Consider the following 57,671-nt stretch of genomic DNA (forward strand, 5'->3'; position numbering starts at 1 on the left):
GCCGCTGATGGGGCCCTCCGCCCAGAATGCCCAACCGCCGCCTCCGTCATAGAACTCGGCCATCCGGAAGCCTTCGCCGAACTTGCCGGAACAGAGGTTGTCCGCCACGGTCCGCGACGTCAGCGTGGCGCCCGCCACCGGCCCGGTCAGGCGGATCTCGCCCTGCGCCCATCCGCTGTATTTGTCCAAAGCGATCGACGACGGCGCCGCACGGCCATCCTGCCTCAGGCAAAGCACGGGCAGCGAGATATGCGGTTCGGTATCGCCGAACAACGGATTGGAATGTTGGTGATCGTCGAAACCGACGTGCGAAAACGAGCCCTGGGCGCCCAGCAAGGTCCAGGTCATGCCTTTGTGAGTGGCCGGCGCAGGGGGCGCCGCAATGGCCAGCCCCACGCTCATGCAAGCCGGCGCAATGACGAGTCCGCGCCAGCATCGCATCGCCCCCCGCAGGGACGCCGCGTGCGCTTGAAGCAGCCTGCTGCCGCGAAGGTTGAAAACATATCGGACTACATGCTTGCGGATGCTCATGATCGCTCTCCCACGGATTGAACCGACTGCCACGGCAACTCCATGCCCGCCGCCCTTGGCACGGCGCTCGCATTACGCCGGCACCGGCGCCTCCATGGGAAAAAAAGATAGCCCCCTCGTCCGGTGAACAATGCCCGCCGCTGCGCAGCCACGGCCTGATCGGCGCTTCGCGGACAAGCTCCAGTCATTTCCATACCGCCCACAAAAAAAGGTGCCATGCCGCAAGCATCCCGATGCTCGCGTCATGGCACCCCGACGAACGATGGAACTAGAACATCCGCTCCCGGATCAGTTCCACGGGTTCGCCGGCTGGTCGTTGATCGCCACCCAGAACCGGCTGGCGCCGCTGATCACGCCCTGCGCCCACCAGGTCCAGCCGCCGCCGCCGTCATGGAACTCGCCCATGCGGAAACCGCTGCCGAAGGTGGAGGCGCACAGGTTGTCGGCCACCGCGCGCGAGGTGAGCGACAAGCCCTGCACCGGGGCGGTCAGGCGGATCTCGCCCTTCGCCCAGCCATTGTTGTACGGGTCGAAGGTCATCCCCGGCGGCGCGGCGCGGCCGTCCTGGCGCAGGCACAGCACCGGCAGCGCGGTGGCCGGGTTGGTGTCGCCCTGGTACGGGTTGCTGGTCGAGTCGATGCCCACGTGCGAGTACGAGCCGTTGGTGCCGATCAGCTTCCAGGTCAGGCCCAGGTGCACGTGCGCGTTGTTCACCGTCACCGTGCGCTGCGTGGCCTTGCCCAGGTTGCGGCCGTGCGCGTCGCTCAGCGCCGTCACGCGCAGCAGCGGCGAACCGGTCGCGGCCCAGGTGTGCGAGGCATTGACGCCGGTGGCGGCCGGACCGCTCACCGCCGACGCGGCGCTGCCGTCGCCCCAATCCACCGAGAAGTTGACGTTGTCGGCATACGGCCAGCACGAGCGCATCTTCGCCGTATAGGTCTGCGCCGCACCCGCCGGCACCGTGGCCGGACCGACCGCCATCGGCGTGACGGCACGCGAACCGGCACCGCCCAGCAGATCCCAGTACGCCACGTGCCAGCGCGGCGAGGTGTAGATGTCCTTGCGCCATTCCTTGGTGATGAAGGTATCGGCCTGGCCGGTCACCTTCAGCTGCCAATCGAGGTCGAAGGTCAGCGCGTCGACGGTTTCGAACGTGCCGTCGCCATCCGCATCGCCGCAGTTGTTGCCGTAGAAACCCCACAGGTCACCCATGATGTACGGGCGGATGCCGACCTGCGCATAGGCGAAGCTGTCGCTGTACAGATAACCGCGGAACGCCACCTGCGCATACAGCGAAGGCTGGAAGCGTCCGGAAACGCTGGCCGTCACCGGCTGCGTGCCAAGGTCTGTGGTATCCAGCGACTGGCTGCCCGTGCAACCCGAACTGGTGCAGTTGTAGTCGAAGTAGCCGGACACCATCCTGCGTCCGCTGTAGGTCACCGAGCCGGTCACCGTCGCGGTGATGCCCTTCTTGTCGAAGCCCGCGGTGATCGGCAGGTTGAAGCCGATATGCACCGGGATCGGGCCGGCCATGAAGTTGATCGAGAACAGGAAGGGCTTGGCGATCTGCCACTCCCAGGCCTTGGGGTTGGCATAGGTGATGGAACCGCTCACCGTCGCGCCCTGGTCGATCTTGGCCGTACCGTTCACCCGCGCGTAGCGGAACTTCACGCCGTACGGCACGCACACGAACCAGATGCCCGTGCGCTTGAGCGTGATCTGGATTTCGCCGGTGGCGTTGACGTTGGCGGTGCCCGACAAGGTCACGTTGCCGGTGAAGCCGCTGCTGGCGTCGCCCAGGTTGTAGTTGCTGTTGATCGGCGAGCCCCAGTTGAAGGCCTTGTTCTTGGTGATGTCCTTGTCACCGCAACCGAGGATGCCCATGCGGCTGACATTGCTCGACGCCATCATCGAGGCGGAATCCGCCTGCGCCGACAGATCGATCAGCCGCTGGGTGGGACTGCCCTGCATGGCCGACAGCGCCACTTCGTCGGCAATCGTCTTGCTCACCGAATAGCTCACCGCTTCGCCCGCGGGCGTGGCGGCGATATCGGCGGCGATGGCATCTTTCAGCTGCTGCGGCAGGGGCGAGGCATTCAAGCCGGCCGCGCCGTCCACCTGGTAGAACTGCTCGTTGAAGGCGGCGCCGGTGTCGTCCAGCGTGCCGGCCGTCTGCACCAGCTTCCAGCCCGCGCCGGTCTGCACGGTCTGCTGGTTGAAGTTGGGATCCTGCGGATCCACCGGCGGCGGATCGCCCGCCGAGTTCCACGGATTGGCCGGCTGGTCGTTGATGGCCACCCAGAAGCGCGTGTCGGTGGGCAACTGGCCCGTACCCCAGTACGACCAGCCGCCGCCGCCGTCGTGGAATTCCGCCATGCGCCAGCCGGCGCCGAGCTGGCTGGCGCAGATGCCGTCGGCCTGCGCCTGCGAGGTAAGCGCGCTGCCGGTGATCGGCCCGCTGAGCTGCAGCGCACCCTGCACCCAGCCGTTGCTGTAGTCGAAGGTGATGCCGCCCGGCGCAGCGCGGCCGTCCTTGTACACGCACAGGATCGGCAGCATCTGATCGACCGGGGTGTCGCCCTGGTAGGCATTGGTGATGTCGTCGCGGCCGACATGCACGTAGGCGCCCTGCTGTTCCAGCACGCGCCAGGTCAGGCCGTGGCGGATCGCCGCCGAGGCGGGTTCGGCCATCGCCAGGCCCAGCAGGGTCAGGCAGGCCGGCGCGACGGCGAGCCTGCGCCACCATCGCGACGTTCGTGGACCGTGTCGAGCTACACCTTCATGCGTACCCTTACATGTACTCATGCAACTCTCCTTGTGTGTGGTGGTGCGTTGTTGTGGCTCGGGTGATGACGAACGGCGAAGCCCGGCCCCGGGCGCAGCTTCCTGCGGCAGGCGCAGGCGCACCCGCGCGGGCGCACGTGCCCGTGCCGCGATGGACATGCGACGAAAAACCATGCGCGAACGCGCACGGCTTCAGGGTCGAAGGCGCAGCAGGCCTACAGCAGCAGATGCGTGGTGCGCTTCATGACTCCCCCTGTCCGTGGAAACCCACGACATTGCGTACGTGGGCCGCAGGAATGTGCGCTCGGGGTTGTGATGAAGATGTCTAGGCGCTTCGGGGGCGAGTGCGGGCTGCGTCGCAGTTCGACATGGCAGCGCGAACCGTCATCCCGGCGCAAACTTTCGCCAGGCCAGCACGGCTTGCGGAAACCTTGCGGTCATGTCGATGCCGACGGCTTCGCATGCGTCCAGCACATACGCCAGTGAGCGCGCCGCCTGCCGCGTGGACAACGCTTCGGGCACGTTGAACGTCTCGTACTCGATCGCTTCGAGCAGTTTCGACGACAGGTCGTACAGCCGGTCCGACTGCGCGTCGAACATCTGCCTTATCCAGTCGCGCAGGCCGTGCAGCGGAAAGGCGTCGCGTCCGGCCACTTCGTGCAGGCGCGCCGTCACTTCCGGTTCGACGCCGCGCAACCACTCCGTATAGCCCGCTGCCTGATCCGGCACGGCGAGCGGCGCGGGCGAACGCTCCGGCGCATGCCGCTGCAGGATGTCGCGCTCGATCGCCCGCGCCTGCGCCACGCGCTCCACTTCCAGCAGCAGGCCGCGCTCCAGGTCGAAGTAATCGAAGAAGCGCGGATGCAGCGTGCGGAAACGCAGCAGCGGCTCGCGCGAGAAGCCGATCTTCAGCAGGTCCTGGTCGCGGCACGGCAGCATATAGACGTAGCTGCGGCCGCGGCCCAGCGTGCGGGGCTGGATGAACTCGTCCATCCCCGCAGCATGCGCCAGTTGACCGGCGCTGGCGAAGCGCCGCGCATGCTATACAGGGCCGCCGCCTCGAACCGGAACAGACCATGCGTGCCATCGCCGCCCTTCCCGCGCTGTTGCTTCCCGTGCTTCTGCTGGCCGGCACGCCGGCACGATCCGCACCGAAGGACGACGTCCAGCAGATCCTCCAGGCGGAACGCGATATCTGCGCCGCCTTCGAACGCGAAGACGCGAACTGGCTGGAGCAGCACCTGGACCCGACCTTCACCCTCACCAGCTCCACCGGCAAGGTCACCACGCGCGCCGACGAGGTCGCCGACCTGCGCAGCGGCACGAAGTACGACGTGTTCCGCAACCGCGATTCGAAGGTGCGCGTGTATGGCGATGCGGCGGTGGTCACCGGCATCACCCGCGTCGAAGGCAAGAGCGACGGTAAGCCTTATGCGCTGGATTTCCAGTTCACCGACACCTATGTGCGCAAGCCGGAGGGCTGGGTGATCGTGGCCAGCCATGCGTCGCGGCTGCCGCCGCCGAAGTAGCGAGCGGAAGCGAAACCGGCCGCGCACGGCCTCGCCGGCTAACGCTCGAAGAGCTTCCACTGTCCTTCGGAGACAAGCTCGACGACACCATCCACCACTTTGATGGCGGTGTCGTCGTCGAGCGCATACCCCGGCACCGGCAGCCGCGCGGCCCACTTCACGGCGTCGGCCATGGTGTTGTCCGGGCACATGGGGTTGTCCAGGTGCGGGAAGATCGAGAAGCCGACCAGGCCCAGCGCGCTGTCGCCGCCGGCGGGCGGCTTCCAGCCGATGAACTCCGCGCCGACCTGGGGCGCCATCACCATGCTGCCGGCGCTCAGTCCTACATAGACCGTCCGGCCCAGCGACGGCAACAGCTCCGCCAGGCCGGACTCGCGCATCCAGTGGTGCAGATACAGCGCGTCGCCGCCGCAGACCAGCAAGGCATCGGTCTCCCGCACCAGCGGAACCCAGTTGTCCCTGTCGATGCTGGGCAGCGCGGTCAGCTCGAGCATGCCGACGGATTTCCATCCCAGCTCGACCATCGGCGTGGGCGTCTGTCCGGCGATCTGCCGCCAGGTCATCACCGCGGTCCGCGGCAGCATGCCGTACATCGCGGTGGGGATGCACAGCGCGGTGGACTCGGCGATGGGTTTGCCTAGCAAGTCTTCGAGCGCATTGCGGATACTCGGGTTGCTGACGCCGCCGGAGGTGAGCAGAAGCTTCATCGCCATTACTTCCAACTGTTTCCCACCCAGGTGCGCACCTTCTGCCAGTCGCTGGAGTGCTTGATGTAGTTCTGCGTCGCGCTGACCAGCTCGCCCACGTTCTTGTAGTCGTCCAGCGCGAACGGCTGGGTCAGCGGCACGTTGCCGCGCATGTAGTTGCCGCCCAGCATCTGGCCGGCCTGCACCGCCGCCAGTGCCGCGGTGGCATCCATGGTGAGATTGAGCAGCGCGGTGGCCGGCACCGTGCCGTCGCTGAAAGGCCACAACCAGTGCGTGACGCCCCAGTCCAAGGGGTCGGAGACCGAGTTCATCGGCACGCCGACCGGGTTGGCGCCGGTGCCCAGCGACAGCATGACGATGTCCGACGGGCCGCTGGCGTAGCCCTGGTAGACCGCCTCCACGATCGCCGCCATCGACGGGTTGTTGGCAAAGGTGCCGCCGTCGGCGAAGTAGCCGAAGTCGCCCACGGCATACGGCGGGAAGTAGGTCGGCGCGGCGGAGGTAGCCAGCGCGGCGTCCACCATGCTGATGTTGCGGAATGCGTTGTTCTTGCCGTTGGAGATGGTGCGCGGCATCCAGCTGTTGGCGCTGGCATCCCACAGCTGCGCCGAGTTGACGGCCACGAAGCGGCTCGCCGACGACAGCGGGCCGGTGCCCACCAGCTTCCTGGCCACCGACTGCAGGCCGGTGTTGACGTATTGGCAGCTGAAGATGCCCGGGCCGCTGCCCAGCAGGTCTTCCGCGGTCTGCGCGGGCGCCTTGTCGCGCTGCTTGGCCTGCGCATCGAGCAGCCAGCCATTGGGCGTGAAGATGGTGGAGCCGTCGTGCTGGTAGAGATCGACGATGCTGCCGATATCCACGTTGTTCACCAGCCCCAGCGAGATCAGCCCGCCGGTCGAGGTGCCGGCGAAGCCGTCGGCGCTCTTGATGATGCCGAAGCTGGTGTCCAGGTCCTGGATCAGCAGCGCGGTGATCACGCCGCGGATGCCGCCGCCGTCGCAGCAGAGAATCTTGAATGACATGGTGTCGCCCCCTGTGGTTGACGTCCGTGTTCGCCGCTTTGCGCTCACGAAACCTTCGCAATCTGCGCTTGGGTTTGTGATGGGTATGTCTACGCGGGGGTGTTTTCGGGATGATGACGGCCCCTCATATAACGACCCCGCCTACGCCGGAATGACGGTGGTGGTCGGGTGGCGCTTGACTTGAAAGCCGCGCCAGGGATTCATGCAGCTCGCCCACCCGCCGGAGCCCGCCATGTTCGACCTCCCCACCCTCGGCACCTTCATCGCCGTCGTGCTCGGCCTGTTCCTGATCCCCGGCCCCGCCGTGCTGCTGGTGGTGAGCCGCACCATCCAGGGCGGACGCAAGACCGGCGTGCTCACCGGCCTTGGCATTGCCGCGGGCGACTTCGGCCACACGCTGTTCGCGGCCGTAGGTCTTTCCGCGGTGCTGATGACCTCCGCGCTCGCTTTCAACGCGGTGAAATACGTCGGCGCCGCGTATCTGATCTATCTCGGCATCCGCGCCTTTCTCGCCAGGCCAGGCAACCCTTCCCTGCCCGCCGTGGCGCCGATCGCACCGGCCAAGGCTTTCCTGCAGGCGATCCCGGCCGAACTGCTCAATCCGAAGACCGCGCTGTTCTTCCTCGCCTTCATGCCGCAGTTCGTGCATCCCGAGCGCGGCTCCACCTTCCTGCAGTTCGCCGTGCTCGGCCTGATCTTCGTGGTGCTCAGCTCGCTCTATACGAGCTTGCTGGCGCTGTCGATCAAGCCGCTGGGTCGGCTGCTCGGCCGCCTTTCGTGGCTGGCGCGCTGGCAGGGCAAGATCGTCGGCGCCATCTTTATTTCGCTCGGCCTGCGCGTGGCGACGCAGCAACGTTGAGGGCCGGTTCGCCCGCGGCGGCGCCGTTCCAGCCGCCGCCCAGGGCACGGAATACCGACACCGCCGCGCGCGCCTCGTCCGCATGGATGCGCGCGAGGCTGTCGCGGGCTTCCAGCAGCTGGCGGTCCTCGTCCAGCACTTCGATCAGGCTGACCGCACCGCCGGTATAGGCATCCTTGGCCGCATCGCGTGCGCGCACGTGCGCGTCGACCTCGCTGTCGAGCACGCCATGGCGCGCTTCCAGCTGCACCAGGTTGACGATGGCGTCCTCCACGTCCTCGGTGGCGCGCAGCATCGAGCCGCGGTACACGGCCATCGCCTCCGCATTCGCACCCTTGGCCGCGCTCACTTGGGCATCCACGCGGCCGAAATCGAACAAGCGCCAGTGCAGGCCCAGCGCGCCGCTGGATTGCACGGCCGAACCGCTGAACAGTTTTCCCGGTGCGATCGAACTGACACCCAGCAGCGCCGACAGCGAGAACGACGGGTAGTACTGCGCCACGGCGGCGCCGATCCGCGCGTTGCTCGCCGCCAGATGGCGCTCCGCCGCGATCACGTCCGGCCGGCGGCGCAGCAGCGAAGCCGGACCTTCGGCGGTATCGATCGACGGAATGGCAAACGCCGCATGCTCGGGCCGGATCTCTTCCGCATACGTGCCCGGCGCCGCGCCCATCAGCACGTCCAGCCGGTTCAACTGGGTCTCCAGCTCGATCTTCAGCGGCGGCACCGTGGCCTGCGCCTGCAGCAGCAGGGCCTCGGCCTGCGCGGTTTCGCGCGCGGTGCCCAGGCCGTGCTGCTGGCGCAGGCGCACCAGATCGAGCAGCCCCTGCTCGTTGCGGATCTGATCTTCGGCAATGGCGATGCGCGCCTGCGCACCGCGCACGCGGAAGTAGGCATCCGCCGCTTCGGCCGCCAGCGACACGCGCACGCCGGCATGGCTGGCTTCGGCCGCCTGGTATTCCGCATCCGCCGCTTGCGACTCGCGGCGCAGGCCGCCGGCCAGGTCCAGCTCCCAGCTCGCTCCCGCGCCGACTTCTTCCAGCGTGTGATTGCGCTCGTAACCCGGCAAGACACTGGCCACCCTGCCCAGCGGGCTCAGTTCCGACTGCCGCACGCGCGCGGCGCTGCCGTCGAGCGCGCCTTGCGGCAGGCGCTCGGCCTGGGCGTGGCGTGCGGCGGCGCGCGCCTGTTCCACGCGTGCCGCGGAGGCGGCCAGGTCGAGGTTCTGCGCCAGCACGCGCTCCACGATGCGCACCAGTTGCGGATCGCCGAAGCCGGTCCACCAGGTATCCAGCGCCGGCGGCGCGGCTTTGGCGGGCGCCATCAGGTCGCCGGTTTCATGGAACGCGCCGGCGGCGGGCAGCGCGGGTTTCACGTAGTCGGGGCCGACGGTGCAGCCGGCCAGGCCAAGAACGAGCAGAGAGGAAAGCAGCTTAGTGCGCATCGGCGGAGGGTCCGGTGGGAGGCTGCACTTTGCGCATCAACGGGACCATCACCGTCGCCACGGCAAAGCACAGCATGATGCAGAAGAAGGCGTCGGCGTAAGTCAGCGTCTGCGCCTCGCGGAAGGTCAGTTGCCACAGTTGTTTCAAGGCGGCGCTGGACGCTTCGGTGGCGCCGGCCAGGTCGCCCCAGCTGCTGTTCATCGCTTCGTTGGCCGGCGTCAGGTGCTCGGCCAGGCGGAAGAAATGCAGGTTGGTGCGGTCGTTGAGAATGGTGGCGCAGGCGGCGATGCCCATCGCGCCGCCCAGGTTGCGCATCAGGTTGAACAGGCCCGAGGCATGCTTCAGGCGCGCCGGCGCCAGTCCGCCCAGGGTCAAGGTCACCGTCGGCGGCACCGCCATCTGCTGGCCGATGCCGCGCAAAGCCTGCGGCAGCAGCAGTTCGGTGCTGCTCCAGTCGTGCGTGATCGGCATGAACTCGATCATCGAGGCGGTGAACAAGGCCAGGCCGAACATCAGCAGCCAGCGCAGGTCCACGCGGTTGGCCAGAAAGGCGTACACCGGAATGCTGAGGATCTGGAACACGCCGGTGGAGAACACCGCCTTGCCGATCTGGAACGCGCTATAGCCCTCCACCCGCCCGAGGAACAGCGGCGTCAGATAGATGGTGGCGAACAGGCCAATGCCGGTGACGAAGGAGAAGAAACAGCCCAGCGCGAAGTTGCGCTCCTTCAGCGCACGCAGATCCACCACCGGATGCTCCGCGGTCAAGCCGCGCCATACGAACAGCACGCCGGCGACCAGGCTCACCCAGGCGGTGGTGCGGATGGTGCCGTCTTCCAGCCAGTTCCAGCGCGGGCCTTCTTCCAGCGTGTATTCGAGACAGCCGAGGAACACGGCGATCAGCGCGATGCCGGCCCAGTCGCCCGACTTCAGCAGGGACAGGTCCGGCTCGTCGATCTTCACCAGCATCGGCACGGCGATGGCGACGAACGCACCGGGCACCAGGTTGATGAAGAACAGCCAATGCCAGGAATAGTGGTCGGTGATCCAGCCGCCCAGGGTCGGCCCCAGCGTCGGCGCCAGCGAGGCGATGGCGCCGATGGTGGCGGCGGCGATCACGCGCTGCTTGCCTTCGAAGAACACGAAGGCGGTCGTGAACACCGTGGGGATCATCGAGCCGCCGAGAAAACCCTGCGCGGCGCGGAACACGATCATGCTCTGGATATCCCAGGCTGCGCCGCACAGCAGGCTGGTGAGGGTGAAGCCGGCGGCCGAGGCGGCGAACAGCCAGCGCGTGGAGAACACGCGCGACAGCCAGCCCGAGAGCGGAATCACCACGATCTCGGCGATCAGGTACGCGGTCTGGATCCACGCCACGTCGTCCGCGCCCGCCGACAACCCGCCGCCGATATCGCGCAGCGAGGCCGACACGATCTGGATGTCCAGCAGCGCGATAAACATCCCCAGGCACATGCTGGCGAAGGCGAACACCTTCTGCCCCGGGCTGAGGTGGGCGACCGGGCTCATGGCGCGTTGGTATCGATGCGTGCCGTGACCGACAGGCCCGGGCGCAGCACGCCCAGGTCGCCGTCCGTGCCGTTGAGTTCGACGCGCACCGGCACGCGCTGCACGATCTTGGTGAAGTTGCCGGTGGCGTTTTCCGGCGGCAGCACGCTGAACTGCGCACCCGTGGCCGGCGCCAGGCTGGCGACGTGGCCCTGGAACACGCGGCCGGGCATCACGTCCGCGCGCACTTCCACCGCCTGGCCCACGCGCATGCGCTTGAGCTGGTCCTCCTTGAAGTTGGCGTCCACCCACAAGCCGTGGGCCGGCACCACCGCCAGCAGTTGGCTGCCCGCGGCGGCGTAGGTGCCGACGCGGGCGCGGCGGTTGCCGACCACGCCGTCCACCGGCGCGCGCAATTCGGTGTAGCCGAGATTGAGCCGCGCCAACTCGGCTTCGGCCCTGGCCTGCATCAGCGCGGCTTCGACCTGGCGCTTCTGCGAGTCGATCACTTCGAGCTGCCGCTGCGCCGCCTGCACCGCGGCCACAGCACGCTGCGTGGCCGCCGCGGCGGTGGCGAAGGTGGCTTCGGCGCGCTGCGCGCTTTCCACCGAAACGGCGGCGCGGCCGGCCAGTTCGCGGTAGCGCGCGTCGTCGAGCTTCGAACGCTTCGCTTCGGCATTCGCGGCGGACAGCGCGGCCTGCGCCTGCGCGATCACGCTCTCCTGCAGATGCTTCTGCGCATCGAGGTTGCCGAGCGCGGCCTGCTGCGCGGCGACCGCCGCTTCCGCCCTGGCCACCGCGGCGCGGTAGTCGCGATCGTCGATCTTCACCAGCAGGTCGCCCTGGTGCACGGCCTGGTTATCGGTCACCGCCACCGCCTGCACATAGCCCGGCACCTTGGCGCCGATCGCGGTGGTGTCGCCGCCGACATAGGCGTCGTCGGTGTCTTCGACAAAGCGGCCGGCGGTCCACCAGTGGAGGCCGTAGAAGGCCAGGCCGGCCGCGACCACGGCGCCGGCCAGGGGCTTGAGGATATTCAGGCGCGGCCGGGGGGCCACCTGCTCGGGAATGGCGGACATCGGAAGGAATCTCCACAACGCCAGCGGGTATGCGGCGAGTGGCGCTAGTTGTAAGCCGAAGCGGTTTCGGCTTAAATGTCGCTGATGCCACCTTTTATGCCATGCGGGAGGTCCGCCATGCAGCGCATCGGTTTCGTACTTTTCCCCGGCTTCCAGATCATGACCTTGGCCGCGGCCTCGGTCTTCGAGTTCGCCAACCTCACCGTGCAGCGGACCAACTACGAGATCCATCTGCTGTCCGAACGCGGCGGCCCGGTGCGCAACACGCTCGGCATGGACGTGCAGACCGAGGCCATCGACGCGCACGACTTCGACACCTTGCTGATCGGCGGCGGCGTGGGCGTGCCCGCGCCTTCCACGCAGCTCATCGAAGCGATCCGCGCCGCGCCGAAGACCACCCGCCGCGTCGCCGCCATCTGCACCGGCGCCTTCCTGCTTGCGCAGGCCGGCCTGCTCGACGGCCGCCGCGCCACCACGCACTGGGCCTTCGCGCGGCAGCTCAAGCTGCGCCACCCGAAGGTCAACGTGGAAGAGGACCGCATCTTCATCATCGACGGCGATATCTGGACCTCCGCCGGCATGACCGCGGGCATCGATCTCGCCCTGGCGATGGTGGAGAAAGACCTCGGCGTCGACGTGGCGCGCAAGGTCGCGCAGAAACTGGTGGTATACCACCGCCGCGCCGGCGGCCAGTCGCAGTTCTCGGCGCTGCTGGAGCTGGAACCGAAATCCGACCGCATCCAGAACGCGCTCACCTATGCCAAGAGCCACCTGGGCTCGACGCTGTCGGTGGAGGAACTGGCCGCCGCCGCCAGCTTGAGCCCGCGCCAGTTCAGCCGCGCGTTCACCGCGGAAACCGGCCAGTCGCCGGCCAAGGCGGTGGAGCATCTGCGCGTGGAAGCGGCGCGGCTGATGATGGAGCAGACGCGCCATCCGATCGAAGTGATCGCGCGCGAAGTGGGCTTCGCCGATCGCGAACGCATGCGCCGAGCCTTCCTGCGCGCATTCGGGCAGTCGCCGCAGGCGATGCGGCGGCATGTGGCCGGACAGGAAGGCGAAGGCATGGACGGCGAGGCGACGCAGGCCGCCTGAGCGCGGCCGCCGGCGCAAGGTCGCCAGCGGTGCTTTAAACAGCGGACGGGGCTGGCGCATCCTAGCGGTACTTCCGAATGGACGCCGCCCGTGGACCTCAAGCGCTACCCCGTCGCCCTGTACCTCGTCCTCGTCGTCCTGCTCAGCACGCCGTACTACGTCCTGCTCGCCCGCAGCGGCTCCATGGACATGGGCCGCGGCTTCGTCGTGCATTCGCTGATGTGGGCACCGGGCATCGCGGGCCTGCTGTCCGCGTGGCTGCGCCATCGCTCGGTGGCGATGCTCGGCTTTGGCTGGGGCCGCACGCGCTATGTCGCGGCCGGCTATCTGCTGCCTATCCTCTACAGCCTGCTTGCCTATGTCCCGCTATGGCTCAGCGGCCTGGCGCCGGCGGCCTTCGCCGAGTTTGCGCGCGACTGTGCCACGCGCCTGCACTGGCAGAACGCCGGCCTGCTCGCCCCGGCCCTGCTGCAGATCTTCCTCACCCTTACCTTCGGCGCGATCCAGAGCGCCGCGTCCGCCGCAGGCGAGGAGATCGGCTGGCGCGGCTACCTGGTGCCGGCGCTGCACGAGAAATACGGCATGGGCGCGACCGTGCTGCTCAGCGGCCTGATCTGGGCCGCCTGGCATATGCCGGTGATCTTCTTCGCCGACTATCACAGCGCCGCGCCGCAAGCCTATGCGGTGACCTGCTTCACCTTGATGGTGCTGATCACCGGCGGCATCGCCGCGTGGCTGCGCCTGCGTTCCGGTTCCGTGTGGCCGGCGATCGCGCTGCACGCGGTGCACAACGCCTTCATCCAATGGCTGCTCGATCCGATGACCGACGCCAGCGGCAACGGCGCCTGGTACGCGAGCGAATTCGGCGCGGCGCTGGTGGTCGGCACGGGCATCGTCGCGGCGGTGCTGTTCGCGCGCTCGCCGCGTCCTACATCACCCGCCCTTCCTTGACGTACTCGCGCCGGATCGCTTCCTCCAGGCTGCGCAGGTCCACTTCGCGCGTCTGCCGCGCCAGCGCCTCGATCGCGCAGAAATGCGTGACGTTGAGGATATTGGCGCCAGTCAGCTCGTGGCGCGCGGCGATATTGCGCCAGTCGACGTCGCCGGCCAGGGCGATCTGCTCGGGGAAGGTGCGGCGCCAGATCTCGTAGCGTTCCTCCTGCTGCGGCATCGGGAACGGGATGATCGCCTGCAGGCGGCGCACGAAAGCGTCGTCGATATTGGCGCGCTGGTTGGAGGCCAGGATCACCAGGCCGTTGTAGCCCTCGATCCGCTGCAGCAGGTAGGCCACTTCCTGGTTGGCATATTTGTCGTGCGCGTCGCGCACGTCGGTGCGCTTGGAGAACAGCGCGTCGGCCTCGTCGAAGAACAGGATCCAGTTCTTGTTCTCCGCCTTGTCGAACAGGCGCGACAGGTTCTTCTCCGTCTCGCCGATGTACTTGGACACCACCCGCGAGAGGTCCACGCGGAACACGTCCTTGCCGGTGTGCTTGCCCAGCAGCATCGCGGTCAGCGTCTTGCCGGTGCCGGGTGGGCCGTAGAACAACGCGCGGTAGCCGGGCTTGACGCGCTTGCGCATACCCCAGTCGTCCAGCAGCGTGTCGTTGTGCTTGATCCAGTGCTCGATCTCGCGGATCTGCGCGCGCGTCATCGGGTTGAGCGCCAGATCCTGCCAGTCCATCGCCGTCTCGATATGTTCGGCGGGGAAGTCGATGCTGAAAGCCGGACGGCCGATATGGCCGGTGACGATCTCCTCGACGATTTCCGGATTGACGATCAGGCGCCCGCTCATCACCGGCTCGCCTTCGCGCACCGGCTCCACCCACAGCACGCGCTGGCGCGCCAGCCATTGCTCCGCCGACAGCGCGCGCTGGATCTCCAGCCGCCCTTCGAAATGGCTGCCGGCCAGCACGAACTGCGCGGTCTCGCCGGTGGGCAGGAAGCCGCGGTGGCCGGTGCCGCGCACGCCGCCCAGCTCCGGGAACTCGCCGCCGCCGGGCAGGTGTTCGGCCAGCAGCTTGTCGAACACGCCGGGGCGCAGATGCGGCAGCAGCGCCACCATCAGCAAGGCGAATTCGCACGGCCCCGCGTCCTGGTTTTTCACGAAGCGGCCGATCCAGGAGTCGTCCTGCTGATACACGAACGGCGGCGGCTCGTAGTGCTCGGCCTTGCCGAAATGCACGCTCAGGCAGCCCGCGATCAGGCGCGTGATCCAGTCCAGTGCAGCGTCGATATTGGCATGCGAGGTCATGGCTGAAGTCTCTGCGGAAATGTTCCGCGGCGGGCGGCGGTCAGGGCGGATCGCCCGGGCCGCGGAAGTTGATGCCCACGTCCTGCGTGTAGTTCTCGCCGCGCGAACCGAGGCTCGAATTCAACTGGCCGGACATGATCTTGTAAGTCGATGGACTGGAGGTCCACGTCTTGCGCGCGTTCTGGTTGGTGTTGTTGCCGCCGCCATTGGTCCAGTGGTCGGCGACCGGCGGCTGGTGGTCGGCCGAGGACGCCGTCCACGGCACCATCGCCAGCCCCGAGGCGGGATCGAGCCGATAGCCGAAGCGCTGCTCGCCGGCCGGATCGCCTTCGCTGAGGAAGTGCGTGGCGGTGATCATCAGCGAGGCCTTGCGGCCGTTCTTGACGGTGTCGTGGATGGAGCTGGAGTCCTCGTAGAAGCGCGTCCGGATATCGGCGCCGGCCACCGCCGGCTGCAGCCGGAAGGCGCCGCCGCCCACCGGCGCCACCAGCCTGGACTGGTGCGCGAAGCTGGTGCGCTCCCAGCCGGTGCCTTCCGCGGCATAGGCGAGCGTATTGCCGCCGGCGCCGGGTACGGCCGTCATGAAGGTTCTCGGCACCATCCTGCCGCCGACGCGCACCAGCATGTTGGCGCTGGACGTCACCTGCTCGTAGCGGTTGCCCGCGCCCTTGTTGAGAATCCATGCGTGCTCGGGCACCGGCGTGACCGGACCGGCCGGCGCCTTGGCCACCGTCTTCGGCGTGCCGGCTTCCTCGGGGCTGGCGGTGGCGGTGAAGTGGATCGTTTCGGTTTCTTCGTTCTGCGAATCCACCACCAGGTTGAGCGAGGACAGCCGGTACCGCGTCTTGATCGGGCCGAGCTGGGCGCGCGTCGCCGCTTCGTCGAAGCCTTCCGCCGGCACCAGCGCCTCGGCGTCGGCGATGGCCCGGCGCTTGTCCTGGGTCTTCTGCGCCTCGCTGCGGTCGTCGGGACGTTCGCCGGAGAACAGCCGCGCGAACAGCGCCCGAGCTCGCCCCACGACCCAGCCCACCGCCGCGCCGATCGCCCCATCCACCCTGGCGCGCACCCGCTGCACCACTTCCATGATCTTGTCGGTGACCCTGCTCAGGCCCAGGAAGCCGGCCAGGAAGCTGATCGACAGCGACAGCAGTCCGGCCAGGATGCTTTCCACGCGCGCGGCGGCACCGGAAATATTGCCCGCCGCGATGGTCACGATGGAATCGATGAAGGCCGTGACCACCTGGATGATCCGCGTCAGCTTCTGCACGAACACCATCACCGTGTCGTAGATGGAGATGATCGCGGGGATGAAGCCGGCGCCCGGGATGAACATGCCGATCAGCTTGGGGATCGCCTTGGTGATGATGGTGGTGGTGACGAAGGACACGATGCCGTTGATCACCTGGTCCTTGAGGTCGTTGAGCCGCTCCTTGATCAGCTCCCACACCGCCGCGATGCCGCCGCTGACCAGCGCCCTCACCACGTCGAAGGCCAGTTCCAGGCCTTGCATGATGCGCTCGCCGTTGGGGCCCAGCGCCGTGACGATCTTGCCGCGGATCTGCGCCCAGGTGATGCCGAGCACGCTCATGGCGAACTTGCCCAGCTCAAGCAAAGTCGCCGCCTTGGGGATGTACACGCCTTCCAGCGAACCGGTCAGCCAGTCGATCAGCCCGCCCTTCAGATGGGTGCCGAAGTTGTTCGCGAAATTGGAGAAGCCGAGCTTGGCCGCGTTGACCAGGTTGCCCAGGAACGGCATCGGGTTCTTCAGGATGCTCTTCAGCGCCGCGCCGGTCCGCATGACGTAGCCCATCAGGCCGGGCTTGACCACGTCGAAGATGATCTTCAGCAAGTCCCAGATGGTGCCCAGGCCCCAGCTGATGAAATCGGTCGCGATGCTGATGAAGCTGCTCGCAATCTTGCCGAACGCGCCGACCACGGTCAGCACGTCGGTGATGGTCAGCGAGCTCAGCGTCTCGACGATCCGCCCCGGAATCGAGCGCACCAGCCCCATCAGGCCGCTCAGCGCCGTGTTGAACCAGGCGAACGCGCGCGCGATCGCATTGCCCTTCTTGATGTTGTCCCAGATCTCCTCTTGCCCGATCAGCTTCATGAAGCCGCCGAGCAGGTTGTCCGCGGTCGCCGGTTTCGCTTCGCCGGAGATCGGGTCCGAACCCAGCATCACGGACAGCAGGTCGTAGCCGCGCGTGCCCTGGGCCATCGCGGCCAGCGGCATCAGGATCGCGTCCTTGATCATCTTCAGCAGCTCCACCGCGGTCGACACGGCGAAGTCGATCAGCCGGCCGATCGGCTCGGTGAAGATGCGCTTGGCGCGCTCCCATACGCCGCTCAGGTCGAAGATGTCGGTCCAGCTCAGCGAATCGAGGAAGTCGTCCAGCGCCTGCCGCAAGCCGCCGCCGATATCGCCGAGCTGCTTGAGCTTGCCCTCGACCCAGGTGGCGGCCTTGTTGATCACACCGTGGTTGTCCAGCGCCTGCGTGATCAGCGAACCGCCCGGCATCAGCTCGATCAGGCCGCGCAGGATATTGGCGGCGGAGCGGTCGGCCGAGCGCATGTTGATCGGGTTGAAACCGATCACCAGAGTCAGCAGGCGGTAGCCGGGGATCGCATAGGCCCAGTCCGCGAAGCGGTCCAGCGCATCCTGGATGCCGAAGCGCTGTACGGCGGGCGTGGCCGGCGCGGCGGAAACCGCGGGCGCGTTCTCCGCCGGCGCGCGCTGCACCGCATGGCCTTGCTGGATGGTATGGGTCAGCTCGTGCGCCAGCAGCTGCTTGCCGTCGCTGGTGCCGGGCTGGTACTGGCCGCGCGAGAAGAAGATGTGGTTCTGGTAAGTGAAGGCTTTCGCGCCCAGCCGGTTGTTGAGGCCGGCCGACTCGCCATCGTGGTGCACGCGCACATTGCCGAAGTCCGCGCCGAAGCGCGGCTCCATATAGCCTTTGACGTCGTTGCCCAGCGGCTGGCCGCCGGTCATCTTGCGGTGGATGGTGGCCTGGACGTTGTCCTCGACCGCCGGCACGCCGCCACCGGCGGCACGCTGCACATGCTCGCCGCCAGTGGCGGCGTCGGCCTTCTGCAGCTTGTCGTCGGGGGCGCGGAAGATTTTTTCTTCCTCGCGGTGCGGATGGTGGGTGTGGTCTTCCGAACGCTGCAGCGCCTTCTCTTCGGTGCGCTGGACTTTGGGGTCTTCGGCGCGCTGGACCTGTTTCTGTTCGGTGCGCTGGACCTTGGGGTCTTCGGCACGCTGGACTTGTTTCTGTTCGGCGCGCTGGACCTTCGGGTCTTCGGCACGCTGAACCTGTTTCTGCTCGGCGCGCTGGACCTTGGGGTCTTCGGCACGCTGAACTTTTTTCTGTTCAGCGCGCTGGACCTTCGGCTCTTCGGCACGCTGAACCTGTTTCTGTTCGGCGCGCTGCACCTTCGGCTCTTCGGCGCGCTGGACGCCCTTCTCCGCGACCCGCTGCACCTTCATCCCGGCTGCCGGCGCACGCAGGATCTTTTCCTCCTCGCGCCGCTGCACTTTCTGCTCCGGCGCGCGCAGGATCTTCTCTTCCTCGCGCCGCTGCACCTTGTCGGCGGCCTGGCGCTGCAGCTTGTCACCCGGCTTGCGCTGCGCCTTGTCGCCCGGCTGCCGCTGCAGCTTGCCGGCCGTCGCCGGATCGGGCATGCGCAGCACCTTGTCGGCGGTGCGGTCGGCTTCCTGCTCGAACTTGTCGCCCGGCGCGCCGACCGTCATCTTGGCCTGCACGGGCGGAAAGAAATCCCCGCCGCCCGCGCGCGCAAAAAACGGACGCTTCGACGCCTGCGCCGGCGCGGCCGACGCAGTGCTCGAGCTTTTTTCGCCAGTCGCCTTGGTCGCCCCCACACCTTCCTCCCACTCGCATGAAGCCTCAGTCCCCGAAGTGAAACCCTTCTCCCTCCGGCGACCCGCAGGTAGTCCCGTGGGAGAGAAGGTGGCGGCAGCCGGATGAGGGTTCGGCCGGAGCGCAACGCCCCGCTCCGCCCGTACCCTCACCCCAACCCCTCTCCCGACGGGAGAGGGGCTCAAGCGCCGCCCTCAGTACGGCCACTCCACCCACAACATCCGCGGCATCCACGGCAGGCGCACCATGCCGATGCCCCAGGGCAGTTGCCCGAGCAGGATGTCCCAGGCCCGTTTTTCCACCTGCAGCAGATCGTCGTCGCCGCGCTTGGACAACTTGCCCGGACGCACCAGGAAGTTGCCGCGAAAGCCGTCCAGCGAGGTCTGGCCGAGCGCCGGCCAGTAATCGATGGCCGCCTGCAGCAGGCTTTCGGCTTCCCGCCGCTCCTCTTCGTCCAGCTCCACCGGCGCGCCGGCCAGCGCCGAAGGCTCCATGCCGCACAGCAGCTTCGGCAGCACCAGTGCATGCTCCGGTGCGCGCGACTGTCCCGTCGCCAGGAAATGCAGCAGCGCCAGCGCGCGGTCCGGCTGCACGATGCGGTCGTCGACCGCGATCCCGCGCCGCTTGAACAGCATCGGCAGGAAGGGATGCAGCAGCACGATGCCTGCGCAGTCGACGAAGATGCCTTCGTGCAGGTCGAGTGGCTTGGTGGATGCGGCGGTGCTTGCAGCGGAAGTGCTGTTTTGCGTCGTCGACGGTGTCGTGCCGGCGGCGCTTTCGGTATGGGGGTGAGTCGGGGTGCTATTCGATGCCATGACACGCTGCCCAGTGACGGTGGAATCTCCGCCATCGCGCTTGAGCGACAAGGTTCCGTCATGCGTTCCGGCAGAGGCGATGACTGCATCGATGACCGCCGGCGTGATGAAGCCCGGGTCGATCGCAGCCCAGGCATCGAGCAGTGGCCGTGGAGTGATCGCGCCATGCGCGGCCACAACGGCAAAGGCCGCCACCCACGCCTGTTCCGGCACGGCGTCCGGCACGGCGAGCGGCGTCGCGCGATACACCAACGCCACGACCTCGCGCAGAACCGCGAACGACGCCGGCGCCAGACGTTCCAGCAGACGCTCGAGAAACCCGCCCGAAAACTGCCGCGCCAGCCGCAACCGCGCCACCGGCGATACCAGCGTCCTGAGCAGCGCGGCGCGCAGCGGCATCGCCGCCGGAGCACCCTGCCCTTGCGCTTCTACCACATGCTCCACTTCGGCCGGAGCCCCGGCATCGATCCACGCCTCGCCCACCACCGCTTCCAGCGTCCGCCCCTCGGGCAAGCGGCACCACCACGGCAACGCACCCGTGGCGAGGAAGTAGAGAAACGCTTCGTGGATCGACTGCGCGCCGCTCCACCGCACATCGCCCTCTTCCGCAGCGATCGCCGGCTGCGCCACCGCCTGCGCCTTGCGCGCCCGCACCTGCTCCTCGACCGCCGCCGCCACCGCCGCCACGAAATCCCGCTCGAAGTGCTCCGGCGTAAAACAGCCGGCATCCACCTCGATCCGTTCGAACTGCCAATGCTCCTCGCCTGGCGCCGCACGCGCGAAGGCCTCGTCCAGCGCCGTGGTGAGCGCGCCTTCGCACAGCGCCGCGATCCGCCCCTCCAGCGCGAGGCCTTCCGACTCGCCGCCTTCGACGGCCAGATCGATGCACTCGCGGCGGATCACATGGCGGCGGGACGGGTTCATTTACCGCCCCGCCGCTTCGGCGCGCCACGCTTGGTGGTGCTGCCCTTCTTGGCCGTCATGGTCTTGGCCGCCGCGGTCTTGGGCGCAGTCTTCTTGAGCGCGGTCTTCGCCACCGCCGTCTTCACCGTCGCCGCCTTCCTGGTGCCCGGCGTCTTGGACACCAGCACCGGCGGCGGCACGATGATCGGCGGACCGCTGGTCGAGCCGCCGACCTTCACCGCGACCGTCGAGCTCACCGAGCAGCCATTGGCATTGAAGGCGGTGACGGTGACCAGCTGCGTGCCGCCGGTAGTGAACGAGGTGACGAACTTCGGACCGCTACCCATCGCCGGCTTCGCGCCCTGCGCTTCCCATACGTAGCTCATGCCGGCCTGCGCCGGCGACACGTTCACCGAGAACTCGGAGGAGCCGCCGACCGTGCCCGAACCCGGCCCTTGCGCCTGGATACCGAACGCCGGCGGCACCGGGCACAGGTTCACCGGCTTGGGCGCATCCGCGCACTTGTCGATCGAGGTGCCGTCGAACGCCGGCACCGTCACCGAGCTGTCGCTGGCCTTGATCGAAGTACCGCTCGGCGAATAAGCGAACGCCATGCTCTGCTTCGCATTGGGCAAGGCCCAGGTCGAGGTCAGCTCGATATCGAACTTCAGGCACTGGAAGTATTCGATCGTGAGCACACCCGCGCGCCCCGGCGACACCGGCTTGTAGCCCAGGGTCAGCCACTGCGCCTTGCCCGGCTGGGCCAGGCCCGGGGTGCTGGCGATCAGCTTGTTGATCGAGGCCATCCAGCCGTTCACCGTGTTCTGGAACTGCGCGCCGCTGAGCTGGTCCTTGCTGGCCACCAGGATCTTGGCCACCTGCGCGCTCAGATCGATCGGCTTGCCGGTGTCCGCCTCGACCGTGAACACCACGCCATCCGCGCTGAAGCCCTGGTAGGCGTTGTCGGGATTGGTATCCGGATCGGGAATGAAGAAACGGAAGTTGCGGTTGAGCGATGCGCCGCCGCACGGCAGCGTGCAGCACTCGTGGGTGAATTGCGCGCCCACCGCACAACCCTTGCTGTCCTGCACCGACACCGTCACCGAGGCGCCGCTGGCCGTGGGCGCGGTGACGATCATCGCGCTCGGCGCGGGCTGGCCGTTCACTTCGTACGGCGGCGTACCGCCGGTGATCGACGCGGTGGCGGTATAGCTGCCGCCGGCGCAGGTGAAGCTGGGTTCGCCGATGGTCAGCGGCGGCGGTACGGCGAAGCTCTGCATCGGCGTCACCGCGCCTTCCGCGTCGCGCAGCACCACGCTGTGATTGCCCACGCCCAGCGACAGCGGCGCGCCCAGCGGCTGGAAGGCGCCGCCGTCGGCCTGCACGTCGTATGGCGGCAAGCCGCCCCGCGCATCGATGCTGATCGGGCACCCGCCATTCGGCGCCGTGCAGCCCACCGACACGGTGAAGGTCGGCGGCACCTTCGGCAGTACGTATTGAATGCCCGGCGCGGTGCCGGTCAGGCGGTACGGCAGGAAGAAGTCGGCGATCACCACGCCGGGCTGCAGTTCGTCCACCGCGCGGCCGATGATGGCCGCGGCCGGATCGCCTTCGGAAATGATGCCGATGCCGGTGGGTCCGGTCGGCGTGGCCACCGGCGTGCGGCCGATCAGCCAGTCCACCACCGTGTGCAGGTCGTCGTTCTGGATCAGGTTGCGGTTGGCGCTGAGGTTGCCGATGGCGCGCGCCAGGCGCGAGGTGTCGGTGGTGGCGTCGGCGCTGGGCGCGATGTTCACGCCGCCCACCGTGCCGCTGCTGGCGATGTGCATCGCACGCGCCATCATCGGCGCGCCGGCGCGCTGCGCCGACATCGTTTCGCGCGCGGCGCCCTGGCTTACCAAGTTCTGGCTTACCAAGTTCTGGCTCACCAAGTTCTGGCTCACCATGTTCTGGTTGGCCATCTCCAGCGGGAACTGCACCAGGCCCAGCCCCTGTCCGATGCCGCCGCCGAAGCTGTTGAGCGCGGCGTCGCCGTGGTAGACCACGATAAAGGTGCCGCCCAGCGGCACGCCGGCCTTGTGCTGGATGCCCGGCTCGCGCTGCAGGAAGCTGGACAGGAACTGCAGGCGCTTGAGTTCACCCACCCGCGCGTCGAAGTCGTCGCGCACCGCCTTGATGGCGTCGAGCTTGCAGCCCATCAGCACGCTTTCGCACAGGTCGACGAATTCGTCCTGCGGCACGAAGCCGGCCAGGTCCGCCGGCACCTTGTAGACCACGTCGGAGCGCAGATAGCGGATCAGCGCCATCAGGTCCTGGTACTTGTTGGCGAAGTCGGCGTAGTTCAGCGCGCCCAGCGACGGGTCCAGCGCCTCGGCCAGCTTGCTGCAGTAGTAGATCGCCACCACGCGCGGATAGGCCGACTGGTCCGGCGGCAAGGCGCCGGTGAACAACGCGCAGTACAGATAGAACAGCGCGTAGGAGTTGATCGCGTTCTGGTCGACGTCGATATAGCCCTGGTTCTCGAAGCGCGTCAGGTAATGCTCGTACCAGGCGCCGATGGTGTTGGCGCCGTAGGTGAACTGCGGCGCGTACTGCTTCAGCAGCGACAGCTGCGGCGTACCCCCGCTGGACAGCGGCAGGCCGTTGATGGCGGGAATCGGGAAGTTGTAGAACTGCATGATGCCTTCGACCAGCTGCGAGCGCAGTTCGCCGCGCAAGGTGCTGTAGAGCGCATCGAGGTCCTGGAAACGCGCCTCATCCTGGCTCAGGTCCACCGGCTGGCTGTCGTCGTAGGCGCCGGTACGCAGCGCGATCACGTCGATCGGCAGGCGGTACTGCGCCTTCATGCCCAGCAGCGAGCGCAGCACCGACTGGTAGTCCTTGCCCAGGTGGCCTTCGATGCGCAGGAAGTCGTGCGAGCCCAGGTCGTAGCGCAGCGGGTCGGTGACGAAGTCCGGCGCGGCCGGCGTGTAGAGGTCGGAGTTGTAGCCGAGATTCTGGTTGGCGCGGCGGCGCTGCGTCAGCACGGGACTCCACAGCGGATACAGCGGCTGGCTGCCCGGCTGCGCGTAGTAGTAGGGAATCGCCATGCCTTCCAGCGCATCCCCGCCGCAGCAGCGGCGGCTGGGCGTGACGCGGATCTGCGGATCGAACGGCAGCGACGGATTGGCCGCCGGCAGCCGGGGCTGGTCGGTAAAGCCGGCGCACATCGCCACGATGCGTGCGAACAGCTGGCGCAGCTGCGCGCCCTCCTCCTCGCAGTTGCCCACCGCGGGCGACGGCAGGAAGCCCTGGCGATAGCCGTCCGGATTAGCCGCGGCCTCCGGATGCAGCAGGCCCAGCATAAGGTGACGCGGGAACAGCCCGTCGTCCGGGCAGCAGGCGCACATCAGCTCCAGGCCCTTCCAGCGGAACTCGTCGTAGGCGCGCAGCAGGTCGTCGAACAGGTCGGCGTAGTACTGCAGGAACTTCACCTGGGTGGTGTCAGCCGGCGCGCTGTCGAGAAAGCCGAAGGCCGCGGCGAAACCCGCGAACGGATCGGCCGGGTAGTCGGCGGCGAGCAATGGACGGAACGCCGCATAGGCATCGCTCAGCGCCTGTCCGGTGGCGCTGGCCAGGTCGCCCTGGCGGATCATGTCGAGGAAGGCGGTATAGACGTCGTCGGAACTGACCGGGTTGGAATTGAGCACGTCGAAGCGGCGCAGGCGCAGGTCCGGCAGGTTCAGGCGCGCGGACATCGCGGCCACCAGATCGCCCTCGCTCAGCCCGCTGCCCAGTCCATTGGCGGCGGCGACGATGCTGTCCAGGTCGCTGCGCGCGATCAGCAGGCGGCGCACCGTGGCGGTGACCTGCGAGCCCTTGTCGTCGCAGTTGTTCGGGCTGCAGGTGCGCAGGCCGTCCTTCTTCAGCTCCAGGAACAGCAGCACCGCCTTGTCGTCGAGGAAGCCCGAAGGATTGCTCAGCGGCGTGGTGTTGGGCACGCCATCCTCGAACAGCTCCCACAGGGCGAACGGCGCGCCGTCGCTCTTGAAGGTGGGGTAGTCGATATCGGTCGGCAGCGTGTAAGGGCGATACGCCGTCAGCGTCACGTCCTCCTGCTCCACCACCAGATAGCCCTGCGAAGTCACGCCGCAGCCCTTGGCCAGCGCGATGGCGTTGCCGGCGAGCTGGATCTTCAGGCCGCAGGCGATGCCGATGCCGATCAGGTGCGAACGGGTCTGGCGCTGCTGCTGGTCGAGGTAGTCGAAGGCATCGTTCAGATGCCGGCTCATCAATACCTGGTTCGCTTCGAAGACCGGGTAATGGTCAAGCAAGCTCTCCATGAGCGATCTCCGTCGTCAAAGTCAAAGAGTGGTCTTGCGCGGGTAGTTGCCCAGCGCGGTGTTGTCCAGGCGCACCGGATTGAAATCGCTGCCTTCATCGCAGTCGTGCAGCGTGGCGCCCGGGTAGGTGTTGCGCAGGCCGGCCAGCAGGATCGTCACCACCCACAGCCAGTAAGACGGCAAGGCATAGGCGGCGTAGCGTTCCTGCAGCAGCGCGGCGATCTTCGGTTGCGTATCGGGGTTGAAGCTCAGGCCCGCGCACAGGCTGGTCGCGGGTGCGGCGAACGGCGTCAGGTCGGCGAAGGCATGGCCCGCCGCGATGTTGTCGTGCATCCAGGCGTAGTAGGCGCTGCCGTAGTCGGTGACGATGCGTCCGGCGCAGTCGCACAACGCTGCCGCGGAGGCATTGGTGTTCTGCACGCCGGCGGCGAGCAGCGCCTCGACGCGTTCGACCAGCCGTTCGCCGGTCCAGTCGATCGCGGCATTGGCGTCCAGCCAGGTGCGCCAGGCCGCTTCGAAGCGCTCGAACTGCCAGCCCTGGCTGGCGATCTCGGTGAAGCGCGCAGCCATCAGCGCACGCACCTGCTCCCACAGCGCCGCGGTGAACAGCGTCTTGTATTCGCCGTCGGCGGGTTGCGCGACGCCGGCGAACTCCACTTCGATCGCTGCCGCCCATGCATCCTCGCGCAGGAAGCTGAGCTTCTTGTCGGCGAACCACGCCGCGAACGCCTGGCTGAATTCGTCCAGGATCATGTGGGCGTCGGCGCAGGCGTCGTCGCCCGAAGGCGGTGTGCCTTCCGCGGTCAGCCCCTGCGCCTGCAGCAGGTCGGCCACGTCCTCCACCACGCCATCGCAGGGGTTTTCGACATAGCCGTCGTTGCCCACCCAGCAGATCTTGGCCAGCAGGTGCGCGGGCGTCTCGCGCTGGATGGTGCGGTCGGCGTAGCGGCGCAGGTCCAGGTTGTCGGTGTACTGCACGGTCCAGCCGGGCATCACATAGGTGAGCCGGAACGAATACGGATCCGCGCTGCCGCAGGTGGAGCAGCCGTCTTCGCAGCAGGCCGGATACAGCGCGTCGCCGATGAACTTCGGCCGCAGCAGGATGTGCTCGATCACCAGGGTGCGCGCGCCCGCGCTCCACGACAGCAGCGTCTGCTTCAGCGCCTGCGCATCCGCCGCCGTGGCGAACGGCGTGGCGCTGCGGCCGATCTCGGCCGGCGTGGCATCGTCGAGCACCAGCGCGAACTGGCCGCCGGCCACCGGTGCGACCGCATAAGCCTCGTCGAGGATCATGCGGTCCAGCAGCAGTCGGTATGCGCCCTCGCCCGCCTTGGCCGCGCTGTCGGCGGTCACGCTGATGCTGCCCTGCAGCTGCGGCCTGCCGATGCCGTCGGCGAACTGGTAGTCGACCGGATAGACGCTGCCCGCGGGCGTGCCGGCCGTCCACGTAAAGCCCAGGTCCGGGTAACCCAATAGCAGGTTGATGCGCTGCTTGATGCCCGGCTCGTTGCCCGGCGCATTCGGCGCGTCCTGGTAGTTGAGGGCCTTGGCGCGGTCGTGGCTGACCGCCGGATAGCGGCGCAGGAAGGCGATCTTGTTGTCGATCAGCCGCGGCATCGCCACCGCATCGCCCGCGGCCTGAGTCAGCAACAGCGCGTATTCGCTGAACTGCTCGCCGAAGCGCGCCAGCAGATGGTCGAGGAAGGCGTTGCGGCGGGACTGGAATTCGGCCGGCGTTTCCACCAGCGCCTCGACCGCGGCGCGGGTCAGCTTGAGCGGATCGGCGATGGTCGCCAGATCCTTGATGACGCTCGCGTCGAACGGCTTGACGAAGTAGGTGCGCGCCACGGTGGGGTCGAGCGAGAACAAGTCGGACGTATGCGCCAGCTGCGCCAGCGCATTGCCGAGCAACTGCTCGAAGACCATCAGATAGGCCTTGAGATTTCCGGCCTGCGCCTTGCGTGCCGGCAGCGCGCGCGGCGGCAGGCCGTCGGGGCCGATGCCGTAGGCCAGCGGAAAGCTGTACTGCACGGGGAAGTAGTCGTCCGGCTGGCGGTACACGCCGGCCGGCACCGGCAGGTCGTTCGGCGCGCCGGGGTTCTTCGGGCGGTCGGCATCGCCGCGCAGCTGGTTGAGCGTATCGGTCGCCTCGTCCATGCGCGGCAGGAACGGCAGGCCGTCCTTGTAGAACAGGAAGCGCGACTGATTCAGATACAGGCGCGGCTGGTGGCGCGGGCTGATCGCCAGCAACCAGGCGGCGCTGGTCCTGGCGGGGTCGTACACCGGCTGGTCGTTGATCCAGGCCGGATCCGCCGCGCCGGCCACGAGCTGCCCTTCGTCGTCGTACTTGCTCAGGCGCAGCTGGTTCACCGCCACCACGCCGTCGATCTCCATCAGCAGATGGACCATGTCGGAGGCGCGCAGCATGGCTTTCAGCTCGGCCGCGGCGAGATCCGCGTCCTCGATAAAGCCGTTGTCCAGCGCCGGGCCGTCGAAGATGTCCTCCACCGCTACGCCGCGCGCCTGCAGCTCCTGCAGGGTGCGGAACGGCACCGGCGGCGTCATGTACTGCTCCAGTGCAAACCAGATGCCGGCCTGCACGCGCTCGATATCGGCATCCGCCCGCACTTCCACGTCGGCACAGACGGCGACGTCCTCCACGCCGGCGTGGTCGATCAGGCAATAGTCCTCGCCCAGGTTGCGGTACTGCTGCAGCGCGGCCTTGGCGCCGGCCACCGCAGCCGCGGTGGCCTTGGCCTTCTTGCGATAGCGCAGCACGAAGCCGGCGGGGCCGGCATCGGTGAACAGCGTGCGCCACGCCGCGGCGCTGACCGCGTCCTGCACGGCGCCGTCGGCGAATACGCGCAGCGCGGCGTTCTCGATATCGATGGTGTCCGGCGAACCGGTGAAGCCGATGCGCAGGCTGAGATAGAACACCCCGTTCCATTGCTGCCGCAGGTATTCGTCCTGCTTTTCCTCGGGCAGGTCGAATACGTTGAAGCTCTTGGTGGCGCCAAGGCGGATCAGCTCGATGCCGAAGGCCTCCGGATTCGCGAACGTCGCATCGTCGGTAAGGAAGCGCTGCCACGCATCGCGCTCCAGCAGCGCGATATCCGGAAAGCGCAGCTCCATCAGGATCGGATGCGCGCCATCGCCATCGTGCAGCACGCTGTTCTGCACCACGGTGCGGTCGTTGAGATCGCCCAGCTCCGGATCGTCGTCCAGCTCCAGCAGGGTTTCGTACAGGCCCAGCACCCAGGTCTCGGACGCGGGATTGGGCGGACTCGCCGGCTGCCCGTACTGCAGCACCAGGTTGCCGGCCAGGTCGCAATACGCCCAGTAGCTGACGTCGCAGGCGCAGCTCTTGCACAGCACCCAGGCATCGCTCACGCCCGGCAGGTCGATCAGCATGCGGCGGAAATCGTTGACCGTGGCCGGGTTCACCGTGAGCACGTCGCGCGCGGTGAAGAAAGCCTGGTCCGGATACGGCCGCGCCGGATCGGCCGAAGGGAGAGGCGGCGAGAGGATGTCCTCGATATCCCACTCGATGCGGTAGCCCACGTCGGTGATGGCGTAGCACAGCGCTTCGAGGATGGTGATGCCCGGATCGTGGACGTTGTAGTCCGTCCACTGCTGGTGGCCGGCCTGCTGCACGTGGCCGATGCCTTCGCGGCGCAGCTGGTAGTAATCCAGCGACGGATCGAGCACGGGCTGCGCGACCAGCGGCTGCGCGTTCAATGGCTGAAGGCTGTTCATGCGTCGCACCCGCAGCTTTCCGCCAACGCCGGGTCCGGCGCGGGCTTGATGACGGTGATCTGGTGCTTGCTGGCCGGCGCCGAGACCAGGATGGACACGGCGCGCGAGCCGACGGCTTCGTCGAGATCCACGCCGCCCGGCGCCTGGCAAGGCAGGTCCTGGAACAGGCGGAAGTCGGTGACGTAGTCGACGCAGGCCTGGGTTTCCACGAAGTGGATCAGCGCGGACTTGTAGATCTTGCCGCCGAACGACGGCGTGCCGCTGCCGTCGAAGGCCCACGGCGAGAGAAAGCGCGTGATCGCCTGCTGCAGCTGCACCGTGTAATAGGCCTGGTCGTAGCCATCGCGCAGCTTCAGGGTGAAGGACACGCGCACTTCCTCGAACTGCGGGTTCTTGACGTGCAGCTGGGCGAAACCGCTGCTGCGCGCGGCGAGGTAGGCCTGGATATCGGCCAGCACGCCCAGGCTGGTGTACGGCTTGAGCGGATCGCGCTGCACCTGCCCGCGCAGGTTCGGCAAGGCCACCAGGGTGACGTGGCCCGGCGCCAGCTCGCGGTAGATGCCGCCGCTGCACGGGCCGCTGCCCTGGCTGTCGGCCGGCTCGTACTGCGTGTGGTTGAGGCACTTCACCTTGTAGATCTGCGGGAAGGCTTCCAGCACCAGGCGTTCGTAATCCCACACATCGATGGCACGATCCTTATGGCGCAGGCGTTCGCTGATGCGCCGGTAGAAATCGGCCATGCGCTCGGCGCCGCGCCCGCCGAAGGACGGATACGGCTGGCTGATGCTCTTCACCGCCGCATCCGGCGCGGCCAGCTGCGCCACCGTGCCCGGCGGCAGCGGCGCGGCGGAGAAATCCGGCGCATTGCCCTGGTCGGCGAACACCGCCTCCAGCGCCTGCGCCGCCACCAGCTTCAGGCGGCAGACCGCGTCGCTGGCCTCGTGCACGGCGGCGCGGATCCAGTACTGGCCGGCCGGCAGCAGGCGGTTGTCGGCGCTGGCGTCGCGCGGCACGGCGAAGGTGACGATGCCGGAGTTGAGCAGGCCGCCGGTGGCGTCGACCACGGCGTTCTGCGGAAACGGTACCCACTGGTCCGCCACCAGGTACGACCAGTCGATATGCGGCACCGGCTTGCTCGCCAGCGGATTGGCCGTGCCGTCCGCCACCTGGAACAGCAGCGCCAGGTTCTGCGGCGGCAGCAGGCCGGCGATGCCGATGTAGAACTCCGCCTCGCTGCTCAGCACGGCGTTGCCGCGCACGAAGGAGAACTGCGGCAGCAGCGACACGTTGCCGCCGCCGCACAGATACGGATGCCGCTCCGCGCTGCCGAACGGCGCCAGATGGAAGAAGCGGCCGGCGCGCGACTGGAACGCAGCTTCGGTGGCGGTATCGAGCGCCAGCACGGTGGACGACTCGTACGACAGCGTCAGCGACGCCGCCACCGGACCCTGCGGCGGACGCGGGCCCGGATCGGTAGCACCGGAGTCCTTGCGCAACCAGGCGATCAAGGCCGTCTGGTAGGCATCCTGGCCGATGCCGCCATCCAGGCGCAGCCGCACAAAACCCTGGCGCGCCTGGGTGGCGTAGGGCTCGTCGGCATCGAAGTCCGGTGCATCCAGCACGGTGCCGTTGGCCGCATCGCCGAGCGTGATGTAGGTGTAGTCCGTGGCGTTGCCCAGCGCGACGGCGGCCGCGCCCGAAGACGTCCAGCTGCCGGCCTGCAGCAGATCGGTCTGTATCTTCGGCATGCTCACCGAGAACACCGCCGGATCCACCTGCCACTGCAGTTGCAGCCACAGTTCGTCCAGGTGCTTCTGGAAGATTTCCTTGCAGCCGACCACCAGGCTGCTGCCCTTCACCGGCGAGGCGCCGAACGGCTGGAACGGCTTGGACAGGTCCAGTGGCCCGGTGTCGCTGGTGGCCGCGACGGTCTTGATGCCGCCGACCCAGGTGTACAGCTCGACCGAGTTGAGCACCTGGCCCTGCATCTGCGCATAGGCATAGTCGCGCTGCACGTCCTGTTTCAGCGTCACCAGCAGCAGCGGAAGATCGGTGTCGAAGTTGTAGCCTTGTGTCGCCGCGGCATACGGAACGATGGCGTCGTCGGCACCGCTCAAGGCGACCCACATATCGAGCGTCTTGCTGCCGCTGGCCGAGAAATACAGCGGCTCGCGCGCCAGCCAGCCCTTGGCGGTGCTGAACTGGCACAGCACGTCGTCGGACAGGTCCAAGCCCGCCGGCAGCGCGTCGCGCAGCTGCAGGCGCAGGAACACGTAGCGCGTGCCTTCGGCCAGCAGCAGATGATGCGAGGCGACGGCGAAGCCGATCTGCGCAGTCGGCATGTCGATCGCCTGCAAGGCGCCGTCGGCGTAGTCCTTGTTGAAGAACGGCTGCCAGGAGAGATCCGGCGAAGTCAGCGGCGCGCCCTGCCCGTCGCCGGAGTTGGCTACCGGCGAGGCGAACAGGCGGCCCTGGTCGTCGTCGCCGGAAGACAACGGCTCGCCGCCGTGGCGGTACAGCGTCTTCAGCGAAGCGACGCTGGCCTTGTTGGCAACCAGGTCGTCCACGCTGGCGAAGAACGCCGGCTTGCCGTTCGCGTCTTTGCCGGCCTTGAACGAGGTGCCCTGCGCGAAGTCGAACTGCGCCGCCTGCTTGCCCAGTTCGGCCAGCAGATGCACGTGGCCCGGCTGTGCCGGCCGCGGCTGCAGGCCCAGGATGGTGGCGTAGTAGAAATCCAGGTGGCGCTGGGTCAGGCCGTTGCCCAGTTGCCGCGCATGGTCGAGCAACTGCAGGAAGGCCAGGTACAGCGCGTAGTGCGGCGCATGCGCGGAAACGTTCGCCAGCGCGTCGGCCAGTCCCGCCTTCGCCTCGCTGGCGGTGCGCATCAGCACCTTCAGAAACAGGTCGAACACCGAGCGGAACAGGTTGTGCGTGGCGCAGTGATTGATGCGCACGAAGGGATCGGGCAAGCCGCCGGCGCCGTAGACCGAGTCGTCCGCCGCGATACCGCCGGCATAGCCGGCCCAGGCCGCGCCGCCGCTCCATGCCGTGGACAGCCCGGCGGACAGCACGTCGGCGAATGCCGTGGCGGTGTGCTGCAGCACGCGCAGTGCCGGCACGGGCGCCACTGCATTCACCACACCCAGCGCCACGCCGCCCTTGTAGTAGGCGATCAAGCGCGCGAACGCGGGAGCGAGCTGGGTCTTGATCAGGTTGTCGAGCGTGCCCTTCAGCGGCGCGTCGTCGGCCAGCTTCTGCTGCAGGTCGTCGAAGGCGCCCGCCAGCGTGCCCAGCGCGGCGAACAGATAGCCCAGGCGATCCTTCAGCGCTTCCCCATCGCCGTCGTTGTCCATGTCGTTGAGGAAGTCGAACCATTCGCGCACGGTGGTCTTGTACGCGTCCACGTCCTCGATCGCGGCCACCGCCAGCGGCACTGCCATGTCGCCGCCGAAGTAATCGCGCCAGTCGCCGGCCGGCGTATTCGCGCTGCTGTAGCGGTTGAGCAGCCCGGCATAGCCCTGGGCGAACACGATGTCGTGCGCGACGGTGCGCGCATCCACCGGCGCGGCATCGGGCGACAGCGCCGCCGGCGCGCGCTCGTCCTGGCTGGTGCCTTCGCGCACCAGCTTGAGAGGGTCTTCGTTATGCGCGCAGTCGTTGTGGGAGCAGTCGTTGGCCATGACGTCAGCTGTTGTCCGGCAGCAGGTTGGTCGTGGTGAGATTGATGTCGGTGCCTTCGCGGATGTAGTACGGATAGACGAAGTTGAACCGCGAGTTGGTGGACTTAACCGTGTAGGCCACCTGGATCAGCACCAGGCCGTCGGCGATGCCGCTGTCGTCCAGGCTCACCTGGTTCAGCGTCACGCGCGGCTCGAAATACAGCACCGCCGATTCGATCTTGTCGGCGATCAGGGTCTTCATCCGCGTGTCCAGGCTTTCGAACAGCAGCTCGCTGAGATTGCAGCCGTAGTCCGGCTGCATCACCCGCTCGCCCGGCCGCGTGCTGAGCAGCACGTGCAGGCTCGAGGCGACGTCGGCTTCGTCTTCCAGCATGGCCACGCCCGGCACCGGACCGCTGAAGTCCGGCGGGAACGACCAGCCGCGGCCGAGGAAATCGCGATCCATGGCGTCAGCCTCCGATCAGCACGGTGGGACAGCCGGGCGCGCTGACCATGCCGCCCGCGCCGCTGGGATCGCCGATGCGCGCGGCCGGCAGGCCGCCGATCAGCACCGTCATGGAGCCGAGCAGGATCACGTCCACGCCGCAGCCGTCGCCCAGGCGCGCAGCCGGTATGCCGCCGATCAGCACCGTCGGCGCACCCGGCGGCACGATCGGCACCGGTGCGCCGAACGTGGCGGAGCTGACGATCATGTCCGTTACCCTTGCGGCGAGTCCCATGGTCCGGTTCCGTCCCTTGCGTCCATTGCCTTGCCGCGCGCCATGACAGCACGCGGCGCCCTTAATTGATCTGCACGATCCCGCCCTTGATCACCGTGGTCGCATCGCCGCTGATCTTGGTCTGCGCGCCCGACAGCTCGACCGTGCCGGTGCCGGTGGCCTTGAAGCCGCTCTTGGCGCTGAACTCGGTATTGGTGCCGGAGAGCTTCACGTCCTTCTTCGCCTTGAACACCAGGTCCTTGGCGCTCTCGATGGTGATGCCGCTGTCGTCGAGGGTGATGCTGTTGCCGTTCTGGTCCTTCAGCACGATGCCCTTGGCGTCTTCGGACAGGCTGATCTTGTTACCGGCCGGTGTCTCCAGGCCGATCACCTTTTTCTCGTCGTCGAAGGTCAGCTTCAATTTCTCGCGGCTGACGTAGCCCTTGTGATGGTTGTCGTCCTTGGCCGGCTCCGGCGCCGGATGCGCGCCGCTGTGGCACTGGCCCAGCACCACCGCGTAGCGCGGGTCGTCGCCGAGGAAGCCGACGATCACCTCGTCGCCGATCTCCGGGCGGAAATAGGTGCCGCGGTTCTTGCCCGCATCCAGCGTGGCCAGCCGCGCCCAGATGCCGTCCTCGCTGGTGGAGACCAGCGGCAGGCGGCACTTGATGCGGTCGTCGCCGGCCGGGTCGCTTTCCAGCTGGGTCACGATGCCGATCTGCAGGCCCGCCACCGCCGGCAGCAGGCCGCTGGCCGGCAGCGGGCGCAATTCGTAAGTCTCGGCGACCGTCTCGTGGCCCAGCCCGAACTGCACGTCGGTTTCCCAGTTGCCGCCGGCCACGGTATGGCGCACGGCCGATACGTAGAGCTGGCCCTGGAAACGCTGGCCGATGCCGTCGATCTGCACCACCTGGCCCGGCAGCACGCCGGCGAAACCCTGGCAGCGCGCGCGTCCGCGCAGCCGCGCCAGGCGCATGCGCTGCAGGCGCGCGTCGGCCCAGGCCTGCAGCTGCGCTTCGTCGAGCGCGCCGCCGTGGAACAGGTCGTCGACGTCGTCGCCCAGCACCTTGGCCAGGTCCGCCGCGGCGATATTGCCGGCGCTCGGCGGCGAGGGTTCGGCGGCGTCGGCATGGATGGCTTCCTGGTCGGCGGCTTTCCAGCTCACCGCCTTGATGCCCTTGCTCTGCCAGCGCGCGTCCATCTCCACGTCCAGCTCCAGCACAGTGGCGCCGTACAGCAGCTTCAGCACCGGCGAGCCGCCGAACTTGGGCTTGGCCACGGACACCTTGTCGTCGCCGACCAGCACTACCTGCCCGTTCGCCTCGGCGCGGCACAGCAGGAAATCCCAGTCGGTGGCGTCGTACTGCACCACCTCTTTCAGATCGGGCCTGGTCGCCTCGACGTCGTTGGACAGCCCGTGCGCATCCAGCAGCGCACCGGCGATGTCGCTGTCCTTCTGGTTGACGAAGTACTTGCTTTTGCGCGCGGCGGTCATCTTCACCGCGTCCGCATAGCAGTCCACGCTCAAGGTGCTGCCGTTCTTGCGCACCTTCAGGCGCTGCTTGACCACCGTGCCCTTGAACACCGTGGTGTTCTGCGAGCGGTAGCCGAACTGGATCTCGATCGCCTTGCCCGGCGCGAACAGGTCGCCGTCGCTGGCCGGGAAGCTGGCCTTCGAAGCCTCGCCGTCGTCGATCTGCAGCACGGCCGCGGGAATGCGGTTGAGCTCGCGCGTCACCGTCACCGACTGCACGTGCAGGGTGCCGGGAATGGCCTGGCCGCCGATCAGGATCTCGACGGTGCAGACGTCCGGCGTGGCCGGGGTGGGGACGGTGGACGGGTCGCTCACGAGCCGCCTCCCATGCCGCCACCCTTGCCGCCGCCGTTCTGCGTCTTCGCGATCGGCGGGAAGCGCAAGCTCATGCCCGGCGTGAGCCGGCGGAAATTGGCCAGCCCGTTGCGCTCGGCCACCTGCAGGTAATAGCGCGGATCGCCGTAGATCTGCTTGCACATCAGCGGCAAGGTGTCGCCCAGCTTCACCCGCCGCACGTGGGTCAGGTCCGGCGACTGCCGGTTCTCCGTGGCCGCGCGCTTCTCTTCGTCGATGCTGCTCTTGAAGGTGACCTTGGCGGTGGCGCGGATCGGCGTGCCGTCGGACTTGAACAGCTTGTAGACGATGTCCACCGCGGTGACGCGGCCTTTGAAAATGGAGTTCTCGCCCCACACCAGCTTGAAATGCCGCGGCTCGTGCGCATCGCCCTGGTAGTCGATGATCACCTTCTTGAAGCTGGCCAGGTCGTCGGCGATGGAATCGCGCGGCTCGCCATCGATGATGCCGGTGTTGTCGAACAGGAATTCGAAGGCCATCTCCGACGGCTCGCTGTACTCGTACTTCAGCTGCCTGCCACTGCTGCCCTGCCCCTGCCCGCCCTCGGAGAACTTCAGCTTGTACGAAAGCGTGTAGGTCTCCGGATTGATCAGGGCTTCGTAGGAGTCGTCGGCCTCGGCCACCCCGCCGTTCTCCGCGGCCTTGGAGTCCGCGAAGGCGAGGATCAGCATCTTGCCGTGCTTGCCCGAGTCGGCCATCAGCGTTCCTTGCGCGCCTGGAGCAGTTCGAACACCTGCTCGACGCATTCGGCCACCAGTTCGTCCTTGCCCGCCGCCTGCCCCGCCGCCGCGGCCTGTTTCGCCGCGCCGCCGGACGCGCCATGCGCCTCGGGCGGCTTGCCCGAGACGGCGACGCGGATGTGCAGTTCCTTGATCTCGACCGGCATGTGCGATGGCCTCGGTGGAATGAAATCGGCGGGTGGAACTACTTGCCGTCCTGCAGGCTGAAGTAGCGGTACGACAGCTCCATGGTTTCGATCACCACGCTGTTTTCGTTGGCGTTGAGATCGCTGATCAGCCACTTCTTCGGAATCGCATGCGCCACGTTCCAGGTGCGCAGCGACTGCCCCTGCTCGTTCATCAGGATCACGTTGATATCGGCGGGCTTGAACTCGCGGTCGCGGAACGCCGCGGTGAACCAGTCCAGTACCGCCGAACCCATCAGCATGCCGCGCTTGAGCACCAGGTCCGCGTACTTGGTGCGGACCGGCAGCTTGTGCTCGAAGCGGTTTTCGCCGCCTTCCTTGAAGCTCTCGAAGTCGTACTCGACGGACAGGCCAGAGACGGTCTGGAAACGCGCGTCGGCGGCCGGCGCGGGCTTGTCGTCGAGCATGAACTCGACCTTGTAGTAGAAGCTCCAGGGCGGGTAGTAATCGCTCATGGCGGTCAGACGTCGATATGGCTCAGGCCTTCGTGGGCGATTTCGACGCTCTCGATGGCGATCTCGTTGGCGTCGGACTTCAGGTCCGGCGCGGTGACCTTCAACGGGAAGCAGCGCGAGGCCTTCCACGCCGCCACCGGCTGATGCTTCTCGTTGAGCAGGCGGATGATCACGTCGCGGCGCTTGTTGGCGCGGTCGTCGGCGACGTCCTCGAACCAGGTGTTGAAGTCGACGTCCTTCTCGAACTTGCCGCGCTTGAGCACCAGGGCCGCGGTCTTCTGCAGGCCGGGCTGGGCGATCTTGTGGAAGTCCTGGCTGTCGCTGTGGCGGTACTCGATCTTCTCGCGCTCCATCACCAGGCCGGTGACTTCGGTGAAACTGATCATGGTGCCGCCCCAGTCGACCTGGAAGTGGAAGCGCGGCAGGGGATAGGCTTGCTGGCTCATGGCTCAACTCCTGTGGAATATGTTTGCTTTTGCGGGGAGAGGGTTGGGGTGAGGGGCCGGGCGGAGCGCAAGCATGAAGCGCACCGCTCCGGCCGAACCCTCATCCGCCTGCCGGCACCTTCTCCCGGAGGGAGAAGGACTCCGGCTTGAAAGTCTTGGTGCCGATCACGAAACCGGCATCGTCTGCACAAACCGCAGCACGATGAATTCGGCCGGCCGCACCGGGCACAGCCCCACCACCACCACCATGCGGCCTTCCAGCACATCCAGCGCGGTCATGGTGCTGCCCAGGCCCACCTGCACCGAGAACGCGTCGGAAGCCTTGGCGCCCATCAGCGCGCCCTGGCGCCACAGCGAGGTGAGGAAGTTCTCGATCATGCCCTTCACCTTGACCCAGGTATTGGCGTCGTTCGGCTCGAACACGAACTGGCGGGTGGCGCGGCGGATCGATTCCTCGGCGAAGATGCAGAAGCGGCGCACGTTGACGTAGCGCCACTCGTTGTCGTTGCCGGCCAGCGTGCGCGCGCCCCACACGAGCGTGCCCAGGCCGGTGAACGCGCGGATCGCGTTGACCGACTTGCCGCTGGTGCTGTCCACGTTCATGGTGTCCTGCGCGCCGCCGTCGATGGTGATGGTCGGCTGGATCGCGTCGGACACGCTCAGGTTGGCCGGCGCCTTCCATACGCCGCGCGCGTTGTCCACCGCGGCATAGATGCCGGCCATGGCGCCGGCGGGCGGCAGCTTGCAGGCCAGCTTGTTGATGGCGCCGATGGCGAGGTTGTAGGACTGGTTGTCGGTCGCTTCCAGCGCGCTGAGCTTGGCGGTGTTGACGCCCACCGTCACATCGGTCTGCGTGTCGTCGTAGGCGAAGCGCACCGTGGTTTCCAGGTTCGGCGCATAGGCGGCGCCGTACTTGAGGTTGTTGGCCGGCGTGCCGTTGTCGCGGAAGTTCTTCACCGCGGTGCCGATGTCGGCGCTGGCGTCGTTGAGCGATACCGCGCCGCCGTGCGTGTCCATGATCAGGAAGCGGTTCTGCAGTGCGGCGCACTGCTGCAGCGCCTGGTCGTACAGCGACTTGCAGTCAGCGATGGCCAGGTACTGCGCTTCCGGGAACACCAGCAGGGTCGGCTCGTCTTCCTTGCCCACCGCGGTGAGGCCCTTCTCAAGCTCGGTGAGGTCCAGCGCCTTGTAGTTGGCGACCGAGCAGATGTAGCAAGGGCCGCCGCCGTTGTCGAAGTACAGGCGCAGCGCGTACCACATCAGGTGCATGGAGCGGTCGGCTTCGGCCAGGCTGGCCAGCGCATTGACGCTGCCGTCGGTGGCGGTGGTGATGGCGACCTTGATCTTCGCCTCCGGATCGGCCGTGCCGAAGTACTTCTCGTACTCGACCATCGAGGTGATGCGCAGCGGCTTCAGCGTGAGATCGCCGGCCGCGTTCTGCGTCGCCTGCTGGGTGTAGCCGATGAAGGCGGGGATCGCCGTGGCGACGCCGGCCACCGACGGCGGAAGCGCCGAGATTTCTTCAACGTAGACGCCAGGTGTGTTGTAGGCCATGACCGTGAACTCCCTCGTTCCGCGAGCGGGTTGATTTGAAAACTAGATGTAGATCTCCGAGACGAGCTGCGTGACGCGCACACCGCTCATCTGCGCCTTCACGATGCCCCGCGAAGGCTTCTGCCGGGTTCCCGCATTGCCGTAGAAAGTGAGCGGCAGCGGTTGCGGCTCGGCCGCGCTGAGCGCGCCCGTCCGCTTGTCCAGATAGGTCCACCAGGTGGACCGGTTCTTCAGGCGCACCTCGTAGACGGTGGCGGGCGCCTTAGGCGCGCCCGTGCCGTCGACGAAGCTGAAGTCGTCGTCGCTCGCCCGCACCGCGGTGAGCGTGATCAGGGCGAACACGTCGTCGGGCACCTCGTCGCCCAGCTGCACGCCGCGCGCCGGCGCGCCCGCCACGCCGGCCGGCGGCGTAATCGCCGGCACGTCGCCCTGGTGCAGGAACACCGGCAGATCCGCGGCCGATGCGCCCAGCTGCTGCGTCGCGGCACCGGGGTTGTCGCTGGTCAGCTGCAGCAGCGCGCCGCCGGACAGCACCATCGCTTCCACCGCGTCGCTCGCGGCCGGCGCCGGATAATCGCGCGACAGGAACAGCACCTTGCCCGCGCCGAAGTCGCGCTTGGCGCCGGTGAGGTTGGACAGCACCGGCACGTCCGCCTTGTAGCGGTAGACCACGCGGGTCGGCGACAGGTCGGCGGGATCGGCGGCGGACTGGATGGCCTGCGCGCGGAAGGTCAGCGCGGTGTAGTCCAGGCAGTCGCCGCCGGCGAGCGAGACGGCGAAGGAGAACGTGGCGGCGGCATCGAAGGTCGCCTCACTGGGCGCGGCGACCACGAAGCCCTGCGCGGTGGCCAGGAACAGGCAGCGCAGTCCGCCCAGCTGCTTGAGCGTGGACGGCGTCGGCGCCACCCGCAGCAGCGGCCGCACGTCGTAGCCGAGCAGGCGCGCGGCCTGCATGTCGGCCGACAGCGTGTCGAAGCGCTGGCCGCCATCGTCCAGCCAGTAGTGATGCAGCAGCCGCACTTCGAACAGGCGGCGGTAGGCGGTGGTGGAGCGTTCGCTCATCGCTCAGCCTCCCAGCCCGGTCTGCTGGTAGGAAGGCGCCGCGGTGTCGCCGGTCAGTTCGGTGATCACGCCGGCCTCGGCCAGCGTGGCGCGGAACTGCATTTCCAGCAGCCGCAGCGTGTACAGCGCGAACGGATACTGCTTGCCGCCCAGGGTGCCCCAGAGATGGTTCACCTCTTCCATGGTCGGCGAGTAGATGTCGAAGATCAGCTTGAAGGTTTCCAGCTGGTCCAGCGCATTGCTCGGCGCATTGGTCACCAGCGAGGCCGGCGCCACCGAGTTCTGGTCGAACACGTTGCTGAACTGGAAGAACTTGATGGTGCGCGAGAGCAGCAGCAGCGCATTGGTGTAGCTGGTGTGCGTGGCCACCACCATGATGTGGAAGTTCAGATAGACCGGCGGGTTCTGGTACTGCACGCGCAGGGTGGAATCGTTGCGCACCGGCTGCACCAGGTTCTTGAGCGTCTTCTCCTCGCGGATATTGATCATCGAGAAGGCCAGCACGTCGCGCGGGATCGAGCCCGGGCTGCCGGCGCCGCCGCCCACGCCCTCGGCGATATTGCCCAGGCGCACCTGCGGCGACACCGCCGGCACGCCATAGGTGTCGGACAGATGCCGCTCCAGCTCATTGGCGACGATCGTCAATGCATGCGACAGCATGTTGCCCCCTCGCGAATGGCCGCATCCTTCCTTAGGACGCAGGCCCGCCCATGCGCGGCGCCATGCGCCACGCTGCTCGATAAACCGGAAACTCCGACTCGACGCTTACGGCCGCGAACGTGCGCGGCCGCCGGGTGCGATGCCCGGCAACGTCGTTGCACCGAACGATGCGATGGCCGTCCTGACGGGCGACGGTCTGCCCCATTCCATGATCCTGCTCACGCCACTTCTCCCTGCCGATCTGCGCGTAGCTGCGGCGATCGATGGCCGGGCGGTGCATGGCCATGGCGATCGCTGCGTCCCTGGTGGCCTTCGTGCTCGAAGGCTGTCGCAGACTCTGCGTGGCCGATGGCGATCGGCACAATCTGCCTTCCGGAGTAAGGGGAGGACTACGCCGGTGGGCCAGGTGGGATGGCGGATGGCGTCCGCGGCGCGTGGGGTGCGGGTGTCGGCGCGCGCGCGCCGAGGCGGGAATTCCGCGGTTATTCTTGCGAATGGGTGGTTTCGTGACCGATGGCTGGGGCGGTCGCGCGATGGTCGCATTGATGGTTTTTGGGGGATTCCTGTGATGCTGATCGCATATATGCGTTGGCGGCGAATGGGATAGGCCGAAAGGGTGATTGTTTTGGTGGGGGTCACCTGGTTTTCGCGTTATCGCGATTTGGCCGCTTATGCAGCGGGCATTCCGGACGCCTGCCGGCGCCCGGGTCACTTTCTCTTTGCTGGCTCAAAGAGAAAGTAACCAAAGAGAAATAGCCTTCAGAGCAAAGGCTCGCGACGCGACTAGAAGGAGCGGTGGACGGCTGCGGTAGCCTGATTAACCTGGGTCTACACGAAGCGGGAGTGCGGTTGCGTTGCGCGTACTTCAACGTGCCGTGGCCGAGAGGATGTTCAGCGACTGAGGTGGCTTTTGCGCCTTGCTCCTGTATGCGACACCACCGCACTTCTCCCTCTCCCCTCCGGGGAGAGGGTCGGGGTGAGGGGTCGGGCGGAGCGTGGCGGTGGAACTCTCCTCAACCTGATCTGTAAGGCTTTGCAGATTCTTAGGTCTTTGCAGGTGAGGCACGGCGGACGTTTCGCTCCGCCCGGCCCCTCACCCTGCCCTCTCCCCGGAGGGGAGAGGGGTGATGTCGTGAGGCAGGCAGGAACGAAGAGCAGAAGCTGGCACCAGTCCTTGAACATCCTCTTCGCCACGGCACGTTGAAGCACCCGCTACGTAAACGCACCGTCGTTTCGTGTAGACCCAGGTCAATCAAGTTACCGCAGCCGCCCACCGCTCCTTCTAGTCGCGTCGCGAGCCTTTGCTCTAAGGCCATTTCTTTTGGGTTACTTTTTCTTTGGGCCAGCAAAGAAAAAGTGACCCGAGCGCCGGCAGGCGCTCGGAATGCCCGCTGCATAAGCGGCCAGTCCGCGACCACGCGAAAACCAAACGATACCGTTACTGGATCCCGGCCTGCGCCGGGATGACGAGCAAAATGCCCACCGCATAAGCGGCCCATTCGCGTCACCGCGAAACCCAAGCGACACAGTCAATGCGCCCCCCGCGCCAGGTGGCGCCCCCCACCTCGCCCCCGCGCGCCGAGCATCATCTCCCCCAACCAATGCACGAGAATCGACCCATACGCCCCCCGCGAAACCTCATCCCCAAGACTATGATCCGCACCGCGGATCACCCGATAAGTCAGCGAATGCGTCTGCGCGCAAGCCTTGCGGTAACTGGCCAGCACCGCCGACGGCACGATCTCGTCGTGCTCGGACTCGACGATCAGCACGTCGCCGCCGAAACGCGAACACGCGCGCAGAGCGCGGTTATCCTCGATCGCGATCGATTCGCGGCGATAGTCGGCCAGCTTCTGCACGCGCGCGAGCAGGCGCTTGGGCACGCTCCAGTCCGCGTCGCGGTAGATCGCCGGCGCGCGCAGGCCCAGCCAGCGCACCGGGCGGCGCTCGGTGAGCAGTGCGGCGAGATAGCCGCCATAGCTGCTGCCCACCACCGCGATGGAATCGTGCTCGACCAGTGGATGCGCGGCGAGAAAGTCGTACGCCGCCAGCATGTCGTGCAGGTTTTCCTCGCGCGAGACCGTGCCGCGCTGGCTGGCGGTGGCGACGTGGCCGGTGAGGTCGAAGGTCAGGCAGACGCAGCCCAGCGCGGCCACCTTGTGCGCATTGGCGCGGTACTGGCGCTGGCTGCCGCCCCAGCCGTGCACCATCAGCACCGCCGGCATGCGCGGCGCGGGCGAAATCAGCGTGCCCGCCAGTTCACGGCCGCGCATGCTGATATGGATGACGTCGTCACGTACCGGCACTGCGCTTGGTCCTCACATACTTCATCAGGAAGCCGGCCTGCGCGTCGTCGCCGTGGTAGACGATCTTGGCGTCCGGCGGCACCGGCTCGCGCGGGTCGTAGCTTTCGCGGGTAGCGGCCCAGACCGTGCGGCGCGCCGGATAGGTCAGCAGCGCGCCCACCGCTTCCACCTCGGCCGCGCTGGCGCCGCCGATGCGCCAGGACTGCTCCAGCACGCCCGAATACCAGCGGCCGGCGGCGTCGCGGCCCTGCGCCACGTCGTAGTTGGCGCGCGAGGCATACGTGCCGGGGAAGCATTGCAGCGCTTCGTCGTGATAGCAGCGCGCCTGTTCCACCGCCAGGCGCTGGTCGCCGGTGAGCGGCAGCTGGCGCAGTGCTTCGAGGCCGCCCGGCGCACACAGCAGGTCGGTGCCGCCATAGACCCACAGGCCGTCGTGGTTGCGGGTAAGCCGCTGGCGGCCGACATAGCTGGCCTGGATGCCGTCCAGCACCACCTGCCCCACGCTGACGGTGGCGACTTCCTGCAGATTGCGTTCCACCACGAAGCCCTCTTCCAGCCACGGGCCAGGCCCTGCCGCTTCGATCAGCGGTTCCAGTTGCGTGGCCGCTTCGATCACGCGCTGGCCGAGGCCTCCGGCGTCCCAGGGCGACTTGATGCGCACGCTGCCCTCGCGCAGCAGCTGCGCCACGGCGACACGCAAATCGCTCGGCGTGAACACCGAATAGCCCGGCAGCACCACGTCGGCGATGCGCGCGGCGAACTGCTCCGACCAGCCCGGCGGCGCCACGCTGCCGGGATGCACCAGACCGTGCGTGATCAGCTTGGTACCGACGAAATCCTCGTTCACCACACCGCCGAACAGGTCGCCGGTGCCGGCGATGCCGAAGCGGCGCGCCTCGCGCGCATTCAAGGTGCGGTAGGGCACGACGTAGCGCTCGCCCTGCGGCCGGCGTTCGGTGTCGCGGCCGATGCCGCCGTAGCTCATGCCGAGCAGGCCGGCCAGCCGTTCGGCTACCCATAAGTGGGTGGCCAGCTCGTGTCCGCCGGGCGCCTGGCCCATCGGCGCGTAGACGAGCACGCGTCTTGCATTGCGGGAATGCGGGGAGCTCTCAGCCATGGACACGGGTTCCTCCGGCGCTGGTGAGCAGCGGACCGGATCCACCGGCCCGCGTTCGCAGTGTTCCTACCGCGGCGCGCATGTCGTGTGAACAACAGCGCATACGCACGATGGTATGCACGCGTCCGTCACGCTGCAATGACTGCACATGCCGCTACAGTCCGGCGTCTGCGGCCAGCACGCGAGCCTTCAGCGCATGTCCACCATCCTGGTTATCGAAGACGAGCCCGAGATCCTGGAAGTCACCAGCGTGCTGCTGAGTTCTTCCGGCTTCCAGGTGGTGCATGCGCGCAATGCGGAAGAAGGTTTCCGGCTGGCGCTGTCGCGCGACGACATCGACGTCGTGTTCACCGATGTGAACCTCGGCAACGGCATGAGCGGCACCGCGCTGGTGGACAAGCTGCGCGAGCAGGGTTCGCGCGCGGCGATGGTGGTGGTGTCCGGCGACATGGATCCTTTCAGCGGCTGGTCGCATCCGCATGCCACCTTCCTGCCCAAGCCTTATGGGCGCAGGCAGTTGCTGTCGGCGATCGACGAAGCCTGCGGGCGGGCGGCCGGCGAGCCCGCACCGCGGCGTGCCGAAGCCTCATGACCGGAGCGCGGCGCCGCCCGCAGGAGTCCCTCGTGCCGACTGCCACCCAGGTTTCCTACGAGCTGCTGGTCCACTCGATCGTCGACTATGCGATCTACATGCTGGACCAGGACGGCCGCATCGCCAGCTGGAACAAGGGCGCCGAACGTATCCTGGGCTATGGCGCCGACGAAGTGATCGGCCAGTCCGCGGCCATCTTCTATCCCGCCGCCGAACGCCGCGCCAACCGCGAGGAAGATGCGCTGGCCGTTGCCGCGCGCACCGGCCGGCATGCGGAAGAAGGCTGGCGCATCCGCAAGAACGGCCACCGCTTCTGGGCTTATGTGGCGCTGGACGCCATCCGCGACGAGACCGGCGAGCTGATCGGCTACGCCAAGGTGCTGCGCGACATGTCCGAGCGGCGCATGGCCGAGGAAAAACTGCGCGAGAGCGAGCGGCGCTTCCGCCTGTTCGTCAACAGCGTGTCGGACTGCGCCATCTGCATGCTCAATGTGGAAGGCCTGGTGACGGAATGGAATCGCGGCGTGCGGCGCATCGCCGGCTTCCAGGCCGAGGACGTGATGGGCCGGCATTGCGCGGCGTTCTTCGCCCCCGAAGAACGCGAAGCCGGCGTGCCGGAACGGCTGCTGGAGCAGGCGCGCACCGAGGGCAAGGCTGCGGCCGAATGCTGGCAGGTGCGCGGCGACGGCAGCCGCTTCCAGGCCAGCGTGATCGTCGACGCCGTGCACGACCAGTCCAACCGCCTGCTCGGCTTCGCCCTGGTGATGCGCGACGTCACCGAACGCCGGGATGGCGAACGGCATCTGGAAGAAGCCCGCGCCCAGCTGTTCCAGGCACAGAAGATCGAGGCGCTGGGCCAGCTCACCAGCGGCATCGCGCACGATTTCAACAATCTGCTGCAGGGGATCATCGGCTCGCTCGAAGTGGCGAAGCTGCGCGCGGACCAGGGCGCCTTGCCGGACACCCTGCGCTTTATCGGCAACGCGCATCATGCGGCGGACCGCGCCGCCACCCTCACCCACCGCCTGCTCGCGTTCGCGCGGCGCCAGCCGCTGGTCACTCGCGCAGTGGACGTGCGCGAGTCGATCCTCGGCATGGAGCAGCTGCTGCGGCAGACGGTTGGCGAATCGATCACGCTGCGCCTGGATTTTCCGCGCGAGGCCTGCATGGTGCGCTGCGACCCGCATCATTTCGAAAGCTCGCTGCTCAACCTGGCGATCAATGCGCGCGACGCCATGCGCGAGGGCGGCCTGCTGAGCATCGCCATCGGCCAGCTCGACCACCTGGACAGCCAGTCGCGCATCCCTCACCTGGCCCGCGGCCGCTATGTGGCAATCGCGGTAAGCGACAACGGCTGCGGCATGGACGAGGACACGCTCAAGCGCGCGATGGACCCGTTCTTCACCACCAAGCCCAAGGACCACGGCACCGGCCTGGGGCTGTCGATGGTGTACGGCTTCGCGGTGCAATCGGGCGGCACCATGCGTATGCGCAGCGAACCGGGGTGCGGTACCACGGTCACGCTTTATCTTCCGGTCGGCCTCGCGGCGGAGGAACTGGCCGAACCCGTGGCGGCGCGTCCGCGCAAGCTGCAGGGACAGCCGACCATCCTGCTGGTGGAAGACGAGCCGGCCGTGCGCGAACCGGTGGCGCTGCGCCTGCGCGAGATGGGCTTCGAGGTGATCGAGGCCGACAACGGCTACCGCGGCCTGGAGATCCTGCGCTCGCCGCAGCCGCTGGACCTGGCCATTGCCGACATCGGCCTGCCCGGCATCAACGGCCGCATCATGATCGACAAGGCACCGCCGCACCGGCAGGGCCTGCGCGTGCTGTTCACCACCGGCTATGCGGATTCGTGGGTGCTGCAGCAGGGGCCGCCGCTGGGCGAAGGCATGGACATGCTGACCAAGCCGTTCGATATGGGGGCTTTGCTCAGCAAGATTTATACATTGGCCGGGGTGGATTGAAGCCAGACGCATAACCGACACGTCCCACGCTCGTCATTCCGGCGCAGGCCGGAATCCAGTGGCGACAACGTTCGGTTGTCGTGCTGACACTGAAGATTCAGCCTTTCAGCTCCTTCTCCCGATGCAGCATTGTCGTTACTGGATTCCGGCCTGCGCCGGAATGACGAAGGAGTGGGATGCCGCCGCAAGCCACCTGATCAATCGTCCTTCGGCGCCTTCGCCGGCACGAACGGCGACACCGGGTCGCTGGCCGGGAAAGTCTCTTCCAGCGACTGGTCCTGGTTTTCGCTCTCCTTGCGCTTGCGCGCCTCGCGTTCGGCTTGGGTTTCGCGCTCTCGCTCGGGCGAGTCCAGCGGATGTCTTGAATCTTTGCGGTCACGGTCGTTCATGGCGATGCTCCTCCGCAGGCGTCTGCAGCATGGAACCCGGCATGTAAAACAGGCATGCAAGCGGAAACGGCATCGCGTGAATGCGGCGCCGGGCTTTGGCACGGCGCTTGTATGCACGAACGTGAACAACGCAGCTGACGAGGAACGAGCCATGCAACCGTCACAACACGAACCATCGCCTCCGGATGACGATGAACTGCTCGCGACGATCCTGGAGCGCCTGGCCGGCGACTCGGATGTCGACACCAGCGATATCGAAGTCAGCGTGCACGAAAGCCGCGTGGTATTGGCCGGCCTGGTTCCCTCGCAGCAGGCGCGCAAGGACGCTGCAGCCATCGCCGCGAGCATCCGCGGCGTGCGCGAGGTCGAGAATCGCTTGAAGGTGGAAGACCGCGGCACTCAGCCGTTCTGAGCCGGCTCGCCGCGCGGCGGATTTACAGAACCATCCAGTGCAAACCCAGCCGATGCAGCGCGCGCACCACGGCGGGTGCGTCGAAAGGCGCACGCGGTGCGGCGCCGGCATCGGGCGATGGCCACAGCGACGCCATCAGGCGGCCGCCCACGGTTTCCACCGCAAAGGCCGGATAAGCCGGCAGCTTCGGCGTGGCCTCGCTCTCGCCGGAACGGCGGCACGCGTCGGCGTGAAGAATAAGAAAGGCGATGTCGGTGCGATGCCCGCTTCGCCACGCAGCGATGTCACCGAGGCTATGCAGATGTACCAGCGGATTGCGCAATCCCATGCCGCGCAGTTGTTCCGCTGCGCGCTCCACGTCGCCGCGTGCGTCGCATACCAGCATCACCACGGGCAGATCGGACATCGAGGCTGATATCTCCTGCATTCGTCGCGCGGCGAACCGCCACCAGACGAAATGCAGCAATCCATGTGCCACGCAGGCTGACCGCTCTATCGGCATGTCCACACGAATTAGACGAGGCGTGCACCCGAGCCCATGCACCATCGATCCCACGTGGAGCCCGTTCGCTGCCACGCCACATGCACGACGCCCCGGCCGCGCGAGCGCACGGCCCGCCGGTTCATTCCCCTTGAGAACCTCATGACATCGATTGCGCCAACGATCCTGCTAGTCGACGACGATCCCGGCTGCCTCCAGGCGACCACGGCGCACGCGAAGCTCAAGGGCTGCAAGGTCGTCACCGCCGCCAGCTTCGCCGCGGCGAGCGATGCTGCCACGGCGCATACCTACGACCTGGCCCTGATCGATGTCTCCCTGCCCGATGGCGACGGCCTGGACCTTCTCGAACGCATCGCGCTTTCGCGCCACGGCCAGGCCATCGTGCTCACTGGCTACCCCACCGTGGACACCGCCATCCGCACGGTGCGCTTGCCGGCGGCGGACTATCTGGTCAAGCCGATGCGCGGCGAAAAACTCGACGAACTGCTGGACCTCGCACGCGCCAGCGCCGCCCTGCGCCATGCCGCCGACGAACATCGCACGCAGTGCGGCGCGCTGATCGGGCATAGCCGCACGATGCGAGCGGTGTTCGAGAAGATCGAGCGGGTGGCGCCGATGGACATCACGGTGCTGATCCATGGCGAGAGCGGCACCGGCAAGGAGCTGGCCGCGCGTGCCGTGCACGAACTGAGCGGGCGCAAGGGCCGCTTCGTCGCCGTCAACTGCGGCGCGGTGGCGCCGGAGCTGCTGCCCAGCGAGATGTTCGGCCACGAGCGCGGCAGCTTTACCGGCGCGGTGCGCGACCATGCCGGCTATTTCGAGCAGGCCGAGGGCGGCACCTTGTTCCTGGACGAATTCACCGAAATGCCGCTGGCGCTGCAGACCCACCTGCTGCGCGTGCTGGAGGAACGGCGCGTCACCCGCGTCGGCTCGCACCACAGCCAGCCGGTGGACGTGCGCGTGGTGGCGGCCTGTAACCGCGTGCCGGCGGAGGCGGTCGACCAGGGCCTGCTGCGCCAGGATCTGTATTACCGGCTGATGGATTTTCCTATCCGCATGCCGGCGCTGCGCGAGCATCCGGACGACATTCCGTATGTCGCCGCGCACCTGCTGGAACGCCTCAACGAGCGCTACGGCACCGGCAAGCAGTTCTCCGCCGATGCCATGACACGGTTGCTGGCGCATCACTGGCCCGGCAACGTGCGCGAGCTGCGCCACGTGATCCAGCGCGCCTTCGTACTGGCGGAGGATGCCATCGACATTCCCGCCTCGCTGGAAGCGATGGACGCGCCGCTGCGCGACCGCACGCGCTTCGACATGCACGTGGGCATGTCGCTGGAGGAAATGGAGAAGCGCGCGCTGCTCGGCACGCTGGAGTACTTCAATTACGACAAGGCGCGCACCGCCGACGTGCTGGGCATCAGCCTCAAGACCATCTACAACAAGCTCGCCCGCTACGCGTCGAACGACGGGCTTGCGCACAAGCAGTGAGCGGCGTGCGCGGCCGTGCTCCGCACCCGCATCCCCGGCTATCGACGAGGCGACGACACCCGGCCGGCGCACGGTTCGCGTGCATTCATCGACAGCGCCATCCTGGCTGCCCTTCCGATGGATCGCCGTGTAATTTCTTCCCGCGCTTGCACTTACTACCAGTCGCGGACCGCGCGCTGAGCGGACGCACGCTGGTGCGGGGCCACATGAGTGCCGGCGAACACTGGCATGGATGTTGCGATATCCCATGCGGCCGCGCTGCTTTCGTATCGGCAAGACCTGGCGATTCACAGCACGCCCATCAGGAGCAGCACGATCACGACGATCAGCAGGATGCCGAGTCCGCCGCTGGGCCCGTAGCCCCAGGCGCGGCTATGCGGCCAGGCCGGCACGGCACCGATCAGCAACAGAACGAGCACGATCAAGAGGATCATCGACAGCGACATGACGTTTCTCCCGTCTTCGATGGCGCCTTGAGCGCAGCAGCAACCATGCCACGCGGCGCTGCCAGCCATCGAAGGTCCAGCCACCCTCAGCGGAGACTATCCATGACTGCCACCAACCAACACGACGTCAAGGTACTCAACGACCTGATCGCCACCACGCTAGACAGCGCCGACGGCTATGCCGAGGCGTCCAAGGACGCCAAGAGCTCGCAGCTGGCCAGCCTGTTCCGCGACCGCGCGTCCGAACGCGAACAGGTGGTGGGCAAACTGCAGCAGCGCGTGGCCTTCCTGGGCGGCAAGCCGGAAGACAGCGGCACGGTGCTGGCCTCCGCGCACCGCGTGTTCACCAATCTGCGCAACAGCCTGAGCAAGAGCGACACGGCGGTGATCGACGAAGTCGAGCGCGGCGAGGACCACATCAAGCACAAGTTCGAGCATGCGCTGGACGACGGCGAGGTGACGCAGGATACGAAGGCGATCATCGCCGATGCGAATATCTCGGTGCGCAGCGGGCATGATCAGATGAGCCGGATGAAGCATATGCTGCATTCGTAAAACACCACCCGCTACGCATGGCGTAGGTTGGGGTGAGCCAAAGGCGAACCCCAACGTGCCCGGCACCGGGAACACCGCGTTGGGGTTCGCTGCGCTCACCCCAACCTACGCCGGCCGGCAAGATGGATCCTTACATCGACAGCAGGCTCGCATCGATATCCTCGATGCCCTGCCCGATCTCGCCGAAACCTTCCCACGGATCCTTGCGCTGCCGCTTCAGCCGCTGCACGGCCGTGCGGATATCGAACGCATTACCACCCTTGAGCTTCCCGAGTTCGTCCCAGCGCAGCGGCATCGCCACCGGCGCGCCCTTGCGCGCGCGCAGCGAGTACGAGGCGATGCTGGTCGCGCCGCGCGCATTGCGCAGGTAGTCGACGAAGATCAGCCCCTCGCGGCGGCTCTTGCTGGCCTGGGCGATGAATTCGTCCGGCCAGGCACGGGCCAAGGCATCGGCGAAGGCATGCGCGAAGCCCTTGACCAGCGCCCAGGTGCAGGCCGGGCGCAGCGGCACCACCACGTGCAGGCCCTTGCCGCCGGTAGTGCGCAGGAAAGACTCCAGATCCACCTTCGCCAGCAGCTTGCGCACCAGGCGCGCGGCGGCGGCGACACGCGGCCATGCGACGCCGGGTGCCGGATCCAGATCGAATACCAGTACGTCGGCATGATCCGGATCGCTGGCCAGCGCGCCCCAGGGGTGGAACTCGAGCGCGCCGAACTGCACCAGCTCCATCACCGCTTCCGCATCGCCGGGACACAGATAGATGGCGCTGCCGCCGCCCTGCTCCTTCAGCCTCGCTCCGCGCACGTGATGCAGGCCGTTCATCATGTGCTTCTGGAAGAAGCAGTCGCCCGCATCGCCCTCGGGGCAGCGCAGCACCGAGACCGGCCGCCCGGCGACACCGGGGAGGAAAGCCTGCATCACCGCCCGATAGTAGTCGGCGACATCCTGCTTGGTGACGCCCAGGTCGGCATAGATCACGCGCTCGGGATGAGTGATGGTCACCATGGTGGCTCCTTCGCGGACGAGGCGCTGCGTGTGGCGGCGGCGAAGGCGAAACATGGAACAGGGCGATGGCAGCGGATCCTGGCCTTGCCGCATGCATCGGGGCTTGCCTTCGGTTACCCCCATTTACTGCAGCCAATCTACTCCAGGAGCCGCGCCGCCGCGTCTCAGAAGCGCAGGCGAAGGAACAGCGAAGGCCCATTGACCTTCATGTCCAGCTGGTCGTCATACGCGTTATGCCGCTGCTTGATCTTGATCTTGGTGTAGCCGTATTCCGCACCGACGCCGACGTTCTTCCAGGGAAACCACTCCAGGCCAACCGCGCCGTTGTAGATATGGCCGCCCAGCTTGCCGCCGTTCTTCTTCACACCCGAAGCATCCACATAAACCCGGAACTGGTCGTTGATCGCATAGCGCCAGCCCAACTGCAGCATCGGCGCCCAGGCGTTGTCGTCGCTCTTGGCGGTGGCCTGCGCTGTCTGCCCAAGCACGGTTGCTTCGCCGCTCAGTCGCGTGCTGACACCGTAGTACGCCGCGCCGACACCGACGCCGAATACGCCGTTGCCGCTACCGAACCACCAGTGATACGCGGCGCTGCCGAAATCGAAGTTCAATTTGCCGCTGACCTTGGCCGAAGCGCCATACGTCACGCCGCGGTAATCGATCGCACGAGCGATATAGCGCGTTTCCTCGCGATTGATCGTGTAATAGTCGAACGAGAAGCCCTGGTGTTCGCCGAGCAGCACGTCGACGCGTGCGCGCGGACTGAGCTTGTGATCGGGAAAGCCAAGATCGTCTTCCAGATTGATATGGCCGCGGACCAGGTTGTTGCGGTCGTTGGCGCTGATCTTGGTATCCGTGTTGGCGTAGAAGCCGCCCAGCCACACGCTCACATTATCCAGCGCGGGTGATTGCTGCGCGGCGGCGGCGCCGCTGCCGCAAGCGAGCAGGACGGCCGTCGACAACTTGGCCGCGATGCGGAAGTTCGATCGCCGGTTCCGTTCATTCATGCGTTGACTCCTGATGTCGATGTGCGCTGGAAATCTAGTCAGCGCGAAGTCGACAGCGTGTTGGTCGACCGTGAAGAGGACAACGACATCCTGCTCATCGCGTATCGGATCGGAAACTCATCCACACACGTTCGCATGCGGATTCCATGCAACAGCCCGTTCACCGCCGCATGCCAGGCGCTTGAGCTTCGCGCGCGCAGCATGCATCGACACGCACACGACGATGGAGGCGCGCGTGGCCAAGGCTCGCATCGGCATTTCGGGTTGGCGCTATGCGCCGTGGCGCGGTGAGTTCTATCCAGACGAACTGCCGCAGCGCGAAGAGATGGCCTACGCTTCGCGCCAGCTCGCCAGCATCGAGATCAATGGTTCGTTCTACAGCCTGCAGCGTCCGTCCAGCTATGCGCGCTGGCGCGAGGACACGCCGCGCGGCTTCGTGTTCGCGGTGAAGGCCCCGCGCTATGTCACGCATATGCGGCGCCTGCGCAACGCCGAGCATGGCCTGGCGAATTTCTTCGCTTCCGGCGTGCTGTGCCTGCGCGAGAAGCTGGGGCCGATCCTGTGGCAGCTGCCGCCGAGCCTGCGTTATCACGAGGAAGTGCTGGAAGAGTTTCTCGCGCAATTGCCGAAGGACACCGAAAGCGCCACGGCATGGGCGCGGCGCCACGCGGATCTGCCGGCATCGAGGACCGCCTGGGAGACGGACCGGCGACGCCGCCTGCGCCATGCGATGGAAGTAAGGCACGAGAGCTTCCGCGATCCAGCCTTCATCGCGCAGCTGCGGCGGCATGGCGTGGCGCTGGTGGTAGCCGATACGGCGAAGCGCTGGCCTTTGCTGGAAGATGTCACGGCCGGCTTCATGTATCTGCGCCTGCATGGCGACAAGAAGCTTTATGCGAGCGGTTACACGCCCGCGGCGCTGCGTGCATGGAGCGCGCGACTGCAGGCATGGATGCGTGGCGCGCAGCCGCATGATGCACGGCTTGCATCACCCGGCAGCAAGCCGCCGAAGCGCGCCTCGCGCGATGTGTACGTGTATTTCGACAATGACCGGAAAGTGCGCGCGCCATTCGATGCGATGGCTTTGGCGAAGCGGATGAAACGCTGATTCTGCGGGAGGGGGATTAGGGATTAATGCGTTATCTCTAATGGCGGGATCCGTTCTCGTGCCGCCTTGATCGCTGGATATTCGAGCTGATTTTCCCGCCATATTTTCTCTGGGTGAAATGCCGATGATTATGAGGTGAAATGGGAATAATCGTTACGAAACGAACCAAGGCATTAATTCCGCTTTTCACAAAGCTCAATATCGATAGGCCGCCGGATTCACGCGAACTTGGCGAAGTTTTGATCAATCTTTTGACGCAGTTCACATTTTGCCACTTGTAGCTTCCTTTCCGGAAGCGCAAACCACACCACAGTGCCACGCCGTGGTGCTGGTTGAAATCAGATGCTTTCTTACGGCATCTTTCTAAAATTCACAGTTTGCAAATGGAGGGGACGCATATGCGGCATCTGCCGACTTACGGTTTCAAAGCGCTCGCAGCTATCGCGCTGCTCGCGGGAATGGCGGTCAGCGCACCTGCCATCGCAGCCAATCAAAATGGCCTGGGCCAATCCTGGCCGAATGCACAAGACGTGAGTTCGAGTCCGCGCTGGCACGTCTATGTATTCGAACGCAACGGCATTCGCTACGTACAGATCAACGACCTCAACGGCAATGTGCGCGCCGCCTTCGCCGCACAAAGCAGCAGCTTCCTGGTCCTGCCCATCGGCACCGACGCCTCCCGCGTCGCCACCCCACAAGACCCGCAACCCGCTCCCGCCAACACGCAAGGCGAAATCGTCTACCAGGACAACGACGTCAAGGTACAGGTGACGCCGCAGGCGAACAGCGTGATGACGATGCAGGCGGTGGACGCGACCTGCAGCGATCCGGTGGAATGCAGTTCGCGCGTGAACTGAGTTAGTTGTTTCGAAGCGACACTATGGGCGCGGGTGAAAATACCCGCGCCCATGTTTTTATGTGGGAATGCAAAGACAACGCACACAACATGAGCGAGGGCGAAGCCCAATGCTCAGCGTGCTGTTGCTGTTGCTGTTGCTGTTGATCTTCGGGTCCCCTTGGCGCCGGCGGTGAGGGCTGGACGAAAAGGCCCCGCAGGGGGCGGGGACACGATGTCCCCGCCTTTTTGATCAGGGCATGGATGCCCTGTCAAAAAGCCCGGCCAGCCCTCACGGACCCTCAGCAGCTTTGCTGCTGAGGGCGCCAAGCAGGGTGCCCTTTCTTCTTGGTTACTTCTTCTTTGGGCACGCAAAGAAGAAGTAACTCGGGCCGCGGCAGCGGCACGAAACACTCGCCGAAGGCGAGACATCCACGCCTCAGCGCGACAACCGAGCGATACAGTCACTGGATTCCAGCTTTCGCTGGAATGACGACGATGGAAATGGAGAAGTGGGGCGAGCCTAGTCACCCCAGCCCTCTCCCCAAAGGGGAGAGGAAGAAATACGCGGCGCATGCAAGGCGAAAAAAAGCTGCCGCAGGCTCAAACCCTCAGGGTGCGGACACCCGCGCCCCATCCACCCTTCCCCGCAAGGCATCGTGCAACAAAATCGTCACCCGCAACCCCAGCGGATTCTCCCTCACATGCGCATCGCCGCCATAAATCTGCGCACGCTCGCGGATCGTCTCGATCCCCTGCCCGCTGGTGCCCAGCAGCGACATCGCCTTCTTCCACTGGTCCTGCGCCAGGCGCATGCCGCCATCCGTCGCCGACGCGCGGTGGCAATCCATGCGCATCACCACCCAGCGCATGCCCTGGCTGTGGCCGCCGCGGATCACCAGATCCACGTGGCGGGTGGGCTGGCGGCTCAGCGCATACACCAGCGATTCGCCGGCCAGGCGATACAGCGTCATGTGCACGTCGGAAGCCAGATGCTCGAGATCCTGGCCGACCAGCTCGCATTCGTAGGTAGCGCCGATCGCGGCCGCGGCCATCGCCACCGGTCCGTCGCGCAGCTGCACCGTCGAGGTCTCGCCCTGCTCGCGCCACACGCGCGGATACAGCGCATTGGTGAGGCGATGCATCTCGTGCTGGGCCAAGGCGGCCTGGCGCGTATAGGCACGCTCCTCGTTGGCGGGGATGCGGTCGCGCAGATGGTCGAGCAAGCGATTCTGCATGTCGCGCATGGACTGCCGCACCTGCTCCAGCGCCTCGGCCGCATGCTTCATGCGCAGCTCTTCCTGGTACAGGCCCTGCTGCGCGAGCAGCAGGCCGTATTCGCGGTCGACGCGCTCGCGCTGGGCGCTGACTTCGCCGCTGGCGGTCTGGGCCAGGCGAGTGCCGAGCATCAGCAAGGTGGAGATGGCGAAGGCGATGATCGCCTGGGCCTGGATCACGGACGGGTCGCGCACGATGGTGGAGGTGAGCGCCACCGCGCAGCTGGCGGCGGCGCCGCCGAAGGCCGCACCGCGCCAGCCATGGCGCATGGTGAGCCAGGCCACCGGCACGAACATCGCGATGCGGCAGACCTGCATGGCATCCGCGTTCTCGCTGGCGTAGCCGATGCCGGCCAGCGCCGTCAGCGGCAGCAACAGGCTCATCGCGCCGTCACGCAGCAGGCCGCTGCGGCGCAGCGACGCCCAGGCGGCGGACGGACGCGTGCCGGCCAGCCAGCCGCGCACGGCAAGCGCCAGCGGAGCCAGGGTCAGCGCGCCCAGGTAATTGCCCAGGAAGTAACCGAACACGATGCGCGCGGTGATCGCCGGCGCGGGCTGCCCCGCGGGCATATGCACCGACGCCAGCGCGGCGACGTTGCCGGCGGCCGTGAGCACCGCACAGGCCAGAGCCGCGGTCAGCACGGCGGGAATGTCGACGCGGCCATCCGCCTGCATGACTACGGTGCGGCGGCGGAACCACGCCATGAACGGCGCGCACAGCGCCATCGGCGGGAAGGCGGCGAAACTCGCCCAGGCCCAGCCGAACATGCCGTGGCTGAGCCAGGCTTGATAAGCGACAGGCATTGCTTCGCCCAGCACCAGGGCGGGCCAGTAACGCATCGGTACCAGCAGCAGCGCGGCAAGGCGCAGGCTGGCGGGCAGGTTCCAGTTGGAAACCGAAACACTGCGCAGCAAGACGTACGCGGCGGCATAGCCGACAGCCACCAGCAGGTGGCGCCACCATACGAACCGGATCGATTCCTCCTGCATAGCCTCCCTCCCCGTCGTCGCCATCGTCCTCCGACCGTTTTCGTCGGCCGCGTGTGCTCAATCGTTGATCGTCACCCCTGCGTCGGTCGCCTCCCCGGCGTCCTGCTCTCCGGCGGCAAGGGCATCAAACTGCAATGATCGAACGAAAAAGCCTGCGGGTTACGTCGTCGGACCGGTAACAAAGAAGCAAGTCTTGAAATGTGTGATGCGCTTCACGCTCGATGAGTGGCATGAGCTGGGCGAGAGATCGAGCCCTAAGAAGTATCTACTGCGTAAAACCCACCGCGTCCGGACGCTTATTTTGCCACGCGCCAGCGGCCTACGTCAGTGTGCATCCGTTATCTGTCTTGCGGATGACGTAAGAAAGAAGCGTGCCATGGCGGACGGCTAGACCATTGGTCATAGGAATAATTCCAGTCCAGTCCTATTCGTCATGAAAGGACGTCTATCCGCCTGGGCGAATGCAAGCCCCCGGAAAGACTGGGCGCCAAATTTCCGGCGTTTCTTAGTGAATTCACCCTGGAAGCCGCAGGAAACACGGACGCTGCGCCCCGCTGAGCACAACGCCCCTCCGCCGCGATGGTGGACATGCGGCCAAAACCGACCCTGTGCGGCACCCTGCCGCAGCTTCGCTGGGATGCGTGCCAGCCGCTCAGGCTTTGCGGTGCAGCCAGGCGGCGAAGTCGATCGGGTGCGAATCGGTGTGCGGGCCCGCAGGCGCCGGCACGAAGCGGTGGCGGCGGGCGCCGGCGGCCGCATCGGTAAATAGGGTGAATTCGCGCGGCTGGACCGTCACCACGTCCCCCACGGCCAGGGCATGCGCCGCCACCTCGGCGGCGTTCCATTCGGCGTCCAGCACCAGGCCTTCGCCATGCATCGCCAGGCGGGCGCGGGCCACCGGACCGGCCAGGTCCAGATGCTGCAGCCTGCCGCTCCATCCAGCCAGGCCGCGGGGGGCCAGCGCCAGATGTTCCGGCCGCAGCCAGGCCTCGACTTCGCGGCCGGCGAGTTCGGCCGGCAGCTCGCCCTGGAACACGTGGCCGCCCAGATGCAGGCGGTCGCGTTCGACGTGGCCGCGGATCCGGTTGGCGCGGCCGACAAAGCCGTGCACGAACGGCGTGGCCGGCTCGCGGTAGATCTCGCCCGGCGTGCCGACCTGTTCGATGCGCCCGCGATTCATCACCACCACGCGGTCGGCCAGTTCCAGCGCTTCGTCCTGGTCGTGCGTGACCAGCACGGTGGTGAGGCCGAGCGAGCGCTGCAGCTCGCGCAGCCACAGGCGCAGCGCGCCGCGCACCTGGGCGTCGAGCGCGCCGAAGGGTTCGTCCAGCAGAAGCAGCGAAGGCTCCACGGCGAGCGCACGCGCCAGGGCGACGCGCTGGCGCTGGCCGCCGGAAAGCTGGGCGGGATAGCGGCGGCCCAGTTCCTCCAACTGCACGCGGCGCAGCAGGTCGTCCACGCGCGTGGCGATATCGCGGCGCGAAGGACGGCGCGCACGTGGCCGCACGCGCAGGCCGAAGGCAATGTTCTCCGCCACGGTCATATGCGGGAACAGCGCGTAATGCTGGAAGACGAGGCCGATATCGCGACGCTGCGCTGGCAGCGCGAGCAGGTCGGTACCGTCGCGCAGCACGTCGCCGCGGTCCGGATCGTCCAGGCCGGCGAGGATGCGCAGCAGGCTGCTCTTGCCGGAACCGGACGGCCCCAGCAGCGCGACGAATTCACCCTCGGCGATGTCGAGCGAGAAATCGTCCAGCGCGGCGAAGGCGCCGTAGCGGCGGGTGAGTTGGCGGATCGAAAGGCTCATGCGGAAGGCTCGGAACG

General features: G+C 67.0%; 47 protein-coding genes (2 of these 47 cut by a window edge). 12 read left to right on the forward strand and 35 right to left on the reverse strand.

Going from position 1 to position 57,671, the window contains the following annotated elements; all coding sequences use genetic code 11:
* From KK141_RS10325 to KK141_RS10335, 3 genes are all read right to left on the reverse strand, one after another.
* A protein-coding gene (locus KK141_RS10325) for a hypothetical protein (protein ID WP_214570481.1) crosses the window boundary here: on the reverse strand, positions 1-531 show its 5' portion. It extends 69 nt beyond the left edge of the window; the window shows 531 of its 600 coding nt (coding positions 1-531); the start codon lies at positions 529-531; the stop codon falls past the left edge of the window.
* Positions 532-819: 288 nt separating this feature from the next.
* Positions 820-3,336, reverse strand: a complete 2,517-nt coding sequence (locus KK141_RS10330; protein ID WP_214570480.1) for a hypothetical protein — start codon at positions 3,334-3,336, stop codon at positions 820-822.
* A gap of 363 nt (positions 3,337-3,699) precedes the next feature.
* A complete protein-coding gene (locus tag KK141_RS10335) occupies positions 3,700-4,308 on the reverse strand; it encodes a hypothetical protein (RefSeq protein WP_214570479.1) in 609 nt (202 codons plus the stop codon).
* A gap of 83 nt (positions 4,309-4,391) precedes the next feature.
* On the opposite strand from KK141_RS10335, the gene KK141_RS10340 reads away from it, so the two are divergent.
* The gene (locus tag KK141_RS10340) at positions 4,392-4,844 is read left to right on the forward strand and encodes a nuclear transport factor 2 family protein (RefSeq protein WP_214570478.1); all 453 of its coding nucleotides are present in this window, start codon (positions 4,392-4,394) and stop codon (positions 4,842-4,844) included.
* 38 nt (positions 4,845-4,882) lie between these two features.
* Here KK141_RS10340 and KK141_RS10345 read toward each other — a convergent pair whose 3' ends face one another.
* Together KK141_RS10345 and KK141_RS10350 are read right to left on the reverse strand one after the other, a co-directional pair.
* Positions 4,883-5,551 carry a Type 1 glutamine amidotransferase-like domain-containing protein gene (locus tag KK141_RS10345; protein WP_214570477.1) on the reverse strand — a complete coding sequence of 223 codons (669 nt, stop codon included), beginning with the start codon at positions 5,549-5,551 and terminating at the stop codon, positions 4,883-4,885.
* Between the two features lie 5 nt (positions 5,552-5,556).
* The gene (locus tag KK141_RS10350) at positions 5,557-6,573 is read right to left on the reverse strand and encodes a patatin-like phospholipase family protein (RefSeq protein ID WP_214570476.1); all 1,017 of its coding nucleotides are present in this window, start codon (positions 6,571-6,573) and stop codon (positions 5,557-5,559) included.
* 232 nt (positions 6,574-6,805) lie between these two features.
* Between KK141_RS10350 and KK141_RS10355 the strand changes: the two genes are divergently transcribed.
* Entirely contained in the window at positions 6,806-7,432 is a 627-nt protein-coding gene (locus KK141_RS10355; protein WP_214570475.1) for a LysE family translocator, read from the forward strand.
* Here the strand turns inward: KK141_RS10355 and KK141_RS10360 are convergent.
* Genes KK141_RS10360 through KK141_RS10370 form a run of 3 tightly spaced genes read right to left on the reverse strand, consistent with a single transcriptional unit; the run spans position 7,392 to position 11,462 of the window.
* The gene (locus KK141_RS10360; RefSeq protein WP_214570474.1) at positions 7,392-8,876 is read right to left on the reverse strand and encodes an efflux transporter outer membrane subunit; all 1,485 of its coding nucleotides are present in this window, start codon (positions 8,874-8,876) and stop codon (positions 7,392-7,394) included. The two genes, KK141_RS10355 and KK141_RS10360, sit on opposite strands and share 41 nt — an antisense overlap.
* Positions 8,866-10,404: a DHA2 family efflux MFS transporter permease subunit gene (locus KK141_RS10365; protein ID WP_214570473.1), complete on the reverse strand. Its 1,539-nt coding sequence runs from the start codon at positions 10,402-10,404 to the stop codon at positions 8,866-8,868. The genes KK141_RS10360 and KK141_RS10365 overlap by 11 nt, the downstream gene beginning before the upstream one ends.
* Positions 10,401-11,462, reverse strand: coding sequence for an HlyD family secretion protein (locus KK141_RS10370; protein ID WP_214570472.1), 1,062 nt, complete (start codon positions 11,460-11,462; stop codon positions 10,401-10,403). The genes KK141_RS10365 and KK141_RS10370 overlap by 4 nt, the downstream gene beginning before the upstream one ends.
* 117 nt (positions 11,463-11,579) lie before the next feature.
* On the opposite strand from KK141_RS10370, the gene KK141_RS10375 reads away from it, so the two are divergent.
* Entirely contained in the window at positions 11,580-12,554 is a 975-nt protein-coding gene (locus tag KK141_RS10375; RefSeq protein ID WP_214570471.1) for a GlxA family transcriptional regulator, read from the forward strand.
* A 90-nt stretch (positions 12,555-12,644) separates the two neighbouring features.
* The gene (locus tag KK141_RS10380) at positions 12,645-13,505 is read left to right on the forward strand and encodes a CPBP family intramembrane glutamic endopeptidase (RefSeq protein WP_214570470.1); all 861 of its coding nucleotides are present in this window, start codon (positions 12,645-12,647) and stop codon (positions 13,503-13,505) included.
* On the opposite strand, the gene KK141_RS10385 is transcribed toward KK141_RS10380, so the two are convergent.
* Positions 13,483-14,805: an ATP-binding protein gene (locus tag KK141_RS10385; protein WP_214570469.1), complete on the reverse strand. Its 1,323-nt coding sequence runs from the start codon at positions 14,803-14,805 to the stop codon at positions 13,483-13,485. The genes KK141_RS10380 and KK141_RS10385 overlap by 23 nt on opposite strands.
* A 40-nt stretch (positions 14,806-14,845) precedes the next feature.
* Positions 14,846-17,863 (reverse strand): DUF4157 domain-containing protein, encoded by a 3,018-nt coding sequence (locus tag KK141_RS10390; RefSeq protein WP_214570468.1) that lies wholly within the window; start codon positions 17,861-17,863, stop codon positions 14,846-14,848.
* Between KK141_RS10390 and KK141_RS10395 the strand changes: the two genes are divergently transcribed.
* Positions 17,864-18,706, forward strand: coding sequence for a hypothetical protein (locus KK141_RS10395; RefSeq protein ID WP_214570467.1), 843 nt, complete (start codon positions 17,864-17,866; stop codon positions 18,704-18,706).
* 171 nt (positions 18,707-18,877) lie between these two features.
* Here the strand turns inward: KK141_RS10395 and KK141_RS10400 are convergent, their stop codons facing one another.
* The 17 genes from KK141_RS10400 to KK141_RS10480 all read right to left on the reverse strand — a co-directional run bounded on the left by KK141_RS10400 (position 18,878) and on the right by KK141_RS10480 (position 43,270).
* On the reverse strand, positions 18,878-20,422 hold the full coding sequence (locus KK141_RS10400) for a contractile injection system tape measure protein (protein WP_214570466.1): 1,545 nt from the start codon (positions 20,420-20,422) through the stop codon (positions 18,878-18,880).
* Positions 20,419-24,723 carry a hypothetical protein gene (locus KK141_RS10405; protein ID WP_214570465.1) on the reverse strand — a complete coding sequence of 1,435 codons (4,305 nt, stop codon included), beginning with the start codon at positions 24,721-24,723 and terminating at the stop codon, positions 20,419-20,421. Before KK141_RS10405 ends, KK141_RS10400 begins: the two co-directional genes overlap by 4 nt.
* A 21-nt stretch (positions 24,724-24,744) precedes the next feature.
* On the reverse strand, positions 24,745-28,479 hold the full coding sequence (locus KK141_RS10410; RefSeq protein ID WP_214570464.1) for a hypothetical protein: 3,735 nt from the start codon (positions 28,477-28,479) through the stop codon (positions 24,745-24,747).
* A complete protein-coding gene (locus KK141_RS10415; protein ID WP_214570463.1) occupies positions 28,476-32,159 on the reverse strand; it encodes a baseplate J/gp47 family protein in 3,684 nt (1,227 codons plus the stop codon). The genes KK141_RS10410 and KK141_RS10415 overlap by 4 nt, the downstream gene beginning before the upstream one ends.
* Positions 32,160-32,163: 4 nt before the next feature.
* Entirely contained in the window at positions 32,164-32,604 is a 441-nt protein-coding gene (locus KK141_RS10420) for a GPW/gp25 family protein (protein ID WP_214570462.1), read from the reverse strand.
* Positions 32,605-32,608: 4 nt separating this feature from the next.
* Positions 32,609-32,851, reverse strand: coding sequence for a PAAR domain-containing protein (locus KK141_RS10425; RefSeq protein WP_250901677.1), 243 nt, complete (start codon positions 32,849-32,851; stop codon positions 32,609-32,611).
* An 88-nt stretch (positions 32,852-32,939) separates the two neighbouring features.
* A complete protein-coding gene (gene vgrG, locus KK141_RS10430; protein ID WP_214570460.1) occupies positions 32,940-34,706 on the reverse strand; it encodes a type VI secretion system tip protein VgrG in 1,767 nt (588 codons plus the stop codon).
* Positions 34,703-35,443 carry a hypothetical protein gene (locus tag KK141_RS10435; RefSeq protein ID WP_214570459.1) on the reverse strand — a complete coding sequence of 247 codons (741 nt, stop codon included), beginning with the start codon at positions 35,441-35,443 and terminating at the stop codon, positions 34,703-34,705. The genes vgrG and KK141_RS10435 overlap by 4 nt, the downstream gene beginning before the upstream one ends.
* Entirely contained in the window at positions 35,443-35,631 is a 189-nt protein-coding gene (locus tag KK141_RS10440) for a DUF5908 family protein (protein ID WP_026636671.1), read from the reverse strand. Before KK141_RS10440 ends, KK141_RS10435 begins: the two co-directional genes overlap by 1 nt.
* Positions 35,632-35,669: 38 nt before the next feature.
* Positions 35,670-36,125: a phage tail protein gene (locus KK141_RS10445; RefSeq protein ID WP_214570458.1), complete on the reverse strand. Its 456-nt coding sequence runs from the start codon at positions 36,123-36,125 to the stop codon at positions 35,670-35,672.
* A 5-nt stretch (positions 36,126-36,130) separates the two neighbouring features.
* Complete coding sequence (locus tag KK141_RS10450) at positions 36,131-36,571, reverse strand: phage tail protein (RefSeq protein ID WP_026636669.1); 441 nt, start codon at positions 36,569-36,571, stop codon at positions 36,131-36,133.
* Between the two features lie 165 nt (positions 36,572-36,736).
* Positions 36,737-38,125 carry a phage tail sheath C-terminal domain-containing protein gene (locus KK141_RS10455; protein WP_214570457.1) on the reverse strand — a complete coding sequence of 463 codons (1,389 nt, stop codon included), beginning with the start codon at positions 38,123-38,125 and terminating at the stop codon, positions 36,737-36,739.
* Between the two features lie 42 nt (positions 38,126-38,167).
* Positions 38,168-39,187, reverse strand: coding sequence for a hypothetical protein (locus KK141_RS10460; RefSeq protein WP_214570456.1), 1,020 nt, complete (start codon positions 39,185-39,187; stop codon positions 38,168-38,170).
* Positions 39,188-39,190: 3 nt separating this feature from the next.
* Positions 39,191-39,847, reverse strand: coding sequence for a DUF4255 domain-containing protein (locus KK141_RS10465; RefSeq protein WP_214570455.1), 657 nt, complete (start codon positions 39,845-39,847; stop codon positions 39,191-39,193).
* Between the two features lie 31 nt (positions 39,848-39,878).
* Complete coding sequence (locus KK141_RS10470) at positions 39,879-40,133, reverse strand: hypothetical protein (protein WP_214570454.1); 255 nt, start codon at positions 40,131-40,133, stop codon at positions 39,879-39,881.
* A 1,243-nt stretch (positions 40,134-41,376) separates the two neighbouring features.
* Positions 41,377-42,153 (reverse strand): alpha/beta fold hydrolase, encoded by a 777-nt coding sequence (locus KK141_RS10475; RefSeq protein ID WP_345777604.1) that lies wholly within the window; start codon positions 42,151-42,153, stop codon positions 41,377-41,379.
* Positions 42,140-43,270 carry a DUF3182 family protein gene (locus tag KK141_RS10480; RefSeq protein ID WP_214572118.1) on the reverse strand — a complete coding sequence of 377 codons (1,131 nt, stop codon included), beginning with the start codon at positions 43,268-43,270 and terminating at the stop codon, positions 42,140-42,142. Before KK141_RS10480 ends, KK141_RS10475 begins: the two co-directional genes overlap by 14 nt.
* 196 nt (positions 43,271-43,466) lie before the next feature.
* Here KK141_RS10480 and KK141_RS10485 point away from each other — a divergent pair, with 196 nt between their 5' ends.
* Together KK141_RS10485 and KK141_RS10490 are read left to right on the forward strand one after the other, a co-directional pair.
* Complete coding sequence (locus KK141_RS10485; protein ID WP_214572117.1) at positions 43,467-43,862, forward strand: response regulator; 396 nt, start codon at positions 43,467-43,469, stop codon at positions 43,860-43,862.
* Between the two features lie 32 nt (positions 43,863-43,894).
* Positions 43,895-45,829: a PAS domain-containing sensor histidine kinase gene (locus KK141_RS10490; RefSeq protein ID WP_214572116.1), complete on the forward strand. Its 1,935-nt coding sequence runs from the start codon at positions 43,895-43,897 to the stop codon at positions 45,827-45,829.
* Between the two features lie 197 nt (positions 45,830-46,026).
* Here the strand turns inward: KK141_RS10490 and KK141_RS10495 are convergent, their stop codons facing one another.
* Complete coding sequence (locus KK141_RS10495; protein WP_214572115.1) at positions 46,027-46,218, reverse strand: hypothetical protein; 192 nt, start codon at positions 46,216-46,218, stop codon at positions 46,027-46,029.
* Positions 46,219-46,369: 151 nt separating this feature from the next.
* Between KK141_RS10495 and KK141_RS10500 the strand changes: the two genes are divergently transcribed.
* The gene (locus KK141_RS10500) at positions 46,370-46,630 is read left to right on the forward strand and encodes a BON domain-containing protein (RefSeq protein ID WP_214572114.1); all 261 of its coding nucleotides are present in this window, start codon (positions 46,370-46,372) and stop codon (positions 46,628-46,630) included.
* A 22-nt stretch (positions 46,631-46,652) separates the two neighbouring features.
* Here the strand turns inward: KK141_RS10500 and KK141_RS10505 are convergent, their stop codons facing one another.
* Positions 46,653-47,096, reverse strand: coding sequence for a hypothetical protein (locus KK141_RS10505; protein WP_214572113.1), 444 nt, complete (start codon positions 47,094-47,096; stop codon positions 46,653-46,655).
* A 177-nt stretch (positions 47,097-47,273) separates the two neighbouring features.
* On the opposite strand from KK141_RS10505, the gene KK141_RS10510 reads away from it, so the two are divergent.
* A complete protein-coding gene (locus KK141_RS10510) occupies positions 47,274-48,623 on the forward strand; it encodes a sigma-54 dependent transcriptional regulator (protein WP_214572112.1) in 1,350 nt (449 codons plus the stop codon).
* Between the two features lie 287 nt (positions 48,624-48,910).
* Here KK141_RS10510 and KK141_RS10515 read toward each other — a convergent pair whose 3' ends face one another.
* Entirely contained in the window at positions 48,911-49,063 is a 153-nt protein-coding gene (locus tag KK141_RS10515) for a DUF3309 family protein (RefSeq protein WP_214572129.1), read from the reverse strand.
* 108 nt (positions 49,064-49,171) lie between these two features.
* Between KK141_RS10515 and KK141_RS10520 the strand changes: the two genes are divergently transcribed.
* The gene (locus KK141_RS10520; RefSeq protein WP_214572111.1) at positions 49,172-49,624 is read left to right on the forward strand and encodes a PA2169 family four-helix-bundle protein; all 453 of its coding nucleotides are present in this window, start codon (positions 49,172-49,174) and stop codon (positions 49,622-49,624) included.
* 130 nt (positions 49,625-49,754) lie between these two features.
* Here the strand turns inward: KK141_RS10520 and ligD are convergent, their stop codons facing one another.
* Both ligD and KK141_RS10530 read right to left on the reverse strand, forming a co-directional pair.
* A complete protein-coding gene (ligD, locus tag KK141_RS10525) occupies positions 49,755-50,630 on the reverse strand; it encodes a non-homologous end-joining DNA ligase (RefSeq protein ID WP_250901678.1) in 876 nt (291 codons plus the stop codon).
* A 164-nt stretch (positions 50,631-50,794) separates the two neighbouring features.
* Complete coding sequence (locus tag KK141_RS10530) at positions 50,795-51,637, reverse strand: outer membrane beta-barrel protein (RefSeq protein ID WP_214572109.1); 843 nt, start codon at positions 51,635-51,637, stop codon at positions 50,795-50,797.
* 235 nt (positions 51,638-51,872) lie between these two features.
* On the opposite strand from KK141_RS10530, the gene KK141_RS10535 reads away from it, so the two are divergent.
* Both KK141_RS10535 and KK141_RS10540 read left to right on the forward strand, forming a co-directional pair.
* Positions 51,873-52,745 carry a DUF72 domain-containing protein gene (locus tag KK141_RS10535; RefSeq protein WP_345777603.1) on the forward strand — a complete coding sequence of 291 codons (873 nt, stop codon included), beginning with the start codon at positions 51,873-51,875 and terminating at the stop codon, positions 52,743-52,745.
* 398 nt (positions 52,746-53,143) lie between these two features.
* Positions 53,144-53,602: a hypothetical protein gene (locus KK141_RS10540; protein ID WP_214572108.1), complete on the forward strand. Its 459-nt coding sequence runs from the start codon at positions 53,144-53,146 to the stop codon at positions 53,600-53,602.
* 589 nt (positions 53,603-54,191) lie between these two features.
* Here KK141_RS10540 and KK141_RS10545 read toward each other — a convergent pair.
* The 3 genes from KK141_RS10545 to cysW all read right to left on the reverse strand — a co-directional run.
* Complete coding sequence (locus KK141_RS10545) at positions 54,192-55,847, reverse strand: MASE1 domain-containing protein (RefSeq protein WP_214572107.1); 1,656 nt, start codon at positions 55,845-55,847, stop codon at positions 54,192-54,194.
* A gap of 652 nt (positions 55,848-56,499) precedes the next feature.
* The gene (locus KK141_RS10550; RefSeq protein ID WP_214572106.1) at positions 56,500-57,654 is read right to left on the reverse strand and encodes an ABC transporter ATP-binding protein; all 1,155 of its coding nucleotides are present in this window, start codon (positions 57,652-57,654) and stop codon (positions 56,500-56,502) included.
* Positions 57,651-57,671, reverse strand: partial view of a sulfate ABC transporter permease subunit CysW gene (cysW, locus tag KK141_RS10555; protein WP_214572105.1) — the 3' portion only. The gene runs 876 nt beyond the window's last position; only the last 21 of its 897 coding nucleotides appear in the window; its start codon lies off the right edge, out of view; the stop codon is at positions 57,651-57,653. Before cysW ends, KK141_RS10550 begins: the two co-directional genes overlap by 4 nt.

This window comes from Dyella sp. LX-66 (assembly GCF_018599165.1).
Classification (GTDB): domain Bacteria; phylum Pseudomonadota; class Gammaproteobacteria; order Xanthomonadales; family Rhodanobacteraceae; genus Dyella_D; species Dyella_D marensis.

Excerpts from the sequence above, each read along its gene's own strand:
- KK141_RS10330 (WP_214570480.1), bottom strand. The coding sequence starts at position 3,336 with ATGAGTACATGTAAGGGTACGCATGAAGGTGTAGCTCGACACGGTCCA.
- KK141_RS10335 (WP_214570479.1), bottom strand. The coding sequence starts at position 4,308 with ATGGACGAGTTCATCCAGCCCCGCACGCTGGGCCGCGGCCGCAGCTAC.
- KK141_RS10340 (WP_214570478.1), top strand. The coding sequence starts at position 4,392 with ATGCGTGCCATCGCCGCCCTTCCCGCGCTGTTGCTTCCCGTGCTTCTG.
- KK141_RS10345 (WP_214570477.1), bottom strand. The coding sequence starts at position 5,551 with ATGAAGCTTCTGCTCACCTCCGGCGGCGTCAGCAACCCGAGTATCCGC.
- KK141_RS10350 (WP_214570476.1), bottom strand. The coding sequence starts at position 6,573 with ATGTCATTCAAGATTCTCTGCTGCGACGGCGGCGGCATCCGCGGCGTG.
- KK141_RS10355 (WP_214570475.1), top strand. The coding sequence starts at position 6,806 with ATGTTCGACCTCCCCACCCTCGGCACCTTCATCGCCGTCGTGCTCGGC.
- KK141_RS10360 (WP_214570474.1), bottom strand. The coding sequence starts at position 8,876 with ATGCGCACTAAGCTGCTTTCCTCTCTGCTCGTTCTTGGCCTGGCCGGC.
- KK141_RS10365 (WP_214570473.1), bottom strand. The coding sequence starts at position 10,404 with ATGAGCCCGGTCGCCCACCTCAGCCCGGGGCAGAAGGTGTTCGCCTTC.
- KK141_RS10370 (WP_214570472.1), bottom strand. The coding sequence starts at position 11,462 with ATGTCCGCCATTCCCGAGCAGGTGGCCCCCCGGCCGCGCCTGAATATC.
- KK141_RS10375 (WP_214570471.1), top strand. The coding sequence starts at position 11,580 with ATGCAGCGCATCGGTTTCGTACTTTTCCCCGGCTTCCAGATCATGACC.
- KK141_RS10385 (WP_214570469.1), bottom strand. The coding sequence starts at position 14,805 with ATGACCTCGCATGCCAATATCGACGCTGCACTGGACTGGATCACGCGC.
- KK141_RS10395 (WP_214570467.1), top strand. The coding sequence starts at position 17,864 with ATGCTCGCCGCCAGTGGCGGCGTCGGCCTTCTGCAGCTTGTCGTCGGG.
- KK141_RS10400 (WP_214570466.1), bottom strand. The coding sequence starts at position 20,422 with ATGAACCCGTCCCGCCGCCATGTGATCCGCCGCGAGTGCATCGATCTG.
- KK141_RS10405 (WP_214570465.1), bottom strand. The coding sequence starts at position 24,723 with ATGGAGAGCTTGCTTGACCATTACCCGGTCTTCGAAGCGAACCAGGTA.
- KK141_RS10410 (WP_214570464.1), bottom strand. The coding sequence starts at position 28,479 with ATGAACAGCCTTCAGCCATTGAACGCGCAGCCGCTGGTCGCGCAGCCC.
- KK141_RS10415 (WP_214570463.1), bottom strand. The coding sequence starts at position 32,159 with ATGGCCAACGACTGCTCCCACAACGACTGCGCGCATAACGAAGACCCT.
- KK141_RS10420 (WP_214570462.1), bottom strand. The coding sequence starts at position 32,604 with ATGGATCGCGATTTCCTCGGCCGCGGCTGGTCGTTCCCGCCGGACTTC.
- KK141_RS10425 (WP_250901677.1), bottom strand. The coding sequence starts at position 32,851 with ATGATCGTCAGCTCCGCCACGTTCGGCGCACCGGTGCCGATCGTGCCG.
- KK141_RS10435 (WP_214570459.1), bottom strand. The coding sequence starts at position 35,443 with ATGGCCGACTCGGGCAAGCACGGCAAGATGCTGATCCTCGCCTTCGCG.
- KK141_RS10440 (WP_026636671.1), bottom strand. The coding sequence starts at position 35,631 with ATGCCGGTCGAGATCAAGGAACTGCACATCCGCGTCGCCGTCTCGGGC.
- KK141_RS10445 (WP_214570458.1), bottom strand. The coding sequence starts at position 36,125 with ATGAGCGATTACTACCCGCCCTGGAGCTTCTACTACAAGGTCGAGTTC.
- KK141_RS10450 (WP_026636669.1), bottom strand. The coding sequence starts at position 36,571 with ATGAGCCAGCAAGCCTATCCCCTGCCGCGCTTCCACTTCCAGGTCGAC.
- KK141_RS10455 (WP_214570457.1), bottom strand. The coding sequence starts at position 38,125 with ATGGCCTACAACACACCTGGCGTCTACGTTGAAGAAATCTCGGCGCTT.
- KK141_RS10460 (WP_214570456.1), bottom strand. The coding sequence starts at position 39,187 with ATGAGCGAACGCTCCACCACCGCCTACCGCCGCCTGTTCGAAGTGCGG.
- KK141_RS10465 (WP_214570455.1), bottom strand. The coding sequence starts at position 39,847 with ATGCTGTCGCATGCATTGACGATCGTCGCCAATGAGCTGGAGCGGCAT.
- KK141_RS10470 (WP_214570454.1), bottom strand. The coding sequence starts at position 40,133 with ATGGCCATGCACCGCCCGGCCATCGATCGCCGCAGCTACGCGCAGATC.
- KK141_RS10480 (WP_214572118.1), bottom strand. The coding sequence starts at position 43,270 with ATGGCTGAGAGCTCCCCGCATTCCCGCAATGCAAGACGCGTGCTCGTC.
- KK141_RS10485 (WP_214572117.1), top strand. The coding sequence starts at position 43,467 with ATGTCCACCATCCTGGTTATCGAAGACGAGCCCGAGATCCTGGAAGTC.
- KK141_RS10495 (WP_214572115.1), bottom strand. The coding sequence starts at position 46,218 with ATGAACGACCGTGACCGCAAAGATTCAAGACATCCGCTGGACTCGCCC.
- KK141_RS10500 (WP_214572114.1), top strand. The coding sequence starts at position 46,370 with ATGCAACCGTCACAACACGAACCATCGCCTCCGGATGACGATGAACTG.
- KK141_RS10510 (WP_214572112.1), top strand. The coding sequence starts at position 47,274 with ATGACATCGATTGCGCCAACGATCCTGCTAGTCGACGACGATCCCGGC.
- KK141_RS10520 (WP_214572111.1), top strand. The coding sequence starts at position 49,172 with ATGACTGCCACCAACCAACACGACGTCAAGGTACTCAACGACCTGATC.
- ligD (WP_250901678.1), bottom strand. The coding sequence starts at position 50,630 with ATGGTGACCATCACTCATCCCGAGCGCGTGATCTATGCCGACCTGGGC.
- KK141_RS10530 (WP_214572109.1), bottom strand. The coding sequence starts at position 51,637 with ATGAATGAACGGAACCGGCGATCGAACTTCCGCATCGCGGCCAAGTTG.
- KK141_RS10540 (WP_214572108.1), top strand. The coding sequence starts at position 53,144 with ATGCGGCATCTGCCGACTTACGGTTTCAAAGCGCTCGCAGCTATCGCG.
- KK141_RS10545 (WP_214572107.1), bottom strand. The coding sequence starts at position 55,847 with ATGCAGGAGGAATCGATCCGGTTCGTATGGTGGCGCCACCTGCTGGTG.
- KK141_RS10550 (WP_214572106.1), bottom strand. The coding sequence starts at position 57,654 with ATGAGCCTTTCGATCCGCCAACTCACCCGCCGCTACGGCGCCTTCGCC.